Source organism: Aeromonas sp. PrichA-15 (genome assembly GCF_017939245.1).
Taxonomy (GTDB): Bacteria; Pseudomonadota; Gammaproteobacteria; order Enterobacterales; family Aeromonadaceae; genus Aeromonas; species Aeromonas caviae.
Window position 1 is genome coordinate 17,524 of sequence record NZ_JAGKRH010000128.1, and the last position, 56,211, is coordinate 73,734.

At 62.8% G+C, this 56,211-nt stretch carries 53 protein-coding genes, 3 tRNA genes and 1 pseudogene (1 of these 57 only partly in view); 25 read left to right on the forward strand and 32 right to left on the reverse strand.

What is annotated here, in order from left to right; translation table 11 throughout:
* Positions 1–42: 42 nt before the first annotated feature.
* Positions 43–621, reverse strand: coding sequence for an O-methyltransferase (locus J9889_RS15520; RefSeq protein WP_210557279.1), 579 nt, complete (start codon positions 619–621; stop codon positions 43–45).
* 61 nt (positions 622–682) lie between these two features.
* Between J9889_RS15520 and J9889_RS15525 the strand changes: the two genes are divergently transcribed.
* On the forward strand, positions 683–877 hold the full coding sequence (locus tag J9889_RS15525) for a hypothetical protein (protein WP_210557325.1): 195 nt from the start codon (positions 683–685) through the stop codon (positions 875–877).
* Here the strand turns inward: J9889_RS15525 and J9889_RS15530 are convergent.
* The 5 genes from J9889_RS15530 to J9889_RS15550 all read right to left on the reverse strand — a co-directional run bounded on the left by J9889_RS15530 (position 874) and on the right by J9889_RS15550 (position 5,575).
* Positions 874–1,305: a hypothetical protein gene (locus J9889_RS15530; protein ID WP_029314737.1), complete on the reverse strand. Its 432-nt coding sequence runs from the start codon at positions 1,303–1,305 to the stop codon at positions 874–876. The two genes, J9889_RS15525 and J9889_RS15530, sit on opposite strands and share 4 nt — an antisense overlap.
* A 44-nt stretch (positions 1,306–1,349) precedes the next feature.
* Complete coding sequence (locus tag J9889_RS15535) at positions 1,350–2,378, reverse strand: M35 family metallo-endopeptidase (RefSeq protein WP_210557281.1); 1,029 nt, start codon at positions 2,376–2,378, stop codon at positions 1,350–1,352.
* A 254-nt stretch (positions 2,379–2,632) separates the two neighbouring features.
* Positions 2,633–3,268: a DUF2913 family protein gene (locus J9889_RS15540; RefSeq protein ID WP_210557283.1), complete on the reverse strand. Its 636-nt coding sequence runs from the start codon at positions 3,266–3,268 to the stop codon at positions 2,633–2,635.
* Positions 3,269–3,383: 115 nt separating this feature from the next.
* Complete coding sequence (locus tag J9889_RS15545; RefSeq protein ID WP_010675179.1) at positions 3,384–4,679, reverse strand: DEAD/DEAH box helicase; 1,296 nt, start codon at positions 4,677–4,679, stop codon at positions 3,384–3,386.
* A 245-nt stretch (positions 4,680–4,924) separates the two neighbouring features.
* Positions 4,925–5,575: a DedA family protein gene (locus J9889_RS15550; protein ID WP_039040377.1), complete on the reverse strand. Its 651-nt coding sequence runs from the start codon at positions 5,573–5,575 to the stop codon at positions 4,925–4,927.
* Positions 5,576–5,865: 290 nt separating this feature from the next.
* Between J9889_RS15550 and J9889_RS15555 the strand changes: the two genes are divergently transcribed.
* The 3 genes and pseudogenes from J9889_RS15555 to J9889_RS15565 all read left to right on the forward strand — a co-directional run bounded on the left by J9889_RS15555 (position 5,866) and on the right by J9889_RS15565 (position 8,561).
* Positions 5,866–6,834, forward strand: a complete 969-nt coding sequence (locus tag J9889_RS15555; protein WP_119197580.1) for an autotransporter domain-containing protein — start codon at positions 5,866–5,868, stop codon at positions 6,832–6,834.
* A gap of 217 nt (positions 6,835–7,051) precedes the next feature.
* Positions 7,052–7,660, forward strand: a pseudogene (locus tag J9889_RS15560) (phospholipase D-like domain-containing protein); the annotation flags it as partial.
* Between the two features lie 49 nt (positions 7,661–7,709).
* Positions 7,710–8,561, forward strand: a complete 852-nt coding sequence (locus J9889_RS15565; protein WP_210557284.1) for an NERD domain-containing protein — start codon at positions 7,710–7,712, stop codon at positions 8,559–8,561.
* 69 nt (positions 8,562–8,630) lie between these two features.
* On the opposite strand, the gene J9889_RS15570 is transcribed toward J9889_RS15565, so the two are convergent.
* The 6 genes from J9889_RS15570 to dapB all read right to left on the reverse strand — a co-directional run bounded on the left by J9889_RS15570 (position 8,631) and on the right by dapB (position 19,100).
* On the reverse strand, positions 8,631–9,794 hold the full coding sequence (locus J9889_RS15570; protein ID WP_164884689.1) for a DUF1615 domain-containing protein: 1,164 nt from the start codon (positions 9,792–9,794) through the stop codon (positions 8,631–8,633).
* 145 nt (positions 9,795–9,939) lie between these two features.
* Entirely contained in the window at positions 9,940–10,845 is a 906-nt protein-coding gene (locus J9889_RS15575) for a GGDEF domain-containing protein (protein WP_050485241.1), read from the reverse strand.
* Between the two features lie 244 nt (positions 10,846–11,089).
* The gene (gene leuA / locus J9889_RS15580; RefSeq protein ID WP_201890805.1) at positions 11,090–12,748 is read right to left on the reverse strand and encodes a 2-isopropylmalate synthase; all 1,659 of its coding nucleotides are present in this window, start codon (positions 12,746–12,748) and stop codon (positions 11,090–11,092) included.
* A 502-nt stretch (positions 12,749–13,250) separates the two neighbouring features.
* Complete coding sequence (gene carB / locus J9889_RS15585; RefSeq protein ID WP_182936117.1) at positions 13,251–16,475, reverse strand: carbamoyl-phosphate synthase large subunit; 3,225 nt, start codon at positions 16,473–16,475, stop codon at positions 13,251–13,253.
* Between the two features lie 16 nt (positions 16,476–16,491).
* Complete coding sequence (gene carA / locus J9889_RS15590) at positions 16,492–17,628, reverse strand: glutamine-hydrolyzing carbamoyl-phosphate synthase small subunit (RefSeq protein ID WP_045524279.1); 1,137 nt, start codon at positions 17,626–17,628, stop codon at positions 16,492–16,494.
* A gap of 659 nt (positions 17,629–18,287) precedes the next feature.
* Entirely contained in the window at positions 18,288–19,100 is an 813-nt protein-coding gene (gene dapB / locus J9889_RS15595; protein WP_010675190.1) for a 4-hydroxy-tetrahydrodipicolinate reductase, read from the reverse strand.
* Between the two features lie 316 nt (positions 19,101–19,416).
* Here dapB and J9889_RS15600 point away from each other — a divergent pair, with 316 nt between their 5' ends.
* The 4 genes from J9889_RS15600 to serA all read left to right on the forward strand — a co-directional run bounded on the left by J9889_RS15600 (position 19,417) and on the right by serA (position 23,758).
* Complete coding sequence (locus J9889_RS15600; RefSeq protein WP_201893658.1) at positions 19,417–20,763, forward strand: Na+/H+ antiporter NhaC family protein; 1,347 nt, start codon at positions 19,417–19,419, stop codon at positions 20,761–20,763.
* 104 nt (positions 20,764–20,867) lie between these two features.
* Entirely contained in the window at positions 20,868–21,464 is a 597-nt protein-coding gene (locus J9889_RS15605) for a 5-formyltetrahydrofolate cyclo-ligase (protein WP_039040382.1), read from the forward strand.
* Between the two features lie 142 nt (positions 21,465–21,606).
* Complete coding sequence (gene rpiA / locus J9889_RS15610) at positions 21,607–22,260, forward strand: ribose-5-phosphate isomerase RpiA (protein WP_039040383.1); 654 nt, start codon at positions 21,607–21,609, stop codon at positions 22,258–22,260.
* Between the two features lie 265 nt (positions 22,261–22,525).
* The gene (gene serA / locus J9889_RS15615) at positions 22,526–23,758 is read left to right on the forward strand and encodes a phosphoglycerate dehydrogenase (protein WP_039040384.1); all 1,233 of its coding nucleotides are present in this window, start codon (positions 22,526–22,528) and stop codon (positions 23,756–23,758) included.
* A 297-nt stretch (positions 23,759–24,055) separates the two neighbouring features.
* On the opposite strand, the gene J9889_RS15620 is transcribed toward serA, so the two are convergent.
* Positions 24,056–24,436, reverse strand: coding sequence for a diacylglycerol kinase (locus J9889_RS15620; protein ID WP_109112397.1), 381 nt, complete (start codon positions 24,434–24,436; stop codon positions 24,056–24,058).
* Between the two features lie 141 nt (positions 24,437–24,577).
* On the opposite strand from J9889_RS15620, the gene J9889_RS15625 reads away from it, so the two are divergent.
* Positions 24,578–25,645, forward strand: a complete 1,068-nt coding sequence (locus tag J9889_RS15625; protein WP_109112398.1) for a 3-deoxy-7-phosphoheptulonate synthase — start codon at positions 24,578–24,580, stop codon at positions 25,643–25,645.
* A 234-nt stretch (positions 25,646–25,879) separates the two neighbouring features.
* On the opposite strand, the gene J9889_RS15630 is transcribed toward J9889_RS15625, so the two are convergent.
* The 3 genes from J9889_RS15630 to J9889_RS15640 form a co-directional block, all read right to left on the reverse strand.
* Positions 25,880–26,653, reverse strand: a complete 774-nt coding sequence (locus J9889_RS15630; RefSeq protein WP_210557320.1) for an ATP-binding cassette domain-containing protein — start codon at positions 26,651–26,653, stop codon at positions 25,880–25,882.
* Entirely contained in the window at positions 26,640–27,647 is a 1,008-nt protein-coding gene (btuC, locus tag J9889_RS15635; protein WP_039041213.1) for a vitamin B12 ABC transporter permease BtuC, read from the reverse strand. The genes J9889_RS15630 and btuC overlap by 14 nt, the downstream gene beginning before the upstream one ends.
* A gap of 75 nt (positions 27,648–27,722) precedes the next feature.
* Positions 27,723–28,454 (reverse strand): transporter substrate-binding domain-containing protein, encoded by a 732-nt coding sequence (locus J9889_RS15640; protein ID WP_039041212.1) that lies wholly within the window; start codon positions 28,452–28,454, stop codon positions 27,723–27,725.
* 112 nt (positions 28,455–28,566) lie between these two features.
* Here J9889_RS15640 and J9889_RS15645 point away from each other — a divergent pair, with 112 nt between their 5' ends.
* On the forward strand, positions 28,567–28,923 hold the full coding sequence (locus tag J9889_RS15645) for a DMT family protein (protein WP_010675200.1): 357 nt from the start codon (positions 28,567–28,569) through the stop codon (positions 28,921–28,923).
* Between the two features lie 56 nt (positions 28,924–28,979).
* Entirely contained in the window at positions 28,980–30,116 is a 1,137-nt protein-coding gene (tapW, locus tag J9889_RS15650; RefSeq protein WP_029314740.1) for a type IVa pilus ATPase TapW, read from the forward strand.
* A gap of 61 nt (positions 30,117–30,177) precedes the next feature.
* Here the strand turns inward: tapW and J9889_RS15655 are convergent, their stop codons facing one another.
* The 3 genes from J9889_RS15655 to J9889_RS15665 are packed head-to-tail and all read right to left on the reverse strand — an operon-like array spanning position 30,178 to position 32,960.
* Positions 30,178–30,420, reverse strand: a complete 243-nt coding sequence (locus tag J9889_RS15655; protein ID WP_039041210.1) for a FeoC-like transcriptional regulator — start codon at positions 30,418–30,420, stop codon at positions 30,178–30,180.
* A 45-nt stretch (positions 30,421–30,465) separates the two neighbouring features.
* The gene (feoB, locus tag J9889_RS15660) at positions 30,466–32,736 is read right to left on the reverse strand and encodes a Fe(2+) transporter permease subunit FeoB (RefSeq protein WP_210557285.1); all 2,271 of its coding nucleotides are present in this window, start codon (positions 32,734–32,736) and stop codon (positions 30,466–30,468) included.
* Positions 32,733–32,960 carry a FeoA family protein gene (locus tag J9889_RS15665; RefSeq protein WP_010675204.1) on the reverse strand — a complete coding sequence of 76 codons (228 nt, stop codon included), beginning with the start codon at positions 32,958–32,960 and terminating at the stop codon, positions 32,733–32,735. The genes feoB and J9889_RS15665 overlap by 4 nt, the downstream gene beginning before the upstream one ends.
* 119 nt (positions 32,961–33,079) lie before the next feature.
* Between J9889_RS15665 and J9889_RS15670 the strand changes: the two genes are divergently transcribed.
* The 7 genes from J9889_RS15670 to J9889_RS15700 all read left to right on the forward strand — a co-directional run bounded on the left by J9889_RS15670 (position 33,080) and on the right by J9889_RS15700 (position 38,339).
* Positions 33,080–33,409, forward strand: a complete 330-nt coding sequence (locus J9889_RS15670) for a translation initiation factor (RefSeq protein ID WP_039041208.1) — start codon at positions 33,080–33,082, stop codon at positions 33,407–33,409.
* A gap of 253 nt (positions 33,410–33,662) precedes the next feature.
* The gene (locus tag J9889_RS15675; RefSeq protein ID WP_010675206.1) at positions 33,663–34,220 is read left to right on the forward strand and encodes a TMEM165/GDT1 family protein; all 558 of its coding nucleotides are present in this window, start codon (positions 33,663–33,665) and stop codon (positions 34,218–34,220) included.
* A gap of 216 nt (positions 34,221–34,436) precedes the next feature.
* Positions 34,437–35,375: a DUF2157 domain-containing protein gene (locus J9889_RS15680; protein ID WP_210557286.1), complete on the forward strand. Its 939-nt coding sequence runs from the start codon at positions 34,437–34,439 to the stop codon at positions 35,373–35,375.
* Positions 35,368–36,375 carry a DUF4401 domain-containing protein gene (locus J9889_RS15685; RefSeq protein WP_210557288.1) on the forward strand — a complete coding sequence of 336 codons (1,008 nt, stop codon included), beginning with the start codon at positions 35,368–35,370 and terminating at the stop codon, positions 36,373–36,375. The genes J9889_RS15680 and J9889_RS15685 overlap by 8 nt, the downstream gene beginning before the upstream one ends.
* Positions 36,372–36,866, forward strand: a complete 495-nt coding sequence (locus tag J9889_RS15690) for a GDYXXLXY domain-containing protein (RefSeq protein ID WP_210557291.1) — start codon at positions 36,372–36,374, stop codon at positions 36,864–36,866. Before J9889_RS15685 ends, J9889_RS15690 begins: the two co-directional genes overlap by 4 nt.
* A 191-nt stretch (positions 36,867–37,057) precedes the next feature.
* Positions 37,058–37,780, forward strand: a complete 723-nt coding sequence (locus J9889_RS15695) for a transporter substrate-binding domain-containing protein (RefSeq protein ID WP_210557322.1) — start codon at positions 37,058–37,060, stop codon at positions 37,778–37,780.
* 280 nt (positions 37,781–38,060) lie between these two features.
* Positions 38,061–38,339 carry a hypothetical protein gene (locus tag J9889_RS15700; RefSeq protein WP_029314742.1) on the forward strand — a complete coding sequence of 93 codons (279 nt, stop codon included), beginning with the start codon at positions 38,061–38,063 and terminating at the stop codon, positions 38,337–38,339.
* A 101-nt stretch (positions 38,340–38,440) separates the two neighbouring features.
* Here the strand turns inward: J9889_RS15700 and J9889_RS15705 are convergent, their stop codons facing one another.
* From J9889_RS15705 to cysS, 3 genes are all read right to left on the reverse strand, one after another.
* Positions 38,441–38,728: a hypothetical protein gene (locus J9889_RS15705; RefSeq protein ID WP_039041204.1), complete on the reverse strand. Its 288-nt coding sequence runs from the start codon at positions 38,726–38,728 to the stop codon at positions 38,441–38,443.
* Between the two features lie 86 nt (positions 38,729–38,814).
* Positions 38,815–39,873, reverse strand: a complete 1,059-nt coding sequence (locus J9889_RS15710) for a sensor domain-containing diguanylate cyclase (RefSeq protein WP_210557292.1) — start codon at positions 39,871–39,873, stop codon at positions 38,815–38,817.
* Between the two features lie 2,408 nt (positions 39,874–42,281).
* Entirely contained in the window at positions 42,282–43,658 is a 1,377-nt protein-coding gene (gene cysS / locus J9889_RS15715) for a cysteine--tRNA ligase (RefSeq protein ID WP_210557295.1), read from the reverse strand.
* Between the two features lie 191 nt (positions 43,659–43,849).
* On the opposite strand from cysS, the gene J9889_RS15720 reads away from it, so the two are divergent.
* From J9889_RS15720 to J9889_RS15750, 7 genes are all read left to right on the forward strand, one after another.
* Positions 43,850–44,347, forward strand: coding sequence for a peptidylprolyl isomerase (locus J9889_RS15720; protein ID WP_052815097.1), 498 nt, complete (start codon positions 43,850–43,852; stop codon positions 44,345–44,347).
* Entirely contained in the window at positions 44,337–45,023 is a 687-nt protein-coding gene (locus J9889_RS15725; protein WP_210557297.1) for a DUF4269 domain-containing protein, read from the forward strand. The genes J9889_RS15720 and J9889_RS15725 overlap by 11 nt, the downstream gene beginning before the upstream one ends.
* Before the next feature lie 13 nt (positions 45,024–45,036).
* Positions 45,037–45,762, forward strand: coding sequence for a UDP-2,3-diacylglucosamine diphosphatase (gene lpxH, locus J9889_RS15730; protein ID WP_052815099.1), 726 nt, complete (start codon positions 45,037–45,039; stop codon positions 45,760–45,762).
* A gap of 128 nt (positions 45,763–45,890) precedes the next feature.
* Complete coding sequence (locus J9889_RS15735; protein WP_010675223.1) at positions 45,891–46,139, forward strand: GlsB/YeaQ/YmgE family stress response membrane protein; 249 nt, start codon at positions 45,891–45,893, stop codon at positions 46,137–46,139.
* Positions 46,140–46,296: 157 nt separating this feature from the next.
* The gene (locus J9889_RS15740; protein WP_039041196.1) at positions 46,297–46,932 is read left to right on the forward strand and encodes a TetR/AcrR family transcriptional regulator; all 636 of its coding nucleotides are present in this window, start codon (positions 46,297–46,299) and stop codon (positions 46,930–46,932) included.
* 53 nt (positions 46,933–46,985) lie between these two features.
* Positions 46,986–47,969: an MDR family oxidoreductase gene (locus J9889_RS15745; RefSeq protein ID WP_210557299.1), complete on the forward strand. Its 984-nt coding sequence runs from the start codon at positions 46,986–46,988 to the stop codon at positions 47,967–47,969.
* Between the two features lie 560 nt (positions 47,970–48,529).
* Positions 48,530–49,819, forward strand: coding sequence for a methyl-accepting chemotaxis protein (locus J9889_RS15750; protein WP_048207956.1), 1,290 nt, complete (start codon positions 48,530–48,532; stop codon positions 49,817–49,819).
* A 190-nt stretch (positions 49,820–50,009) separates the two neighbouring features.
* Here the strand turns inward: J9889_RS15750 and J9889_RS15755 are convergent.
* The 10 genes from J9889_RS15755 to msbA form a co-directional block, all read right to left on the reverse strand.
* A tRNA-Leu gene (locus tag J9889_RS15755) sits at positions 50,010–50,096 on the reverse strand.
* Positions 50,097–50,137: 41 nt separating this feature from the next.
* Positions 50,138–50,211 (reverse strand) — tRNA-Cys (locus J9889_RS15760).
* Between the two features lie 34 nt (positions 50,212–50,245).
* Positions 50,246–50,321, reverse strand: a tRNA-Gly gene (locus tag J9889_RS15765).
* 179 nt (positions 50,322–50,500) lie between these two features.
* Positions 50,501–51,055 (reverse strand): CDP-diacylglycerol--glycerol-3-phosphate 3-phosphatidyltransferase, encoded by a 555-nt coding sequence (pgsA, locus tag J9889_RS15770; protein WP_010675229.1) that lies wholly within the window; start codon positions 51,053–51,055, stop codon positions 50,501–50,503.
* A gap of 213 nt (positions 51,056–51,268) precedes the next feature.
* A complete protein-coding gene (uvrC, locus tag J9889_RS15775) occupies positions 51,269–53,122 on the reverse strand; it encodes an excinuclease ABC subunit UvrC (protein WP_210557301.1) in 1,854 nt (617 codons plus the stop codon).
* Between the two features lie 110 nt (positions 53,123–53,232).
* Positions 53,233–53,877 (reverse strand): UvrY/SirA/GacA family response regulator transcription factor, encoded by a 645-nt coding sequence (gene uvrY, locus J9889_RS15780; protein WP_010675231.1) that lies wholly within the window; start codon positions 53,875–53,877, stop codon positions 53,233–53,235.
* Between the two features lie 210 nt (positions 53,878–54,087).
* Entirely contained in the window at positions 54,088–54,849 is a 762-nt protein-coding gene (kdsB, locus tag J9889_RS15785) for a 3-deoxy-manno-octulosonate cytidylyltransferase (RefSeq protein ID WP_039040278.1), read from the reverse strand.
* Positions 54,846–55,043: a Trm112 family protein gene (locus J9889_RS15790; protein WP_010675233.1), complete on the reverse strand. Its 198-nt coding sequence runs from the start codon at positions 55,041–55,043 to the stop codon at positions 54,846–54,848. Before J9889_RS15790 ends, kdsB begins: the two co-directional genes overlap by 4 nt.
* 111 nt (positions 55,044–55,154) lie before the next feature.
* Positions 55,155–56,153, reverse strand: coding sequence for a tetraacyldisaccharide 4'-kinase (gene lpxK, locus J9889_RS15795; RefSeq protein ID WP_010675234.1), 999 nt, complete (start codon positions 56,151–56,153; stop codon positions 55,155–55,157).
* A protein-coding gene (gene msbA / locus J9889_RS15800) for a lipid A ABC transporter ATP-binding protein/permease MsbA (protein ID WP_010675235.1) crosses the window boundary here: on the reverse strand, positions 56,153–56,211 show its end. 1,711 nt of this gene lie beyond the right edge of the window; 59 of the gene's 1,770 nt are visible here — the last part of the coding sequence; its start codon lies beyond the right edge, outside the window; it ends in the stop codon at positions 56,153–56,155. Before msbA ends, lpxK begins: the two co-directional genes overlap by 1 nt.

A 56,211-nucleotide genomic window follows, 5' to 3' on the forward strand; every position in this document is an offset into this window, starting at 1 on the left:
CGTGCGGGGCTGTTTTTTTATGCCTGGCTTTGGTGCTGCGCTCTAGCACCGCACCACCAGAAACTCCCCCTTGCCCACCGGCACCAGGGAAGTCAGGAAATCGGGGTCACGCCGCACCTGTGCCATCCACTCCCTCATCTCGTCTTCATGGGAGATGGCATTGTCCACCACCAGCAGGCCACGAGGGGCAAGCAGGCGCTGGATCTCGGGCCACCAGGCCTGGTAGTGGCGGCGCTCGGAGTCGAGGAAGATGAGCTGATAGCCCGCCGTCGGCAGGCAGGGCAACAGGCTGCCGGCCTCCCCCGCCAACTGCTCAATCCAGGGAGTAAGCCCGGCCCGCTCAAAGTTGGTCGCCGCCATGGTCCGTTTGCCCTCGTCCAGCTCGATGGTGGTGACCCGGCCCCCCAGCCGTTTCACTGCCTCAGCCAGCCAGAGGGTGGAGTAACCGTTGGAGGTACCGATCTCCAGCACAGCCTGCGCCCCCCTCGTCTGCACCAGCACCGCCAGCAGTTCGCCGGTGTCGCGGGTAATGTTGAGCATCTTGCTGCCACGGGAGTGTTGCGCGCCGTCATTCTGCTCGCCAAAGTGCTCCAGCTCCCGTTTCAGTTGTTCCAGTGCCATGTCTCCTCCTTGACGGTGTAAACGAGTCGGCCCGGTGCATGGCATGGCTGGACCGCCCCTCATGTTCATCATTTTGCTATCGACCCACTCGGTGGCCCATCCCCTGTGCCACCCGGATAAAGACGATACCCTGGATGACCATGTGATCACGCTGGTGCAATGCTGCTGGCGGGAAAGCCAATCGTCACGCGGTCTGGCGGGGGCCCCCCGCGCCGTCGGGCTGCTGGATACCAAGGGCAAGCCGCAGATCGCCTAGGGGGCCACCCGGGTAAAGTCGACGGCGGGGCAGCTGGGCGCCACGCCCTTGGTCAGCGTCAGGGGCTGGGCACGATAGCTGAGCCGGTAGCGGCCCGGTTGGGACAGATCGTAGGCCTGCGCCAGGTCCGCATCGGCCTGGCTCTGCTCCCCCGCCCCCAGGTGCAGGAAGTCGCCGTCCCCGGGGGTACCTCGCTTGGCAAGCGGCCCTCGATAGTCCAGCGGCTGCCCATCGCGGGTCAGGTCGATGGCATCGGCAAACCACCCCTCGAAGGGGGTGAACCAGGTCAATACCTCGAGGGGCGTCTCCCCCCGGTTGGTCAGGGTCATCACCAGGGGCAGGGGTTCGTTCACCCCGCTCTCAGCGCTGACCGACAGCTCGCACTGCAAGGGCGCCAGTGCCAGGGTGGTGAGCAAGAGTGTCATCATGGTGCCTCCGTCAAAAAAGGGGCCATCCGGCCCCTGTTTGCAACTCAATTTTCGCTCGGAGTATTCTCGGCGAAATATTCGTGGTTGTCGGCATTGTTCAGGGCCTTCTGGGGATCCGTGCTCGCCAGATTGCGCGCATTGGCCTGACCGTATCCCAGATCGTCGGTGCCCGCCACCACGTTGAAGTGGCTCAGCTCGTGGACAATGGTGCCGGCGCGGGAATCGGTCCCGGTGACCGGCGCAGTCCAGAAGCTCTTGCACAGATAGACCTTGTAGGGCTGGTCCGGATAGACATAGGCAAAGTAACTCTGCTTGCAACCGCAGTCGAAGGTGAGCGGCTTGTTGTCGATGGCATCCTTGATCTTGCTGAAGTTGGTCTCGGCCTGGTTCCAGCGGGTGGCGTCATAGGCGCCAAACCAGCTGCGGTAGCGCTGCCCATTCGGCTTGTCCACCGCGAGGTAGCTGCTGGAGTTGTTGGCGATGCCACTCGCGGCATCGAGCGCCGCCAGGATGTCGCTCTTCTGGGTGTTGGTGCAACGGCCGCTGAAGCTGACCGAGGCGCTCACCGCCTGGGGCTCGGCCACCGCCGCCTTGGCCAGCACCCGATCGTCGCTCACCCCGTCCACCCAGAGGGTCACGGCATTGGACTCGCTCGCCTGGGCCTGTTTGGCCTTGGCCGCTTTCCCGGTCGGCAGCAGGTAACGGATGCTGTACTGGCCCTGGGCACTCATGTCGTAGAGACCGGAGACCTCCGCCTGCACTGTCAGGCTCTGGCCTGCCTTGAGCAGTTGGTAGTCCTTGTCACTCGGTGCGGCCCGCTTGATCAGGGCCCCTTCGTAATCCACCGGCTGGCCGTCACGCTCCACCTGGAACAGGGGAGCATCCTCGCTGCCAGGCAGTTGCCATTTGAGCAGACGAACCGGCTTCTCCCCGGTGTTGGTCAGGGTCAGGTTGACGCGCACATCGTCTGTGCTGCCCTCCGCCAGGGTGAGCCGGGCATCGAGTCCGGCGGCGCAGAGCGGGGACGCCAGCACGCCGGCCAGCAACAGAGCAATTGGAGTCGCTTTCATCATGTTTCCTCATTCATTGAGTGTCGCCTTGTCAGGCGGTCTGCTTCCTTTAAGGCCCTCTTTGGGGCCCATCCACCCTAGAGCAGAAGCACCACCCCACCATCCCTCCATATGGGGGACGCCCCCCATCAGAGGGGGAGCCCCTTGGCTGCGACAAAGATTGCCCGCCCGGCCCCGGGCGTGCAGGCAACCCCGTGGGGCGTATTTGCCATAAAAAAACCCGGCGCAGGGCCGGGTGACGGGATGAGAAGGCGGGATCAGGAGGCCAGCAGCGCCAGGGCCGGCTGCACGTTGCCCGGCATCAGCCGATAGGCCTTGTGGTGCTTGACCAGGGTGGTTTTCTTGTTGCCCTGGCTCAGCAGCAGGCCCCGGGCAAATGCCGCCTCGGCCAGTACCTGCTCGTCCCCGCGCACATAGAGGGTGAGGGGCTTGACCAGCTCACCTCCCTCGATATGGCCCTGATACTCGCTGGCCGAGATGATCAGGCTGGATTGCCCCTGGCTCAGCAGCCGCTGCCGGGTGTTCAGTTCGCTGTCGGTGAACACCAGCCAGCCCGCCCCCTCCAGCGCCAAAAGCAGATCGGCCAGGCGCGCCCCCAGCTGTACTGGCTCATGCATGGCACGCTCATACTGGCGCTGCACCCGCTCAAGCAGCCCCTTGAGATCGGCCCCCGCCCCCAGCGTCCGCCCCAGTTGCACCCAGGCCTTGAGATCCTCCATCACCAGCCGGGAGAAGCGTTTCTCCTTGAGAGAATCCGCCATCCAGGTACAGAGAAAGTGGCTCTCCTGGGCGGGGGTGCGTTTGCCCGTCTTCTGGGCGGCGGTGCGCTCCAGCTCCGCCAGGCTCTGGCGGGCCATCTCGAGCAGGGCCTGATTGTAAGCAGGAAGGGTCATCTCGGATCCTCTGAAACGGGGCGGCCAAGGGGCCGCGTCATCGACAGCACAAAGGCGCCAGTGGCGCCTTTGGAGAGTAAACGCCCCTCCCCGACCAGGAGGGTGCGACGTTGCCTTATTTCGGCTGACGGGGCTTCTTGGCCGCCGCCAGACGCTTGAGACGCTGGCCTTGCAGTTTCGCCTCGGCCATGGCCTGGGCGGCGGCATTGTCTTCACGCTGCGGGCGCTTGCCGAAGCGGCGGCGCTCCTGCAACTGCTTGATGAGGTCGTCACGGCTGCTCACCTCGTAACCCGGCACCATGATGCGGCGGATCTTCTGGCCGATGAGGGCCTCGATCTCCAGCAGGGTGCGCTCCTCCTCGCGACTGACGAAGGAGATGGCCATGCCGCTCTTGCCAGCGCGACCGGTTCGGCCGATACGGTGCACGTAATCTTCCGCGAGGAACGGCAGATCATAGTTGACCACGTATTCCAGGCTCGGAATGTCCAGGCCGCGGGCGGCCACCTCGGTGGCCACCAGCACCCGCAGCTTGCCTTCGGTGAATTCACGCAAGGCGCGGCGACGGCTCCCCTGGGCCTTGTCACCGTGCACCACGGCAGACTTGATGCCGTCGAGGTTGAGCTCCTCCACCAGTTCATCGCAGCTCTCGCGGGTGCTGGCAAACACCAGCACCTGCTGCCAGTTCTGCTTGCCGATAAGCTCGGAGAGCAGCTCGCGCTTGCGCTTCTGTTCCACCGGATAGACGGTGTGGCTCACGGTGTCGGCAGTAGAGTTCTGCTTGTCGACGGCCACCACCTGGGGTTTATCCAGCATGAGGTTGGCCAGCTTTTTCACCGCCTCGGAGAAGGTGGCGGAGAAGAGCAGGTTCTGGCGGGTCTTGTTGACCGCCTGCAGGATCTGCTGCACATCGGCGCTAAAGCCCATGTCGAGGATGCGATCCGCCTCGTCCAGCACCAGAGTCTCGACCCCGGAGAGGCTCAGGTTGCAGGCGGTGAGGTGCTCGAGCAGACGGCCAGGGGTGGCCACTATGATGTGTGCGCCCGCTTTGAGCTTCTTGGCCTGCACATCCTGTTTGCCGCCACCCACGATGGTGAGGGTAGTGATATCAAGATACTTGGCGAAATCGTTGATATTGCTCGCCACCTGGGCTGCCAGCTCGCGGGTCGGGGTCAGGATCAGCACGCGGGCATTGGAAGGCTGCACCGGCGCCGGGTTGTCTACCAGGCGTTGCAGGATGGGCAACGCAAAGGCGGCTGTCTTGCCGGTGCCGGTCTGGGCACTGGCCAGCACATCGCGACCACGGCGAATGGCCGGGATGGCCTGGCTCTGCACAGGGGTCATCTCCTGATAACCGCAATCTGAGATGGCGCGCAAAATCTCGGGGGCAAAATCGAACGATTCAAATCTCATGTTGGGTTCCTGTGTTCCAGCGGAGCTGTAGTTGGCGTGGGTGGCCTGGGCCGGCGTGTGGCCTGGCATCGGCGAGGCGTGGAGCCAAGGACGGCTGGGTCTGACATCAGATCAGAAGATGAGCCGGAAAATGGCGGGCGCGAAGTGTAACAGATAGGCGACAGGAATGCCGCCTCAAATGGCCTGTATTTTTCCGGGGGCTGCGCCCGCCAGACGCGGCAGCAGGCGCAGCCCGGGCAGTGAGATCAGCGCACCCGCTTGCTCGGACGCTTGAGCAGCCGCATGCCGATGGCCGCCACCGCGATGACGAACAGCCCGAAAGAGGTGACAAGCAGGCACTTGGTCAGCAGCTCCTGATGATGGGCAAAGACCGGGGTCGCCATCACCATCTTGCCGGCCATGCTCAGCACCAGGGACCAGAGGAAGGCGCTGGCAAAACTCGCCACGGCCACCCGCAGCAGGTGCAGGCGGGAGACTCCCATCAACATGGGAGTCAACACTCTCACGAAGGGGATGAAACGGGAGACGAACATGGCCCAGAAGCCGTAACGATCCAGCAGTCGGGAGGCCCTGGGCAGGCTCCCTTCCGGGATCATTCGCTCCACATGGCCCATGAAACGGGTGCCATGCAGTGCCTGCCCCTGCCAGTAGGCGAGCACGCTCCCTATCCCGGCTGCGAGCGGCAGATAGAGCAAGGTCACCTCGGGCCCCAGCACCCCCATGCCCACCAGACCGCCCGCCAGCAGCACCAGGCTGTCACCGGGCAGGGGCAGAAAGACGAAGCTCGATTCAAGGAAGAGGATCACCACCAGACAGGTGACGAGCAGACCGATTGCCTGCATTTGTATAAGCTGATCAAAATCCTGATGCCATATGGCAAGCAGCATGTCCTGCATCTGGTGTGACTCCCATCAACGTAATGCGCATTCGTCATGATGACCCGAAGGCCCCGTCTGGTAATCCATCCCAGCTACCACCCCAATGTTCGTATTGGAGGCCTCTTGTACACCCGGGGAACTGAACAATAAATTAATGTCTGTGATTTCTGCCCAGCGGTTCACCCTTCTCGCGGCCCAATGCGCACGCCCAAAACAGGACGGGCCAGCCCTTGCCAGGCTGCCAAGCCAGATGAAACCCGTTACAGTGTGAACATGCCCCGATGGACGGGGTACTCATGGAGCCAGGTATGGCAAGACAGCTCTCTTCTCACACACTTTCCTTGCTGGCGGTTATTGCCGGCGTCTCTGCCGGTCTTGTGACAAAGGCCCGTGCCAGCGACGAGAGCCTGGTGCAACAGCGCGCCAACGCCGTCGTCTCCCTCATGAGCTACGCCGTGGTGCCGGATATCACCGCCAGCAACCTGAATATCGGCAGCGGCACCAACGACACCTCTGCCCTCACCATCACCCAGCTCGGGGGTGGCGCTACCCTGAGCGAGGATGTTCCCCTCTATCTGGAGGGCACCCTGGGCTACAGCCGCTACGATCCCCAGTTCGTGTTCACCGATGGCAACGAGACCCGCACCATTCCCACCAAATGGAACAGCCTGAGCGCCACCGGCGGCATCGGCTGGGATGTCGGCGTCCACCGGGATCGCTTTGGTGGCAATCTGGTGCTGCGGCCCATCGCCAATGTCACCCTGGGCACGGTGGCCAGCGACCTTCGCATCGGGGCCGCCCTGCTCGAGCACAGGAGCGGCAAGAGTCTGGACTTCCTCGACGGCGGCACCCTCAATGTCTATGGCCTCGGCGGCTCATTGATGCTGGACTATGAGCTCTTCTCCGCCGCCCAGGACATCGATGCCGAGCTGCGCTACTCCTACCAGCATCTGCAAAGCTTCACCGGCACCGCCGAGAGCGTCAGCGGTCAGGCCGATGCGGAAAACCTCGGGCTTTACCTGCGCCGTCGTGCTCCCCTCTGGGACTGGACCCTGCTGGACAGGCCCCTTCGCTACGTGCTGGAAGGGGCCAGAACCGAATACCTGGGGCAGCAACGGGGGCTGCTCGGTTTCAACAGCCTCAACTCCCTGGGACTTGGCCTCGAACTCGACAGCAGCAAGTACGACATCTTCATCACCCGCACCCGGCTGGTGGCCCGCTATATGTTCAGCAACAGTACCAGCGGCTACTCCATCGGACTGGCGATGAGTTTTTAGCGCAGCAAGGCGACATGAACCGTCCCCATCACCAAATCTCTGACTGAACGCACATTTGACTCCATTGCCGCTATGAGGTCCCACCTGTATCTCCTAGCATGGGGATACGGACGGTGGGTGAAGACGTAAAGCAGAACCACGCCGGGGATTGTGGTCAGGCTGACTGCCTACTGTTGAGCAGAGAACACATGACATTTCCAGGGACAGGGAGCTTGTTATGGCCAAATTTCTGAATACCAGCGCAACCAACTATTTCCTCGAAGAGCTGATAAAAGATGCCAAGGAGCGGTTAATCCTGATCAGCCCCTTTCTCAAACTCAATGACAGGATCAAGGAGCTGCTGACCGACAAGAACCGGCTCAAGATCGATGTGCGGATCGTCTATGGCAAGAGCGAACTCCAACCGGAAGAGATCAGCTGGCTCAAGGAGCTCACCTATATCCGCACCAGCTTTTGCAAAAATCTCCATGCCAAGTGCTACCTCAATGAGGAGATGTGCATTGTCACCAGCCTGAACCTCTACGAATTCAGCCAGGTGAACAACAACGAGATGGGGGTGTTGATCCGACGGGCGGATGACAGTGAGCTGTACCGCGATGCCTACGATGAAGCCCAGCGCATTATTCGGGTGAGCGAGGAGGTGCGCATCACGTTGGAGCGCGTCGCAAGCGACAGTGACCCGCAGGACAACGTGGCCGCCCATGCAGGTACAGCACCGGTTTGTCCAAAATGCGGCACAACCATGGTACTGAGGACCAGCAAACGGGGAGATACCAAGGGCAACAGCTTCTGGGGCTGCCCCGAATACCCCAAGTGTCGCAGCATCATCCCCATCGAGACCCATCCCTGGCCGGGATCTGTGAAGGCTAAATCACATGGATATCACTGCTGCCATAGCGCCGCTGCTGACTCAGCTCTGGTTTTTCCTGCCACTGCTGTTGATTGCCACCCTGCTCAAAACGGCCTGGTTCAAAGGGATGGTCGGGGAGTGGTTTATCAATCTCTGTATTCGGCTATTTCTCGACAAGCGGGAATATCGCCTGCTCAAGGACGTGACCCTGCCCCCCCCCCAGGGCAGCACCCAGATCGATCACGTGATCGTCTCCCGCTTCGGGCTATTCGTGATTGAGACCAAGAACATGAAGGGTTGGATATTCGGCAACCCGACCCAGAAAAGCTGGACCCAGCAGATCTATCGCCGCAAGCACAGCTTCCAGAACCCGCTGCATCAGAACCACCTGCACATGATGACCCTCAAATCCCTGCTGGGGCTCTCAGACAACCAGCTTCACTCCGTCATCTTCTTTATCGGCGACTGCACCTTCAAGACCCCTATGCCGGACAACGTGATGAACCGCGGGCTCATTCGCTACGTCAAGGGTATAACCACGCCGGTATTGGCCGAGAACGAGGTCGCTCGCGTTGTCGACACCATTCAACAAGGGCGACTTGCCGCCAACTGGCAGACTCACAGACAGCATGTGGCACAGCTCAAGGCCCGCCACGGGAAAGCCCCCACCAAGCCTGTGCCAGCCAGCGTGCCGAGCGCTCACCACCCAGCACCGCCAACGGCCATTTATCCGGCGAACCTCCAGAGCCCCATGTGCCCAAGGTGTGGCAACCCCATGGTGCTGCGCACTGCCGGTCGAGGTGACAACAAGGGAAAACCGTTCTGGGGATGCCGTGAATTCCCCACATGCAGAGGGACCAGAGCGCTGATGAAGTAGATGGGAAGGCTGAACGACGGAGGCATAAAACAAAGGCGGCCAATTGGCCGCCTTTATTATTTCTGCAAATCAGCGGATCGTTGCCATCTTCTGCACACAGCGCTGCTCGCGCTCATCCACCCGCTTGGCAAACCAGGCTGTGGTGAGGTTGCGGGTGATCTTGGGGCTCTTTAGCTGGATACCGGGCAAGATGGCGCGGGGTTGCCGTGTCCCGGCCTGTTTGTCGGCCAAGGCGAAGACCCTGTGGTAGAGATCGCTTTTGGCAAAGTCGCTGCTGTCCCCCAGCTTCAGGCTCTGGTGAATAGCCTGTTTGCTCATGTTGACGCGGCTGGCGATGCTGTGCACTGCGAGCTCGGTCTTGCCGGGCAAATCCGAGTCGTAACGGATGAGATCCCCGTCCAGGGCCAGGGGCTTGCCACTCACCCGGCTTACCGCCGCCTGGAAGGCCGCATTGCGGCTCGCGTACCAGCCCGCATTGAAGTCGGCGAAGCGATAGAGGGTATCCGGGTAGTCGGCGGGATAGCCGAAGATGTGTTTGGTGCCAAACCAGATGCCGCCGCGACGAGTGAACACCTCGTGGCGAATGGACTCCTTCACGGGATAGGGGTACCCACGGGCGTTGGCCTCAGCAAAGGCGACGCTCACCTGCATGGGGCCGCCGGTGCGTACCGGGTTGAGATTGCCAAAGAGCTGCTTGCCCATGGGGACGCTGCCTATCATGTCTTCGAAGATCTCGCTCATCTCCCGCTCGGTGCGAAGTTTGTCGATGCGCTCGGCATAGCTCTTGCCGGTGGGGGATTGGATGGAGAGGGCCGTGCGCACCATGAACTCGGGGATGAGCAGCTTGCCGGCCCGGGCATTGATCTCCTTCCAGGCAATCTTGTTGAGGTTGGGCACCACGGGGTCCGCCTGATAGGTCGCCTCCTGCTCCGCCACCGCCAGCACGCTGCAGACGTTGTGATCGCTCACCGTCAGCCCCTGGGTGGTGAGCGCCGTCACCACGTCATTGGCCCAGCCCGGCTTGTCCACCACGTTGCGCGGCAGGAAGCGCACGATGCGGCTCTTCATGTCGGCCGGTTTTTGCGGCTGCATCGCCTTGGGAATGGGGCGCCCCGCCGGCGTCGCCGGGCTGGTCGGGGCGGGAGGCTCGCTGGCACAACCCGACAGCAGGGCAAGGGAAAGCAGTGACAGCCAGCGCCAATGGGCATCAAACAAGGAGTGAGAGGGGATCATGAAGGCTTCCTGAAGAGCGGGACCTGCCCCTCATCGCGAATGAGAGGGCTCGAATGCATGGAGGCGGACATTGTAGGGAACAAGTCTGACAAGATGAAGGCGGATGAACCTGCTGGCCCGCTGGCTGCGGCATTCCCTGGCGTCATCACGCCAGCTCCACCCGGTTGCGTCCCAGGTGCTTGGCCTGATAGAGGGCGAGATCGGTGCGCTGGAGCAGAGCATCCACCCCCTCCCCGCTCTGGCTGATACCCAGGGCAAGGCTCACGGTGAATCTTACCCCGTCACCTGAGACCAGCTCTTCGGTCGCGCACCTTATCTGCTCCGCCAGCGCACGGGCCTTGTCGCCCGTCATGCCGGGCAGCCAGATGGCAAACTCCTCTCCCCCAAGGCGTGCCACCACCCCATCCAATGGGCAGAGCTGGCGCAGCAGGGTGCTGAATTCACGCAGTACATTGTCGCCGATGGCGTGGCCATAGCGATCGTTGATCAGCTTGAAGTGATCGAGATCCAGCAGCAGGAGCGGCGTCCCCTCCTCTCCGTGCGCCTCCAGCACGGCGCGAAACGCCCGGCGATTGGAGAGCCCGGTCAGCTCGTCTGACATGGCGAGGGAGGAGAGCCGCATCTGGGTGCCATACATCTGCTGCACCATCAGCAGCACACCCCAGGCCGAGGCCAGCATGCCGATCGTGCGCAGGCTATCTTCCACCGTGGAGAGCCACCAGGGCTGGAAATAGGCCTCATCCATCAGATCGATGACGCCGGAGACGAGCCAGAGGGTCAGCCCGCCGGTGAGGGAGAGATAGGTTTTCAAGGTGATCTGGGCACACTGCACCACCCAGAACATGAACAGCAGGGTCAACACGTTGAGCGCTTCGGCCAGAGCCCCGACGGTATAGAGGTTGTGCTCCGCCAGGGGATCAAAACTGGCCCCGGCCAGGATCCCCGTCAGCAGCAGCAGACAGGGCAGGCTCACCAGCGCGAGACGACGGCAGGGAGGAAGCGAGAAGAACCGGGCGGGGTGAACGGATAACCTGAGGGGAGTCTTCATCATGTTTTGGGCTCCAAGCGCGCATGTCTTCTATCCCGAATGGCAGCCATTGGCTGCCATCGCCAGCGAACCCCGACGGCATTCCAGGTGGCAAATCACTGATATTGTGGGCCGATTTTTCCATAAAAAACAATCCCCTCACCATATGGGTCAGGGGATTGTTGCAACAGGGACGGCGCGATCTGCCGTGACATCGGAGTGGGCGGCCCTTCCCTGCTCGCCCTCACGGCAGGCGGGCAGTGCCGCCTCAGGCGCTCTGGCGCAGGGCCTGATGCTGAGCGGCGCCGTTGATCACCGCCTGCAGGGAGGCGTTGACCACGTCGCGACCGACGGCGACGCCACACATCCGGGTGCCCTCGACGCTCAGCAGCACATAGGCGGCGGCGCGGGATTCGGTGCCGGCGGTGAGCGCATGCTCGGAGTAATCCAGCACATCGATGTGCATGCCGGTCTGACGCTGCCAGCCGTTGACCAGGGCTGTGATGGCTCCCTCCCCTTCACCGCACAGTTGCAGGGTGCCGTGGGGGGTCTGCAACTCCAGGCGCAGGCTCTCCTGACTGTCATGACCGAGCTGGAAGCGCCCGATGTGATAGCCGTGGGCAGGCTCGAGATAGTGCTGCTCGAACAGGGTGCGGATCTGCTCCGGGCTGATTTCGCTGCTGCTCGCCTCAGCCTCGGCCTGCACCCGGCGGCTGAAGTCGATTTGCAGCCAGCGCGGCAGTTGCAGACCGAGGTCACGCTCCAGCAGATAGGTCACCCCTCCCTTGCCGGACTGGCTGTTGATGCGGATCACCGCCTCGTAGCTGCGACCGAGATCGGCAGGATCGATGGGCAGGTAAGCCACATCCCAGTAGTGATCCGGTTTTTCTGCCGCGAGAGACTTGCGGATGGCGTCCTGGTGGCTGCCGGAAAACGCCGTGTAGACCAGCTCGCCGGCATAGGGGTGGCGAGGGTGCAGGGCAATCTGGGTGCAGGCCCCCACGGTGGCGACGATGGCATCCATGTCGGACAGGTCCAGCTCGGGGTCAATCCCCTGGCTGTAGAGGTTCATGGCCATGGTGACGATGTCCATGTTGCCGGTGCGCTCCCCGTTGCCGAGCAGGGTGCCCTCGATGCGATCCGCCCCCGCCAGCACTGCCAGCTCGGCGGCGGCCACCCCGCAGCCTCTGTCGTTGTGGGTGTGGATGGAGATGCTCACCTCGGGTCGCGCCTTGAGGTGTCGGCAGAACCACTCCACCTGATCCGCAAACACATTGGGGGTGCTCACCTCCACCGTGGCGGGGAGGTTCAGGATCATCGGGCGGGCAGCGGCGCGCCACTCGTCGATGACGGCGTCACACACCTCGACGGCGAACTCCACCTCGGTGCTGCTGAAACTCTCCGGGGAATACTGGAAACTCCACTCGGTGCCCGGATTGCGGGCCGCATACTCCCGCACCCAGCGCGCCCCCTGCACGGCGATGGCCTTGACCCCGTCCTTGCCTGAGTTGAACACATAGTTGCGCTGGGTCGGGTTGACCGAGTTGTAGACGTGAACGATGGCCCGCTTCGCCCCCTTGAGGGCCTCGAAGGTGCGGGCAATGAGATCTTCCCGGGCCTGCACCAGCACCTGGATGGTGACGTCATCGGGGATGAGGTTGCGCTCGATGAGTTCGCGCACAAAATCGAAGTCGGGCTGGGAGGCCGCCGGGAAACCCACCTCGATGTGCTTGAAGCCGATGTGGGTCATCAGCGCCCACATTTGCAGCTTCTGGGCCACCGTCATGGGCTCGACCAGCGCCTGGTTGCCATCGCGCAGGTCCACGGCGCACCAGAGCGGTGCCCGCTCCAGTACCCGGTTGGGCCACTGGCGATCCGCCAGGTTGATCACGGGGGCACGGCGGTATTTGCGATGATCGAAGCTCATATTCAGATTCCCTTGACGGATGGGCGAGGCACCGGACGACCGGGCCGACAGGCGGGTGGGGCAAGGAGAGGAAGCGGGTTGGTGCGGTAACACCGTCCCTGACGAGTCGCGCGGCGGTAACCCCGCGACCGGTTTTCCTGCGGCCCCCGTCGGTCACCGGGGCCGGCCACGGCAGCCGGATCGGGCTGCGGGCGCTGATCTCTCGCACGCCACCTTTCGGTGTGTCGGCGCAGACGACCTTGTTTGTATGAGCACCCAGTATAGGGAGGTCGTGGGGGCGAGAGATTGCGAAGATTGCACCCCATCATGCCAATTCAGCAATATTGATGCAGTGAAAGTCCATTCATGGGGTGAGTATCACCACCCATGATGATTTATTCGCCATTTCACCCATCTTCCTTGAAGGCGTTTCCCCGGAAGTGGCAGGGCGCAGGCAATAAAAAACCCCGCCATCGCTGGCGGGGTTTGCGTGCATCGAGCGGGCAGCGTGCTGCCGGAGCTCTTAGCGGTTGTTCACCTTCTCATGCAGCTCCTGCACTGAGTTCACATTGGCGGTGGCATCCACGCTGATGGCCATGCAGGTGGCGAAGGCCGCGTGCAGCGTGGTGGTGTAGGCCACCTTGTGCTGCAGGGCGCCACGGCGCAGCTGCTTGGAGTCCTCGATGGCCTGACGACCCTCGGCGGTGTTGACGATATAGGTGTACTCGCCATTCTTGATGCGATCCAGAATGTGCGGGCGACCCTCGTGCACCTTGTTGACCAGACGCGGGTTGATGCTCGCCTCGCCCAAGGTCACGGCGGTGCCGTGGGTGGCGTCGAGGTCATAACCCAGCTCCAGCAGCTTGGCGGCCAGGTTGACCACCCGTTCCTTGTCGCCGTGGCGAACGGACAAGAGGGCGCGACCTTCGCTCGGTACCTGGTGACCGGCACCCAGCTGCGCCTTGGCATAGGCCTCGGCGAAGCTGCTGCCCACTCCCATGACTTCACCGGTGGAGCGCATTTCCGGCCCCAGCAGCGGGTCCACACCCGGGAACTTGGCGAACGGCAGTACCACTTCCTTCACCGAGTAGTAGGGCGGGATGATCTCGGTGGTAAAGCCCTGTTCTTTCAGGCTCTGACCGGCCATGACGCGGGCGGCAATCTTGGCCAGCGGGGCACCGGTGGCCTTGGAGACAAACGGCACGGTACGGGCGGCACGGGGGTTCACCTCGATGAGGTAGATCTCGTTGTCTTTCACCGCGAACTGCACGTTCATCAGACCGACCACGCCGAGTTCCAGCGCCAGCTTGCGTACCTGCTCGCGCATCTCGTCCTGGATGGACTTGGACAGGGTGTAGGGCGGCAGGGAGCAGGCGGAGTCACCGGAGTGGATACCGGCCTGTTCGATGTGCTCCATGATGCCGCCGATAACCACGTCAACGCCGTCGCAGATGGCGTCCACGTCCACCTCGGTGGCGTCGTCCAGGAAGCGGTCCAGCAGCACAGGCGACTCGTTGGAGACGCTCACTGCCTCGGCGAAGTAGCGGCGCAGGTCCTGCTCGTCATAGACGATTTCCATGGCGCGGCCACCCAGCACGTAGGAGGGGCGAACCACCAGCGGGTAGGTGATGCGCGTGGCCAGTTGCACGGCCTGCTCCAGGGCGGTGACGGTGCCGTTTTCCGGCTGCTTGAGCCCCAGGCGCTCGACGGCGGACTGGAAGCGCTCGCGGTCTTCCGCGCGGTCGATGGCATCCGGGCTGGTCCCGATGACCGGCACGCCGTTCGCTTCCAATGCCCGCGCCAGTTTCAGCGGAGTCTGGCCGCCGTACTGGACGATGACGCCCTTGGGCTGCTCGACCCGCACGATTTCCAGCACGTCTTCCAGGGTCACCGGCTCGAAGTAGAGACGGTCGGAAGTGTCGTAGTCGGTGGAGACGGTTTCCGGGTTGCAGTTGACCATGATGGTCTCGTAACCGTCTTCGCGCAGGGCCAGGGCCGCGTGTACGCAGCAATAGTCGAACTCGATGCCCTGACCGATACGGTTCGGGCCGCCACCGATGACCATGATCTTGTCGCGGTTGGTGGGGTTGGCCTCGCACTCTTCGTCGTAGCTGGAGTACATGTAGGCGGTGTTGGTGGCGAACTCGGCCGCGCAGGTATCGACCCGCTTGTAGACCGGGAAGATGTTGTGGCGGGCACGCAATTTACGCACTTCACCTTCGGCCACGCCTAGGATCTTGGCCAGACGGGCGTCGGCAAAGCCTTTGCGCTTGAGGGCGCGCAGGAAGTCGGCGTCAAGACCGGCCATGCCGCGCTCTTTCACCTGCTCTTCCAGTTTCACCAGCTCTTCAATCTGCACCAGGAACCAGGGGTCAATCTTGGTCAGCTTGAACACGCCATCCATGGAGAGGCCGGCGCGGAAGGCGTCGGCGATGTAGAAGATGCGCTCGGCACCGGCATCCTGCAGCTCGTGACGGATGCGGGTCAGGGAGTCGGGGGCGTTCAGGTCAACCATGGGGTCGAAGCCGGTCTTGCCGGTCTCGAGACCACGCAGGGCCTTGTGCAGGGACTCCTGGAAGTTGCGGCCGATGGCCATCACTTCACCCACGGACTTCATCTGAGTGGTCAGACGGTCGTTGGCGCCGGCGAACTTCTCGAAGTTGAAGCGCGGCACCTTGGTCACCACGTAGTCGATGGCCGGCTCGAAGGAGGCCGGGGTGCGACCGCCGGTGATGTCGTTCATCAGCTCGTCCAGGGTGTAACCGATGGCGAGCTTGGCGGCGATCTTGGCGATGGGGAAGCCGGTCGCCTTGGAGGCCAGCGCAGAGGAGCGCGACACCCGCGGGTTCATCTCGATGATGACCATGCGGCCGTCTTTGGGGTTGATGCCGAACTGGACGTTGGAGCCGCCGGTCTCGACACCGATCTCGCGCAGCACCGCCATGGAGGCGTTGCGCATGATCTGGTACTCCTTGTCGGTCAGCGTCTGGGCTGGCGCGACCGTGATGGAGTCACCGGTGTGGATGCCCATGGGGTCGAAGTTTTCGATGGCGCAGACGATGATGCAGTTGTCGTTGCGATCCCGCACCACTTCCATCTCGTACTCTTTCCAGCCGATGAGCGACTCGTCGATGAGCAGCTCCTTGGTCGGGGAGAGATCCAGACCGCGTTCGCAGATCTCCACGAACTCTTCGGTGTTGTAGGCGATGCCGCCGCCCGAGCCACCCATGGTAAAGGAAGGACGGATGATGCAGGGGAAGCCTACCATCTGCTGCACGCCCCAGGCCTCTTCCATGTTGTGGGCGATGCCGGCACGGGGGCACTCGAGACCGATGCTGCGCATGGCCTTGTCAAAGCGGGAGCGATCCTCGGCCTTGTCGATGGCGTCGGCGGTGGCGCCGATCATCTCGACACCGAACTCCTTGAGCACGCCATGCTGCTCCAGCGCTAGGGCGCAGTTCAGCGCAGTCTGACCACCCATGGTGGGCAGGATGGCGTCCGGGCGCTCTTTCTTGATGATCTCGCGCACCACTTCCCAGGTGATGGGCTCGATGTAGGTGGCGTCGGCCATCTCCGGGTCGGTCATGATGGTGGCCGGGTTGGAGTTCACCAGGATGACGCGGTAGCCCTCTTCTTTCAGGGCCTTGCACGCCTGGGCGCCGGAGTAGTCGAATTCGCAGGCCTGACCGATGACGATGGGGCCGGCGCCGAGGATCAGGATGCTCTGTAGGTCGTTACGTTTTGGCATGGCTCTCTTTATCCTCTTAGGCGCGATACTGCTTGATCAATTCAATAAAGTGGTCGAACAGACCGGCACAATCGTGCGGGCCCGGGCTCGCTTCGGGGTGACCCTGGAAGCTGAAGGCCGGACGGTCGGTGCGATGGATGCCCTGGAGCGACCCATCGAACAGGGAGACGTGGGTGGCACGCAGGCACTCGGGCAGGGTCTGCTCGTCCACCGCAAAGCCGTGGTTCTGGGCGGTGATCATCACGGTGTTGTCGTCCAGACTCTTCACCGGGTGGTTGGCACCGTGGTGGCCGAACTTCATCTTGATGGTCTTGGCGCCGGAGGCCAGGCCCAGCAACTGGTGGCCCAGGCAGATACCGAACACCGGGGTGCTGGTATCAAGGAAAGCCTTGATAGCTTCGATGGCGTAGTCGCACGGCTCGGGGTCGCCGGGGCCGTTGGAGAGGAAGATGCCATCCGGGTTCATCGCCAGTACCTCGGCGGCCGGGGTCTTGGCCGGCACCACGGTCAGGCGGCAGCCACGGTCCACCAGCATGCGCAGGATGTTGCGCTTCACGCCGAAGTCGTAGGCCACCACGTGGTATTTCAGCTCATCGGCCGCCGGGATGACGTGACCCTTGCCGAGCTGCCAGCTGCCTTCAGTCCAGCTGTAGGATTCGCTCACGGTCACTTCCTTGGCCAGGTCCATCCCCTTCAAACCGGGGAAGGCGCGGGCCTGTTCGAGGGCATGGGCTTCATCGAGCTGCTTGCCGGCCAGGATGCAACCAGCCTGGGCGCCTTTTTCACGCAGGATGCGGGTCAGCTTGCGGGTGTCGATGTCGGCGATGCCAACGATGTTGTGGGACTTGAGGTAATCGGAGAGGGATTGCTGATTGCGGAAGTTGGAGGCCAGTATCGGAAGGTCCCGGATGATGAGGCCCTGAGCATGGACCTGACTGGACTCTTCATCTTCGCTGTTGGTGCCGGTGTTGCCTATATGGGGGTAAGTGAGGGTAACGATCTGACGGGAATAGGAGGGATCTGTGAGGATTTCCTGATAACCCGTCATCGACGTGTTGAAAACCACTTCACCAACGGAACATCCCTCGGCGCCTATCGACACGCCTTTGAACACAGTTCCATCTTCCAGCACTAGCAATGCAGTGTGATTCAAGACAACCTCCAGTTATTTAGCTTTAAATTCAGCAATTTACCTGGGTGTTGCGGGCTCGGTTCCGGTCTTTGACAGGACTCGAACCCGGCAGATTTCTGGCAAATTGGGCGCATTCTACTTAAAAACGATCTCATTTCAACGTCTTTTCTCGTTTGAAATGCATCTAAATTCAATAAAAAAGCAACATTACCCATTATCTATGCACTCACTCGCTTTGCAACCCCCTCTTCAAAAAGAAAAGCCAAACACAGACAACAAAGCGGCTCCCGATGCCATGCAACGTACAAAAAACCAAATTTACCACTTAATAAACAGCAAGATAGAAAATTAAAAAATAAACAACACAACAGCAAAAATACCATTTGAAGCCAGAAAAGTGAACGCCAAGAATAGAAAACGTTTTTCTTGGATTGCATTTTTAGTCTATTTCACATCAAGGCGAAATGCCCCCCGCAGGGGAATATTGAGACCCAAACCCGTTACCCCTTGATGACATTTTTGTCGCAAGAGGGTGGCAGGCTTGTAAGAATGGCAGGATTTAGCGAGGTTCACTCAAAAAGTGATGATTAAGGCTCATTTCTACAAAAAAGTGACAAAAAACCCCGGCGGACCGGGGTTTGGCAACCAGTACGGGAGTCTGCACTCCCCCTGAAGACGGTTTATTTCAGACCGAGCACATCCTGCATGTCATAGAGACCGGCCCCTTGCTGGCCGAGCCACTTGCCCGCCCGCACTGCACCGTTGGCGAAGGTCAGACGGCTGGAAGCCTTGTGGCTGATCTCGACCCGCTCGCCGATGTCGGCAAACATGACGGTGTGCTCCCCCACCAGATCGCCGGCGCGGATGGTGGCAAAGCCGATGGTGTTGCGATCCCGCTCACCGGTGATCCCCTCACGGCCATAGACGGCGCACTCTTTGAGATCCCGGCCCAGGGTTTTTGCCACCACTTCTCCCATGGAGAGCGCGGTGCCGGACGGAGCATCCACCTTGTGTCTGTGGTGCCCCTCGATGATCTCGATGTCGGTGTACTCCCCCATCACCCTGGCCGCCTGCTCCAACAACTTGAACACCAGGTTGACCCCGACCGAGTAGTTGGAGGCGAAGACGATGCCGATCTGCTTGCCGGCCTCGTGCAGGGCCGCCTTGCCCGCCTCGTCAAAGCCGGTGGTGCCGATCACCATCTGCTTGCCATGAGCCAGTGCAAAGGCGAGGTTCGCCAGGGTCACCTCGGGGCGGGTGAAGTCGATGATGAGATCGAATTCGTCCTTCACCTTCTCCAGACTGTCGCTGATGATGACGCCAAGGCGCCCCAGGCCGTTGAGTTCACCCGCATCCAGACCTATCACGGCAGAGCCCGGTCGTTCCAGCGCCGCTCCCACCACCACGCCCTCGGCGTTGGCGATAGCCTCCAGCAGCACCTTGCCCATACGACCATTACAGCCCATCACGGCCACACGGATCGGATTGTCCATCTCCACCCTCTCATCTCTTTATTATGGAAAGAGACCGTTTTACCAGCCCGCGTCCCCTTTGAAAAGCCCGATCTGGCCCGCCAAACCAACCCGACATTTAAACGATATTTTCATTAAAAACAGAATAAATAACGGAATAACCAGACAAGTCAGAATCACGAAGCAAAAAGCCCTATCCATCTGGACGGCTATCTTGACCCGGGTGGGCCGACTCACTACTGTTGGCCCCCCATGGTGGCAGGATGCCCGCCCTGTGCCCGCCCCGGAGGCGCCACAGGCAACGACAGGAGGTCATTGTTCAAGTTTCGAGGAACACATGATCCAGACCCAACCCCGTGCCAGAGCCCTGCTGCCCCTTCTGGTCTTTCTTGCCCTCTTCATCGGTACCGGTACCTGGCTGACCCTGCAGGGGGTCGAGTTCGCCTTCTACCAGCTCCCCGCCCCCGTTGCCGCCCTGCCTGCCGTCATGCTGGCCCTGCTGATGGGACGCGAGGGGTTCAACAAGAACCTCGAGACCTTCTTCAAGGGGGTGGGCGAGAGCAACATCATGGCCATGTGCCTCATCTATTTGCTGGCGGGCGCCTTCGCCACCGTGGCCAAGGCCACCGGCGGGGTGGATGCCACGGTCGCCCTCGGCCTCTCCCTCATTCCGGGCTGGTGCCTGCTGCCGGGGCTCTTCCTCATCTCTGCCTTCATTGCCACCGCCATGGGTACCTCCATGGGCACCATCGGCGCCGTGGCACCGGTGGCGCTGGGCGTCGCCCAGGCCGCCGGCATCGATCCGATGCTGATGGCGGGGACCATCCTCTCCGGCGCCATGTTCGGCGACAACCTCTCCATCATCTCAGACACCACCATCGCCGCCACCCGCAGCCAGGGCTGCGAGATGAAGGACAAGTTTCGCGAGAACATCAAGATTGCCGCCCCCGCCGCCGTGCTGGTGATCCTGCTCTATCTGGTGCTGGGCTCCACCGGTGAAGCGCCGGCCCCCACCGCCGAGGCGGACTTGCTCAAGGTCGCCCCCTATCTGCTGATCCTGGTGCTGGCCCTCTCTGGCATGAACGTCTTCATGGTACTGGGGCTCGGCATCCTGGCGGCCGGTGGCGTGGGGCTGCTTGGCAGCTACTCCCTCGGCCAGTTCAGCAAGGACATCTATCAGGGCTTTACCAGCATGCAGGAGATCTTCCTGCTCTCCATGCTCATCGGCGGTCTGGGTGCCCTGATGGAACGCCAAGGGGGGCTCGCATGGATAAGTGAGCGCATCGCCGCCCTGATTGCCCGCTTCACCCGCCACCACGATGGCGAGCAGAACGAGAAGGCGGCCGAGCTCGGCATCGCCGGCGTGGTGAGCCTCACCAACCTGTGCACCGCCAACAACACCGTGGCCATCATAGTCGCGAGCAAGGTGGCCAGGGATCTGGCGGACCATCACGGGGTCACCCCGCGCCGCGCCGCCTCCATGCTGGACATCTTCTCCTGCGTGGTACAGGGGCTCATCCCCTGGGGCGCCCAGGCGCTGCTGCTGGGTTCCATCTTCGCCCTCTCGCCGATCCTGGTCGTGAGCATGAGCTTCTACCCCATGGCGCTGGCCCTGGCCGCCATCTTGGCCGTCTTCCTCAAGCACCAGATGGGAGTAGTGGCTCCCGCCCCCCACCGTTCCTGACGCCCGACCTCAGGGGCCGCCCGGCTGGCGGCCCCGCCATCGGCTTTTCATCCCGTCGGCCCCTTGCTAAGGTAGCGCCAGCCCACCTTTGCCCAGGAGTCCCCATGCCGGATACCCAACCCGAACGCCAGAACCTGCGCCAGCTCATTCGCCAGCGCAGAAAAAGCCTGAGCCAGGCCGAGCAGCAGGCGGCGGCCCAGCAGCTGGTCGAGCGCTTCCAGGAACACCCCGGCATCCTCGCGGCCAGGCGCATCGCCCTCTATCTGGCCAACGATGGGGAGCTAGATCCCCTGCCCGCCATCCACTGGCTGTGGGCCCGGCAAAAGGAGGTCTACCTGCCGGTGCTGCACCCCTTCACCCCGGGTCACCTGCTCTTCTTGCGCTACACCGCCACCACCCCCATGACCCGCAACCGCTACGGCATCGCCGAGCCCGAGCTCGACGTGCAGCAGGTACTGCCCCACAGCATGCTGGACATCATCTGCACCCCGCTGGTGGCCTTCGATGAGGCTGGCAACCGCCTCGGCATGGGGGGCGGCTACTACGATCGCACCCTCGCCTGCTGGCACGAGCACCAGCTCGGCCCAAGACCCCTGGGGCTCGCCCACGACTGCCAGCAGGTGGATGCCGTCCCCCGGGAGCAGTGGGACGTGCCGCTCCCCCAGATCATCACCCCCAGCCGCAGCTGGCACTTTGCCTGATCAGACGGGGCGCCCCCTTCGGTTCAATAAACAGGCAAACGATTTACATCTTGAGGATTTTTGCGCCGGAACGTGAGCACCATGGTCGCTCTGGGGGGGATGCTTGGATATAATGCGCCCGCTTTTTCCATAAGGATCCATCATGACTCAAGATGAAATGAAGAAGGCGGCCGGTTGGGCTGCGCTCAAATACGTGGTACCCGGCACCATCGTCGGGGTGGGCACCGGCTCTACCGTCAATCACTTCATCGACGCACTGGCGACCATGAAAGACCAGATCAAGGGCGCGGTGTCGAGCTCCATCGCCTCCACCGAGCGCCTCAAGGGTCTCGGCATCCCGGTGTTTGACCTCAACGACATCGATGCCCTCTCCGTCTACGTGGATGGTGCCGACGAGATCAACGCCAGCCGCGACATGATCAAGGGGGGCGGCGCCGCCCTGACCCGCGAGAAGATCGTCGCCGCCGTGGCCGACCAGTTCATCTGCATCATCGACAACACCAAGACCGTCGACGTGCTGGGCACCTTCCCCCTGCCGGTGGAAGTGATCCCCATGGCCCGCGAATACGTGGCCCGCGAGATCCGCGCCCTTGGCGGCAACCCGGTGTGGCGTGAAGGGGTGGTGACCGACAACGGCAACATCATTCTGGACGTCAAGGGCATGGCCATCACCGATGCCAAGGCTCTGGAAACCCGCCTCAACAGCATCGTGGGCGTGGTCACCAACGGCCTGTTCGCCCACCGTGGCGCCGACGTTGTGCTGATCGGCACCCCCGAGGGTGTGATCACCAACTAAGGCCCGCTCCCCGGACCTCTCCCTCCGGGCAAGCCCCCGCCCCGGTCAGTCAATCTGACTGCCCCAAATGGACAACGGCGCCTCATGGCGCCGTTTCTGGTTATCCCTCAATGGTTTGTAGCAGCACATCTGCAACAATCGTTGATAACTTCAAAGAATTTGACTTTCGTCACAAATATTCCCTCTCCCAAACGTTTTTGCTACTTTACGGTTTTCTTCACACTGCAAGCCTGAACGCATTTTTCAAAACAATAGAGGGAACGTCATGACAGCCAAGTTTTCGCTGGACAAGGATAAGATCAAGGTACTGCTGCTGGAGGGAGTCCATCCCAATACGGTGGAGACCTTTCGGGCAGCCGGCTACACCAATGTGGAATATCTGAAGACGTCCCTGTCGGAAGAGGAGTTGATCGAGCGCATTCGTGACGTGCATTTCGTGGGCCTGCGTTCACGCACCCAGATCACCGAGAAGGTGCTGGATGCCGCCACCAAGCTGGTGGCCATCGGCTGCTTCTGCATCGGCACCAACCAGGTCTCCCTCGACGCCGCCCACGTGCGCGGCATCCCCGTCTTCAACGCCCCCTTCTCCAACACCCGCTCCGTGGCCGAACTGGTACTGGGGGAGATCCTGCTGCTGCTGCGCGGCATTCCCGAGAAGAACGCCAAGTGCCATCGCGGCGTCTGGGAGAAGCTGGCCAACCGCAGCGTCGAAGCCCGCGGCAAGAAGCTCGGCATCATCGGCTACGGCCACATCGGCACCCAGCTTGGCATCATCGCCGAGATGATCGGCATGAAGGTCTATTACTACGACATCGAGAACAAGCTCTCCCTTGGCAACGCCATCCAGGTGCCGAACCTGGTGGAGCTGCTCAACATGTCTGACGTCATCAGCCTGCACGTACCGGAAACCGCCTCCACCAAGGATCTCATCGGTGCAGAGCAACTGCGCATGATGAAACCGGGCGCCATCTTCATCAATGCCTCCCGCGGCACCGTGGTGGACATCGACGCCCTGGCCGACGTCATCAAGAGCGGCCACCTCTCCGGCGCCGCCATCGACGTCTTCCCGGTGGAGCCCAAGTCCAACGACGAGGAGTTCCTCACCCCGCTGCGCGGCCTGGACAACGTGATCCTGACCCCCCACATCGGCGGCTCCACCCAGGAAGCCCAGGAGAACATCGGTCTGGAAGTGGCCAACAAGCTGGTCAAATACTCCGACAACGGCTCCACCCTCTCCGCTGTCAACTTCCCGGAAGTCTCCCTGCCCGGCCACAAGGGCTCCAGCCGCCTGCTGCACATTCACCGCAACCAGCCCGGCGTGATGAACCAGATCAACCAGATCTTCGCCGACGAGGGGATCAACATCGCCGGTCAGTACCTGCAGACCAGCAGCGAGATCGGTTACGTGGTCATCGACGTCGAAACCGAGCACAGCGAGAAGGCCCTGGCCCGTCTCAAAGAGATCAATGGCACCATCCGTGCCCGGATCCTGCACTGATAAGCCCTTATCTGCGCAGTAAAAAGCCCGTCGTGATGACGCAATGCTGTTCACTTAAGAGAATTTGAGTTCCAGTCCACGTAGTATCAGGACAAAAAAGCGAGGGAGGCATGATGCCTCCCTCTTTCTATTGCAAGCCCCGCTGGATAAAGGCTGGAGGAAGATCGACTGGACACAGCCTTGCCCCCTCAACTCAAATCCAATTTATGAATAATCAGTCAAAAAAGTGCTTATCTGAACAGCATTGCGTCGTGATGACGGGCTTTTTTATGTCAGAAGAAAGCTTGCTCTCGCAACCTACCACCAGCCCAGCAGGTTGCGGCCCACCAGGGCGCCCCACACCAGGGCGTTCAAGGTCAGGGCGATGAAGACGGCGGCGGAGCCCAGATCCTTGGCGCGGCCCGAGAGTTCGTGATGCTCGGAGCCGATGCGATCCACTACCGCCTCCACGGCGGAGTTGAGTACCTCGACGATCACCACCAGCCAGCTGATACAGACGAGCAGCAGGATCTCGTTGAGGGAGTCACCTATCCAGAATGCCAGCGGCATCAGCAGCAGGATGAGCAGCAGCTCCTGACGGAAGGCGGCCTCGTTGATCCAGGCCGATTTGAGACCTTTCATGCTGTAACCGGTTGCGTTGATGATGCGGGTGATCCCGGTCGCGCCTGGCTTTGCCACGATAACTACCTCATTTGAAATGGCTTTTGGGTTCACATCCTATCAGAGCCGCCCAAGGTTTCCATCGGGTGACTTTTGCTTTATTTTATTCCCTTGCATTTTGGCATCCCGCCCACCTTATCCACTCGAGAATTGAGTCGTATGTCCATTCACACCGATGAATTGCGCACCCGTCGCCTGGAGGCCCTGATCACCCCCAGCGAGCTGGCGCACGCCTTCCCGTTAACCGACACCATCGCCCAGAACCTGCTGGATGCCCGCCGCCAAGTGGAAGCCATTCTGTCCGGTGAGGATCAGCGCCTGCTGGTCATCGTCGGCCCCTGCTCCATCCACGATCCCGCCGCCGCCCACGAATACGCCCTGCGTCTGAACACCCTGCGGGAAGAGTACAAAGAGAGCCTGTGCATCGTGATGCGCACCTACTTCGAGAAGCCACGCACCATCGTCGGCTGGAAGGGGCTCATCAATGATCCGCGCCTGGACGGCAGTTTCGACGTCAATGAAGGGCTCAAACTGGCCCGCAAGCTGCTGGTGGACGTCAACGAGACCGGCATGCCCACCGCCACCGAGTTCCTCGACATGGTGACCGGCCAGTACATCAGCGATCTCATCACCTGGGGCGCCATCGGGGCGCGCACCACCGAGTCCCAGGTTCACCGGGAGATGGCCTCCGCCCTCTCCTGCCCGGTGGGGTTCAAGAACGGCACCGACGGCAACACCCGCATCGCCATCGATGCGGTGCGCGCAGCCCGTCACAGCCACATCTTCTACTCCCCGGACAAGGACGGCAAGATGACCATCTACCGCACCGCCGGCAACCCCTACGGCCACGTGATCCTGCGCGGCGGCCACAGGCCCAACTACGACACCGCCAGCATCGACGAGGCGTGCGAGGCTCTGGCCCAGGTGGGCCTGCCGGAGCGCCTGGTGGTGGACTTCAGCCACGGCAACAGCATGAAGGATCACCGCCGCCAACTGCTGGTGGCCCAGGATATCTGCGATCAGCTGCGCCGCGGCCGCACCGGCATCGCCGGCATCATGGCCGAGAGCTTCCTGGTGGAAGGGCGTCAGGACGTGGAGAACGGCTGTGCCGCCACCTTCGGCCAGAGCATCACCGATGCCTGTCTGTCGTGGAGTGACACCGAAACCCTGCTGGCCATGCTGGCAGAAGCCGCCCAGGTGCGGCTGGAGAAAACCCGCCAGGGTTAACGGCTGCGCCATCATCCTTCGGCCAGAGCATCACGGATGCCTGTCTGTCATGGAAAGACACCGAGACCCTGCTCGCCATGCTGGCCGAAGCGGCCAAGGTACGTCTGGACAAGCCGGGCTGAACAGCGAATAAAAGCAAAGGGGCCAGTATTCCTGATACTGGCCCCTTATTCTTGCAGGCGGCCGATTACGCTTCGCTAATCGACCCTACAAACGCTATCTCTCGCCCCGTTCTCAAAGAATCGGCATAAACCAGGTGCGGCCGGCCGCCTCGATACGATCGGTACGGATCTGGAACACCCGCTCCAGCAGCGCCTCGTCGATGATCCCGACGTCCCCTTCCCCCACCACGCGGCCCTGTTGCAGGCAGAGCACGCGATCCGCCCAGTCGATGGCCAGATTGATGTCGTGGATGGCCACCACCACCAGCAATCCCTGCGCGGCCAGTTGCTTGAGCAGTCGCAGCAGCGCCATCTGGTGATGCAGATCCAGCCCCGCCAGGGGTTCATCCAGCAGCAGCACCCGCCCGGTCGGATTGAGGCTTGGCCACAGTTGCAGCAGGGTGCGGGCGATCAGCACCCGCTGCTGCTCCCCCCCGGACAAGCGGCTGAAGTCCCGTGCCAGCAGAGGCGCCAGTTCCAGGGCGTCGCACACATCCGCTACCGCCTGCGCCTGGGCATCGGGGCCCCCCTCCTCCAGCCCCAGGCTCAGCACCTGGAACACCGGGATGTGGAACAGCTGGGGCTGGCGCTGGGGCAGCATGGCGCGCCGCGTTGCAAGCTCGGGCCAGCTCAGGGTCGTGATGGCCTCTCCTCCCAGCAAGACGGCGCCATCGGCGGGCAGCAGGCCCGCCAGGGCCCCGAGCAGGGAGGACTTGCCGCTGCCATTGGGGCCGAGCAGGGCCACCAGCTGACCGCCGGGCCAGGCGAGATCCAGGGGGGCGAGGCGATGGGGGATGGCCAGGGCGCGGGCCTCCAGCCGCCAAGGGGCGGGATCAGCGGGACACATCGGCATCTTGCCTCAGCAGCAGATAGATAAAGAGCGGGGCGCCCACCGAGGCGGTGATGACCCCGATGGGCAGTTCACCGGCGTGCAGCGCCGAGCGGGCCACCAGATCTGCCCCGAGCAGCAGGGCGCCGCCCCCCAGCGCCGAGGCGGGCAGCAGGAAGCGCTGATCGCTGCCACCGCACAGGCGCAGCAGGTGAGGCACCACCAGGCCGACGAAGCCGATGACGCCGCACAGGGAGACCGCCACCCCGGTGAGCAGACAGACCGCCAGCACCAGGCGTACCCGCATGCTGTCCACGTTCAGCCCCATGAGGCGGGCCTGGGTCTCCCCCAGCAGCAGTTGTTGCAGTGCCCGCCCCTGCCAGCAGAGCCAGCCGAGGGTGAGGGGCAGCACCAGCCACCACCAGGCGAGCTGCTGGCTGCCGTAGGCGAGACTCCCCATCATCCAGAACATGAATTCCCGCAAGGCGCCGTCGTCGGCGAAATACATCAGCCAGGTCATGGCCGCATTGGTAAGGATGCCGATGGCGACCCCGAACAGCAGCAGCCGCCCATGGCCGAGCCGTGCCCGGCGTGCGAGACGGATGAGCAGCATGGTCACCACCAGGGCACCGCCAAAGGCCGCCAGCGACAGCCCCCAGCCCGGCAGATAGAGCCCGAGCCCCTTGGCCACCGCCATCGCCACCATGGCGGCCAGCCCAGCGCCGCTCGAGACGCCGAGCAGGCCGGGTTCCGCCACCGGGTTGTGCAGCATCACCTGGAGCACGGCACCGCCGCAGGCAAGGGAGGCCCCCGCCAGCAGGGCCAGCAGGGCGCGCGGCAGGCGCAGCTCCAGCAGGATGCGCAGCTCCAGATCCCCCAGCGGCTGCCAGGGCAGCAGCACGAACTCCCCGAGGGCGAGGGAGAGCAGGAACAGGGCCAGGGTCAGCAGCGACAGCAGGAGCAGCCAGCGGCGCTGCCAGCGCTGCTGGCGACGGATGAGAGCGAGATACACGGGATCCCCAAGAAGCGAGGCCCGCCGGGGGGCAGGCAGGAAAGCTGCATGATAACAGCGCGTTACCACCCAAGGTCAAGGCTGGTAGGGCTTGGCCAACGCCGCTATCTCGCCGCTCTCCACCATGGCTTGCAACGCCTGCGCCAGCTTGGGGCCCAGCTCGTGGTGGGGTGAGTGCTTGCTCATCCCGAGGTAGAGCACCACCGGGTTGGGGGGCTGGAAGGGCGCCTTGACGAGGCCGGCGTCGTTGCGCTGGCTCAGGGCGTAATCCACCTGGCAGTCGGTCCCTATCATCAGGGGCAGGTGGCCCCGCTCCACCATGCGCTGCAACTGGTCTTCGGTGGGGACCCCGTGCTTGTCGAGCTGGGTGTCGCCATCGAAGGGGGGGAAGTAAGCGGAGTTGAGCACATAGCCTATCTCGCGGCCCCGCAGATCCTCGTAGCGCCTGAGGCCGGCCACGGCGGCGGGCTTGCCATAGAAGGCAGGCCGGCACTGGTAATAGGACGGCTGCAGGTAGTCGATGAAAGCGGCCCGCTCCTCGGTGTGAGCCAGCCCTATCATCAGATCCGCCTGACCGGTCTGCATCTGTTTGAGTGCCCGTCCCCAGGGCACCCGTTTGAGGGTAAGCACAATGCCGCTGCGTGCCTGCAACTGGCGCAGAATGTCGATATCCAGCCCCTGGAAGTCGTCGTTCTCTGCCAGCATGCGAAACGGCGGCCAGACATCGGTGGCCACCGTCAGGGTCGGCGCACCTTGCGCCCAGCAGGCAAACAACAGACAAAGCGCACCCCAGCTTGTCTTGCCCATCCAGCTTTCGCCTTCTTTTGTTACATCCTTGTGAGCTAAAAATACCCTCAAGCACCACTTATGAAAACCCATGGAGTCGAGATAAAATGCATTGATTTAAAAGGAGAACCTAATGAACCCCATCATGACCAGTATCGGCCTGCTCATCTGCAGCAACGTCTTCATGACGTTTGCCTGGTACGCCCATCTCAAGAGCATGAATCACAAACCCTGGATCATCGCCGCCCTGGTGAGCTGGGGGATAGCCCTGTTCGAATACCTGTTGCAGGTGCCCGCCAACCGCATCGGCCACACCGTGCTCTCCGTCGGCCAGCTCAAGATCCTGCAGGAGGTGATCACCCTCACCGTGTTCGTTCCCTTCTCCATCTTCTATCTGAAAGAAGATCTGAAGTGGGACTACCTCTGGGCGGGTCTGTGCATCCTGGGCGCGGTCTTTTTTGTGTTCCGCGAAAAACTGACCGGCGCCTGAGGCTGTACACTCAAGCCATTCATCATCCCCCAGCCCTTTGAGCGACGAGGCCCCTCATGGAATTGAGAGACATGCTGCAGATCCTGGCCAAACAGGACGGTTCCGATCTCTATCTCTCCACCGGCGCCCCCCCCTGCGCCAAGTTCAACGGCGCCTTGCGCCCCCTCACCCAGGAGCCCCTGGGGCCGGGCGAGGTGGCCCGAATCGCCTACGACATCATGGATCTCGAGCAGAAACAGCAGTTCGAGAAAGAGCTGGAGATGAACCTCGCCATCTCCCTGCCCCAGATAGGCCGTTTTCGAGTCAACATCTTCAAGCAGCGCAATGAAGTCTCCCTGGTGGCGCGCAACATCAAGACCGAGATCCCCCGCTTCGAGGATCTCAAACTCCCTCCGGTGCTCCTCGACACCATCATGGAGAAGCGGGGTCTGGTGCTCTTCGTCGGCGGCACGGGGTCCGGCAAGTCCACGTCGCTCGCGGCCCTCATCGATCATCGCAACCGCAACAGCGGCGGCCACATCATCACCATCGAGGATCCGGTGGAGTTCGTCCATCGCCACCAGAAGAGCATCATCAACCAGCGGGAGGTGGGGGTGGATACCCGCAGCTTCCACGCGGCCCTGAAGAACACCCTGCGCCAGGCGCCGGACGTCATCCTCATCGGCGAAATCCGCGATCGGGAGACCATGGAGCATGCCCTCGCCTTCTCGGAGACCGGGCATCTGGCCATCTCCACCCTGCACGCCAACAACGCCAACCAGGCGTTGGATCGCATCATCAACTTCTTCCCGGAAGAGCGCAGACCCCAGCTGCTCAACGACCTTGGCAACAACCTCAAGGCCTTTGTCTCCCAGCGGCTGGTGAAGACCACGGACGGCGGGCGCCGGGCGGCGGTGGAGGTGATGCTCGGAACCCACACTGTGCGCGATCTCATCAAGCGCGGCGAGTTTGGCGGCCTCAAGGAGATCATGGAAAAATCCAGGGCCCTTGGCATGGTGACCTTCGACAGTACTCTGTTCGATCTGGTGGTCGAGGGGGTGATCGACGAGGAGGAGGCTGTGAAGAACGCGGACTCCCAGAACAACCTGCGCCTCAAGATCAAACTCTGGCGGGAGAAGGGTCAGATTGGCAACAGCGCGGCGGCGAGCGGCTGGAGCCTGGAGCCCACCAAGGACGAGGGCGACCTCTTCTGAGACGGGCCCGGCGGCCACGAAAAAGGGAACCCTCGGGTTCCCTTTTGCATGTGGGCAGGCGTCAGCCCTTCTGGACCAGCCCTATCTGGCCGGGCTCGCACCACTCAAACGTCACCTCTTCGTGCTTGCCGCAGCAGGAGCCGCCACACAGGCGGCTCTCCCGCTTGGCGACGCGCCCCTTGCGCATCCAGACCCCGAGCATGGCCTCTACCGCATCCTCGGAGGTGTGGAAGTGGCGGGCCAGCGCCCGTCGACTCACCTTCTTGTGCAGGGCCAGATAGTCCCCCAGTTCACGCAGGATCACAGAATACCCCCCTCTCGGCGCACTCGCCCCTGACCATGAGCCCCTTCACAGGGTTACCACCTTGCGGGCGACGATGTCGCCGTGACGACGCCCCAGCCACCAGAGCAGCACCAGGGAGAACAGATAGCTCAGGCTCCAGACCAGGCTCTGCGCCGGGTGGGCGGCGAAGGTCGCCAGTTGATAGAAGAGGGTGGCGCACAGGAAGGCGACGTAGTTGCACCAGGCGGCGGTGAACAGGGCCCACTGGCGACCGGTCTCTCGCACCAGAGCCCCCATGGCGGCGGCGCAGGGCATGTAGAGCAGCACGAACAGCAGGTAGGCAAAGGCCCCGGCCACGCCGTCGAAGTGGGTCTGCATGTTGCCGTAGGTGGAGGTGTCCACCTCCTGGGCCTCGGCTGCCGCCTGCTTGTCCTCCAGATCCCCCACCTTGAGCCCCATGGGATCGGCGGGGTCGATGTCCGCCAGGTTGGCGGGAATGGTGGCCAGCGCCGCTTTCAGGCTGCCCAGCAGGGAGTATTCACTCTCCTCCTCATCACCGGCGCCGCCGGCGTAGAGGCTGTTGAGGGTAGCGACCACCGCCTCCTTGGCAAAGATGCCGGTGAGGATACCCACCGTGGCCTGCCAGTTGTCGTCCCGCACGCCTATGGGATGCAGCACCGGGGTCACGGACTGGCTCAGCTTGCTCAGCACCGAGTTCTCCTGATCCTGGTTGCCGAAGCTGCCGTCGGTGCCGAGGGAGTTGAGCACGCTCAGCACCGCCACCATCAGGACGATGGTCTTGCCCGCGCCGAAGATGAAGCCCTTGAGTTTCTGCCAGGTGCGCAGCCCCACGTCCACCGGACGGGGCCACTCGTAATCGGGCATCTCCATCACCATGGAGTCGCTCTTGCCCGGCAGCAGAGTGCTGCGCAGGAAGAGGCCGGTGAGCACCGCCACCAGGATGCCGAACAGATAGAGACCGAACACCAGGTTCTGCCCCGACTCGGGGAAGAAGGCCACCGCGAACAGGGCGTAGACCGGCAGACGGGCACCGCAGGACATGAAGGGCGCCATGGCCGAGGTCATCAGCCGCTCGCGCTCCGACCCCAGGGTCCGGGTTGCCATCACCGCGGGCACGGTGCAGCCAAAGCCCATCAGCATGGGGACGAAGGCCTTGCCGGGCAGGCCGAGGCGACGCATCAGGGCGTCCACCACGAAGGCGGCGCGGGCCAGATAGCCGGAGCTCTCCAGCACTGCGAGGAAGAGAAAGAGGCAGCCCACCACGGGGATGAAGGTCGCCACCGTCTGCAAACCGGCACCCACGCCGTCCGCGAGCACGGCCCCCAGCCAGTCGGGGGCACTCATCAGCCCCAGCAGATGGTGCACCCCATCCACGAAGAGAGCCCCCCCGAGGATGTCGAAGAAATCGATGAAGGCGCTACCCACCTTGATGGCGAACATGAACATCAGGTACATCACCAGCAGGAAGAAAGGGATGCCCACCCAGCGGTTGAGCAGCACCCTGTCCAGCCGTTCGCTCTGGGCGACGGTGAGCTTGTCCTGATGACGGCACGCCTGCTGGCACCAGTGGTGGATATGGCCGTAGCGCAAATCAGCGAGTTGCAGGTCGATGTCCTGGGCGTGGTGGGCGCGACTCACCACGTTGTCGGCCGCCGCCTGCTGCCCCGCCGCCAGGGTCTCCTGCATGGCGATGTCTTCCTCCAGCAGGCGCAGGGCGCGGCCACGGCGATGCAGATGATGAGGGGCGAGCAGGGTCTCCAGCTCGGCGATGTCCCCCTCGAGGGGCTGACCGTAGTCGAGCACCAGGGCGGGCTGGGACTGGCCGATATACTGGTGGATCCCCTCTTTGAAGGCCGCCACCTGCTGGCGATTGTGGGCCGAGAGCGACACCACGGGGCACCCCAGCGCCTTGGCGAGCAAGGCCTCGTCGATGGTGATGCGCCGCTTTTGCAGCAGATCCATCTTGTTGAGCACCACCACCATGGGCAGCCCCAGCTCCCGCAGTTGCAGGGTGAGGTAGAGGGAGCGCTCCAGGTTGGCGGCATCGATGACGTTGAGCAGCAGATTCGGCTGCTGGCGCTGGACGAAGCGACTGGCGATCTGCTCGTCCAGGCTCGCCTCCTGGTTGGCCAGGGCATAGATGCCGGGCAGGTCCACCAGGGTGTATTCCTGCCCGCGGGTAGCAAAGGCCCCCATCTTCTTGTCGACGGTGACCCCGCTCCAGTTCCCCACCTGCTGGCGGGAGCCGGTCAGGGCGTTGAACAGGGAGGTCTTGCCGCTGTTGGGATTGCCCACTGTGACCAGGTTGTAGCTCATACCGGCTCTACCTCGATTTGCTGGGCCAGACTCCGCTGCATGGAGAGGCAGATGCCCTGGCACTGGATCTGGAGCGGGTCCCCCAGGGGGGCGGCCCGCAGATAGAGGATCTCGGTCTGGGGCAGCAGCCCCATCACCATCAACTTGCGCCGCAAGGCGCGACCAAGGTGGTTCATGTGCGTGATGCGAGCGCTCTGTCCCGGCGACAGCTCTGTGAGTACCATGACGGGCTCCTGAAGTTAAACAAGAATAATTCGCTTTTAATGGGGGGATTATAAGCTGTGCCCTCAACATTTATTTGCGTAAAATCAAACTCCGCTTAGCTAACCGACAAAGTATTGCCATGAGTCACGACAACAACAGCCGCCTGGTCTACAGCACGGACGGCGGCATGATCAAGGAATCCGCCCCCGCCCAGCACGCCTCCCCCTTCCCCGCCGACGGGGTCGTGCGCATCCGCCGCGAGACAAAGGGACGCAAGGGGGCCGGGGTCATCAGCATCCACGGCGTTCCCGCCGACCAGCAGAAGGCCCTCGCCACCCTGCTCAAGAAGAAGTGCGGTACCGGCGGCGGTCTCAAGGAGGGGATCATCGAGATCCAGGGGGACAAACGGGACCTTATCAAGGCCGAACTGGAGAAGGCCGGCTTTCAGGTCAAGCTGGTGGGGGGATAATTCCCCATCCCGTGCCTTGCCTCACCGGGGGTTTTTCCCTAGAATGCCCGCTCCCATCGAGGGGGAGTAGTCTCGCCACGGACCCGTTTCGTGCGCGATCCTGATCAACATACTTGGTGCCAACTCACCATGGTCAGGGTGATCCGGGCAATGCCGGATTTGACAAGACCTTTGACGGGCCAGTGCCAAAACCGGGGACGGATGGCACAGGCTTGTCTTTGGTTTATAACAATTCCGTCCCCCGGTCATTTTTATGGAAGCCTTGTTAACCTCCACCATCAGCGTTGCCATCGCCGAGATCGGCGACAAGACACAGCTGCTGGCCCTGTTGCTCATCTGTCGTTTTCGCAAACCCTGGCCCATCATCGCCGGCATGCTGGCTGCCACCCTGCTCAACCACGCAGGGGCCGCCTGGATAGGGGAATTCATCAGTCGCTGGATGGATCCCAAGGTGATGACCTGGCTGGTCGCTGGCGCCTTCATCGCCATGGCCGCCTGGATCCTGGTGCCGGACAAGATGGACGATGAAGAGAGTTCCCTGGACAAGTACGGCCCCTTCATGGCCACCTTCGTGCTCTTCTTCATCGCCGAGATCGGTGACAAGACCCAGATAGCCACCGTGCTGCTGGCAGCCAAGTACGACTCCCTGATCCAGGTGATCACCGGCACCACCCTCGGCATGATGCTGGCCAATGTGCCCGTGGTGCTGCTCGGCAAGCTCGGGGCCGACAAGCTCCCCCTCAAGGGGATCCGTATTGCCTGCGCCATCCTCTTTGCGGGGCTTGGCATCTCCACCCTGATCTTCGCCTGACCTCCAAAGAAGCCGGCGGGGATCAGCGTGAGCACTGATCGCCACCGCCGCCCCGGACGTCCTTCAGGCCCCCTCCTCACGGCGGGGGCCTTTTTAGTGCAAAGACATGGCCCCGTGCCGCGACCTGTGTCGCAGCGCCGACGGCGCCCCTGCCCCGAGACGCGGCGCCGTGCCATAATGCCTTATCTTTCAGGCATCACGGCTTCAGGAGCCCCCATGCACCTCACCTCAAGACAGACCCTGCTCGACTTGGTCAGGCGCGGCCGCCTGCCACGGGCCTCGCTGCCTGCCGCCCTGGCCCTGTGCGATCTGCCCCCCGGCCCTGCCCGCTGGCAGTGGCTGTTCGACAGGCTGCTGCTCTGGCTCGGCTGCCTCTGCCTTGGCGCCGGCCTCGTCTTCTTCGTCGCCTTCAACTGGCAGGCCCTGGGGCGCCTCTCACGTCTCGCCCTGCTGGAGCTGCCGTTGCTCGCCATGCTCCTGGTGCTCTGGCGCAAACCCATGAGTGATACCCCGCGCCAGGCCCTGCTGCTGGCCCTGGCCCTCAACCTCGGCGCCCTGCTCGCCCTGGTGGGCCAGACCTACCAGACCGGCGCCGACCCCTGGCAGCTCTTCGCCACCTGGGCCCTGATGCTGCTGCCGCTGGCGGCCCTTGGCAGAAGCCCGCTGCTCTGGACCCTGGCCTGGCTGCTCGGTCAGCTCGCCCTGGTGCTCTACTGGCGGCTCGGCCTTCTCGATCTCTTCTTCTCCTTCAACGAGGAGGCCCTCGGCTGGTGCCTGACCCTGCTCAACGCCGCCCTCTGGGGTCTGCTCATCCTGGTGCCCGCCCGCTACGCCCTGATGCCCTCCTGGCTCGCGGGGCTGGCCGCGGGGCTCGGCATCACCCTGCTCACCCTGCTGGCCCTGTTCGATGCCGCCTCTCCCTGGGTCTGGCCTGCCTGGCTCGCCTGGCTCGGCGCCGCCTACCTGCGCTGGCACCACAGGTTCATCGCCGGGCTCGCCATGGGGTGCCTGAGCCTCATCGCCGTCATCCTCGCGGCCCTTGGCAAGTGGATGGAACCGGACATGAACGGCTTTTTGCTGCTGGCCCTCATCGCCATCGGCCTGTCGGTGATGGCCAGCCGCTGGCTGCAAGAACAACGGAGGCAGCATGTCTGATCTCACCCCCTGGGAGCGCCTGCATGCTGCCCAACTTGTGGAAGGGGATGCCCCCCGGGATGAACAGCCCCACTGGTCGGGCCGTTTTCTGCTCGGCATGGTGGGCTGGATAGCCGCCCTCTTCCTGCTCTTCTTCCTCTTCATGGCCTTCGAGCAGCTGACCCGCGACCCCAACAACGCCCTCACCATGGGGATGGTGCTGATGGCCGCCGCCCTCGGTCTCAACCGCATGGCGACCCGCAGCGATCTCTGGGATCAGTTCGTGCTGGCGCTGGCGCTGGCGGCAGATGCCTGGCTGCTCTACGGCCTGCTGGACAGGCTGGATCTGAACGTCGCGTGGCTCTGGTTCGGTCTGACCGCCTTCTCCCTCGGGGTGGCCGCCCTGTTCGAGCACTGGCTGATCAGGCTGTTCCACAGCTTCGCCGCCGCCATCCTGCTCACCCTCGCCCTCGCCTGCCTCGGCCTGCACCTGCTGGCCCTGCCGCTGGTGATGGGCGCCGTCGCCCTGTGCTGGCTGCAGGCGGAGCGCGATCCCGCCCGCCATCAGCTCTATGAATCCCTCACCCTGGGGCTGGCACTCTCCCTGCTGGTGCTGGGACGGCTGCACCACCCCCTGTGGGAGGGAGGCACCAGCGTGCTCAATGAGCTCGGCAGCTCCCGCCTGCCCCTCTGGCTCAATCCCCTGCTCTGCGCCGCCCTGCTGCTCGCGGTCATGGTTCGCCTCAGGCTGCCGCTGCGCTACGGGCTGCCGCTGGTGGTGATCAGCGCCATCATTCCCGGCATGGGGGCTGGCGCCCTGGTGCTGGTGCTCGGCTTCTACGCCGGCAGCCTGGCCCTGATGACCCTGGCAGGCCTCCTGCTGCTCGGCTTTGGCTCCCTCTATTACTACGATCTGGGGCTGACCCTGATGACCAAGTCCTGGCTGCTGCTCGCCTCGGGGGCCCTGCTGCTCGGTACCCGTCAGTGGCTCAAGCACCTTCACCACAGGAGCCCCTCATGAGACGCCTCGCCTTTTTGCTGACCGGTCTTGCCCTGCTCGCCGGCATCAACGCCACCGTCTGGCGCTTCGAGCACGCCATGAGCCAGGGGGAGGTGGTGCTGATCGAGCTGGCACCGGTCGACCCCCGCTCCCTGATGCAGGGGGACTACATGCGCCTGAACTACGCCCTCGCCCGCCAGCTGGCGGGCCGCCAGGCCGCCGTCGGCCCCCACACCCTGGTCGTTCGCCTGGATGAACATCAGGTTGTGCACTGGGTGGAAGGGGGCAAGCCCGAAGCCCCTGGCCCGGGGGAGCGTCTGCTCAAGGTGCGCCAGCGCGACGGCCAGTGGTTTATCGGGCCTGACGCCTTCTTCTTCGAAGAGGGCACGGGAGATCAGTATGAGTCGGCCCGCTACGGCGAGTTTCGCCTGCAAGAGGATGGCAACACCCTGCTGGTGGGGCTGAGGGATGAGGCGTTCACCCCCCTGGGTCACACCCGCCCGGCCTGGTAAAAAGGGGGCGCCGACCCGGTTGTGAGTGGCAAGATGATGACGGCCCCCGGCGGATAACGCCTGCGCCGGGTGGCGAAACGCCGTGACTTGGCAACACTTGAAACTGGGCACTCGGCAGCAGGACAGTCAGGATGAACATAGACATTGCAGTCCCCCTTCGCAGACTGGTCGCCTGCGCCGCCCTCGCGGCCATGGTCTGGGGCACTCCCGCGACCCAGGCCAGCCCGGCGCTCGCCAGCCTGCACTACCTCACCGAAGAGTACAAACCCTACAACTTCACCGGGGAGGATGGCGCCCCGACCGGCTTTGCCATCGACCTGCTGCACCTGGTGTGGCAAAAGACCGGCACCCCTGTCCAGCCCGTCAGCATCCTCCCCTGGGCCAGGGGCTACTACCTGCTGACCCAGAAACCCAATGTGGTGCTCTTCTCCACCGCCCGCACCGAGGCGCGCAATCCCCTGTTCAAATGGGCCTGCCCCATCGGCTATGCCGAGATAGTGCTGATGGGGCTCGCCAATCGCCCCCTGACCCTGACCAGGCTGGAAGATGCCCAGCGCTACACCATAGGCGCCGTGCGATCCGACGTGGTAGAGCAACTGCTGCTCAACGCAGGCTTCGACGAGCAGAAGATCATGACCGCCAACCGCCTCTCCCAGGCCCTGCGCATGCTCACCTCAGGCCGGGTCGATCTGGTCTCCAGCAACAAGTCCACCCTGCTGGATCTCATCAAGACCCAGCAGCTGGACCCCGCCCAGTTCGAGGTGCGCTGGATGTTGAGTTCCGAGCAGTACTGTTTCGCCTTCAGCCACCCGGTGGACGATGCCCTGGTCAGGGAGTTCCAGCTCGGCCTGACCCAGGTGCTGGCCAGCAGCGACTTCCAGCAGCTCCAGCACAAATACTTCCCCTCCCCCTGACCCCTTCCCCCGCCGGGGCCGCCATGGCCCCGGCCCGCCTTTGAGCCAGCGCACGAAACCCGTTTAATGTTCGCCACTTGCAACGACAAGGGGTGACGCAGACCGCCTCGGGTCCGTAATATAGGGCGCAGGAGCCTGTTGGCCCCTTTTTCACGGCAAGGGGCAGGGCGCACGGTGGCAGCGACAGTCAGGGGCGGCAGCGTGCCCGCTGGCCGCCTTCATCGGGCAGCGCCGCGCTCACGCCCTTCCCCGCCATCTCTCCGATCTCTTGGGAATACACATGCACAACACAGCGAAATGGTTGATGAGTCTCTCGGTCTGCGCCCTTCTGATGGCCTGCGGCGGTGACAAGACCACCGGCAAGGCCTGTCTCGGGTCAAACAACGACACCCTGGTGGAGGGGATGCAGGACAAATGCAAGGCGGGGGACATTGTCGCCACCAAGCACCCGGCCTATTTCTGCGATTTCAACTACGCGGTCACCTTCAACAGCTACAACTCAGCGATTTGCGTCTACTCCGGCGGTCTGAAACCGGAGAGAACCACGGAAAAATCATGACTGGCGACCCATTTTCCCCGTCTGACACGAAGAAGGCGGCAGTATATGTGGTCGATGCCCGGGCGGCGGTGCCGCCCAGGCCATCCGGGGCGGCTTCGCCCCTATTTCACCCGCATCAGACGGTGATGCTGCCCGGCGCACTCGAGCTGGAGCACCTGGGATCGGGCCATGGCCTCCACCCTGGCCAGCATCTCGGCGCTGTAGCCCTTGCGGCGCATCCATTGCAAGGGCTCCTCGAAGCCCCCTTCGTTGACCACGAAGGTATCTGTGTAGGACTCCTTGACGATGCTGACCACCCAGATGCGCTGCTGAAACTCGCAGAGTCCGGCCACCAGGGTGGCCGCCCGCCCGGCCAGGGCGCGCACACGGCGGGCAAGAAGATGAACCATGGTATGGGCTCCGAACTGATAAAAGGGAAAACAGACTGGCACCCGGGTGGACGCGCCCCCCTGTGCCCTCTCAACCCGCCCCGCTCCTATCGCGGGGCAGACACCTGACTGGAAGGAGGCGGGTTCCCGCCCTCCCCTGCGGCCCGGCGCTGGCGCTTGACCGCATACATGCTCGCATCGGCCCGGTTCAGCGCCTCCTCGACGCTGACCTCGGCCGGCATCACGGCCACCGCCCCCACGCTGGCACCGGGATAATGGATCACCTTGTCCCCCACCGGCAGTGACAGCACGCTGTGCTCGAACAGGCGCTGGCGAAACGCCGCCACCGCCCCGTCCAGCGTGTCGGCGTCCGGGAAAGGCCCCATGCCCACGGCCACGAACTCGTCCCCCCCAAAGCGGGCCAGCAGATCGCCGCCGCGCAGGGTCTCACTCAGTTGCCGCGCCATGGCGGTGAGCAGCCTGTCCCCCGCCTCGTGGCCATGCTCATCGTTGATGGCCTTGAAGCCATCGAGATCCACAAAGGCGATGAGCACCGGATGCCCCGCCCGCTCCGACAGGGAGAAGAGGCGGGTGAGCTCCAGCATCAGGGCGCGGCGGTTGGGGAGCCCGGTGAGGGGATCGGAGAGGGCCAAGCGCGAGAGCTCGTCGTTGGCCTGCTGCAATTGCCGCAGCAGTTGCTCCCGCTCCACCTGTTCGGCAATCAGGTGCGCGAAGAAGGCGATGAGCTGCTGCGCCCCCGCCACCGCGGGTTTTTGTTCGGTACTGGCGCCGCACAGGGTGCCATAGAGGGAGCCGGTCGAGGTGCGCACCGGGCTGCTCAGATAGGAGCGAATGCCGAGCTCGCTGGCCGCCTGGGAGTCCCCCCACAGAGCGGCGACGTCATCGGTGTAACCAATCTCTTCGTCGATGGCACGGCGACACAGGGTATCGCTCCACTCCACCGTCATCCCCTCGGGGATCTGCAGCCCGGCCACATTGCGGGCATAACGGACATGCTGGGTGCTTTGCCCGAGGTCAATCTCGGTGAGATAGGTCGACTCCAGCCCGGTCACCGACGCCAGCATCTCCAGCAAGGGGCGGGTCAGGCTCTCCAGATCCCGCGCGTTTATCATCTGCTCCGAGAGCGCCAGCAAAATTTTATCCATGCCTACCTCCACTACTGCGTGCATCTGATGGGCGACTACCTTAACCAACTCGGGGCGGGCCCGACAAGCGGCAGACCGCGATTGACCGGGGGAAAGATCGATTTGTTCACATTTTGGCATAACCGGACCCCAAGCGGCGTCGCCATGCGAAACACAGGGGCACAACCCTGCCCTCGCCCCTGGGTGCCGGGTCGATTCCTGCCGCGTATTCACCCACGGTCACCATCCCCTCTCCCCTTGCGGGAGAGGGTCAGGGTGAGGGGTCACTCGCCGTCATTTGGCATTGCTACGCCTGTAGGGTCGGTAGGGTCGATTAGCGAAGCGTAATCGTCCGCGGTAACCATCCCCTCTCCCCTTGCGGGAGAGGGTGAGGGGTGGGTAACGTCATTGCTTGGCGAATGCCGCCCCACGCCTCAATGGCACGGCTTCGCCGCGCAGGACACGAGGGCGCGGCCCTCGACGGGGTTTCGCCCGCCAGCCTCGGAGACTTCGGTTTGATCCCCTCCCCCCTTGCGGGAGAAGGTCAGGGTGAGGGGTGGGTAACGGCATTGCCTGGCGAATGCCGCCCCACGCCTCAATGGCACGGCTTCGCCATTCAGGACGCGAGGACGCCGTCCTCGATGGGGTTTCGCCCGCGAGCCTCGGCGACTTCGGTTTGATCCCCTCCCCCATTGCGGGAGAGGGTTAGGGTGAGGGGCCGGTAACGTCATTGCCTGGCGAATGCCGCCCCACGCCTAAATGGCACGGCTTCGCCGCGCAGGACACGAGGGCGCTGTCCTCGACGGGGTTTCGCCCGCGAGCCTCGGAGACTTCGGTTTGATCCCCTCTTCCCTTGGGGGAGAGGGCTAGGGTGAGGGGTGGGTAACGTCATTGCCTGGCGAATGCCGCCCCACGCCTCAATGGCACGGCTTCGCCGCGCAGGACACGAGGACTCCGTCCTCGACGGGGTTTCGCCCGCGAGCCTCGGAGACTTCGGTTTGATCCCCTCTCCCCTTGGGGGAGAGGGTCAGGGTGAGGGGTGGGTAACGGCATTGCCTGGCGAATGCCGCCCCGCGTGTGAATGGCATGGCTTCGCCGCGCAGGACACGAGGACGCCGTCCTCGATGGGGTTTCGCCCGCGAGCCTCGGCGACTTCGGTTTGATCCCCTCTCCCCTTGCGGGAGAGGGTTAGGGTGAGGGGTCGGTAACGTCATTGCCTGGCGAATGCCGCCCCACGCCTCAATAGCACGGCTTCGCCGTGCAGGACACGAGGGCGCGGCCCTCGACAGGGTTTCGCCCGCCAACCTCGGAGACTTCGGCTTGATCCCCTCTCCCCTTGGGGGAGAGGGCTAGGGTGAGGGGTGGGTAACGGCATTGCCGGGTGCAATGTCGTCCCACGTGTGAATGGCACGGCTTCGCCGCGCAGGACGCGAGGACTCCGTCCTCGACGGGGTTTCGGCTTTGTCCCCTCTCCCCTTGGGGGAGAGGGTTAGGGTGAGGGGTCGGTAACGTCATTGCCTGGTGCAATGTCGTCCCACGCCTCAATGGCACGGCTTCGCCGCGCAGGACACGAGGACGCCGTCCTCGATGGGGTTTCGCCCGCGAGCCTCGGCGACTTCGGTTTGATCCCCTCTCCCCTTGCGGGAGAGGGTTAGGATGAGGGGTTCGGTAACGTCATTGCCTGGTGGAATGTCGTCCCACGTGTGAATGGCATGGCTTCGCCATGCAGGACACGAGGGCTCGGCCCTCGACGGAATTTAGCCCGCCAGCCTCAGCGACTTCGGTTTGCTCCCCTCTCCCCTTGCGGGAGAGGGCTAGGGTGAGGGGTCGGTAACGGCATTGCCGGGTGCAATGTCGTCCCACGTGTGAATGGCATGGCTTCGCCATGCAGGACACGAGGACTCCGTCCTCGACGGGGTTTCGCCGCCGCTGCGCGGCTTGGCGAGTGACTTTTCTTTGCGTGGCCAAAGAAAAGTCACCAAAAGAAAGGCCACCCCCACTTGTTCGCCCTCCTGCGTCGGGTTCCCTCCGTTCAGGCAAAAGGTCTGGCGGAACGACGCAGACGGTACATCCCTGTACCGCCTGCGTCTGCGCCGTCGTCCATGACGGCGCTCCTGACCTTGTGCCCTCACCTCGGCGAACAACAGGGGGCAACACCCAACCCGCCGCCCCGAGGCCGGTTAACATGCGTAGGGTGCAACAAGCGCAGCGCATTGCACCGCGGTAACACTCCCCAGCTTATTCGGGGCAAAGATTGGGCGGGTTGTTATCTCACAGCCAACCCCTCGCCCTCGACCCTCTCCCCCAAGGGGCGAGGGGATCAGACCGAAGGATGCCGAGGCTTCGGCAGGCCACAAACAAAAACCGCAGCCCTGGGGCTGCGGTTTTTTTATTGGCTCAACCGGTTGGCGCCAGCAGCGCCACCGGCCTCAGGCACGGCGCCAGCTGGTCTTGCCGGCGCTGTCTTCCAGCACGATGCCCATCTCGGTGAGACGGTTTCGGGCGGCATCCGCCGCGGCCCAGTTCTTGTCGGCGCGGGCCTGATTGCGCTCGGCGATCAGGCGCTCGATTTCGGCAACCTCTTCGTCCGCCTCAATACCCTTCAAGAATGCATCCGGATCCTGTTGCAGGATGCCGAGCACGGCGCCCAGTTCCCGCAGACGGGCACCAAGGCCGGCGGCGACAGCGATGTCTTCGGCCTTCTGGCGGTTGATCTCGCGCACCAGGTCGAACAGGGCGGAGTAGGCTTCCGGGGTGTTGAAGTCATCATCCATGGCATCAACGAAGCGAGCCACCTGCTCGTCGCCACCGGCGGCCGCCGCCGCCGGCAGATCGCGCAATGCGGTGTACATCCGCTCCAGGGCGGCGCGGGCTTGCTTCAGGTTATCTTCCGAGTAGTTGAGCTGGCTGCGGTAATGGCCGGACATCAGGAAGTAGCGTACGGTTTCGGCGTCGTAGTGGGCCAGCACGTCACGGATGGTGAAGAAGTTGCCAAGGGATTTGGACATCTTCTCTTTATCCACCATCACCATGCCGCTGTGCATCCAGGTGTTGACGTAGTCGCCACCGTGGGCGCAGCAGGACTGGGCAATCTCGTTCTCGTGGTGCGGGAACTGCAGATCGGAGCCGCCGCCGTGGATGTCGAAGTGGTTGCCAAGGTGCTTGGAGTTCATGGCGGAGCACTCGATGTGCCAGCCAGGGCGACCCGGGCCCCAGGGGCTGTCCCAGGTCGGCTCGCCGGGCTTGGACATCTTCCACAGCACGAAGTCGAGCGGATTGCGCTTGGCATCCACCACGTCGACCCGGGCGCCGGCCTGCAACTGCTCCAGATCCTGGCCCGAGAGCTTGCCGTAGTCGGCGTAGGACTCGACGATGAACATCACATCGCCGTTGTCCGCCACGTAGGCGTGCCCTTTTTCCAGCAGGGTTTCAATCAGGGCGATGATCTCGCCGATGTGCTGGGTGGCGCGGGGTTCGATGTCCGGGCGCACCATGCCGAGGGCATCGAAATCCTGGTGCATGTCGCCGATGAGGCGCTCGGTGAGATCGTCACAGGTCACGTGCGTTTCGGCGGCGCGCTTGATGATCTTGTCGTCCACGTCGGTGACGTTGCGCACATAGGTGAGGTCGTATCCTGCATAACGCAGGTAGCGAGCGACGACGTCGAAGGCGACGAAGGTACGGCCATGGCCGATATGACAGTGATCATAGATAGTGACGCCACACACATACATGCCCACCTTGCCCGGGTGGATAGGTTTGAATTCTTCTTTTTGACGAGTGAGTGTGTTGTATATCTTCAGCATCTTATGACCACTGCCTGTGAGTAAAATGGCCTGCCATTCTAACCGCATCCGGTATAGAAAACGAGGCAGAAAAAGCCCCCTCTCTCCCCTGCCATCTATGCCGCAGGGCCTTGATGGGCTAGAATTGCCACCACTTTATGCCATACACCTGCGGGCACCTTGCTGCCCGCGTCAAAATGAAAGGACAACTCATGGTTACTCTGCACACCAACCACGGCGACATCACCCTGACCCTGAACGCGGAAAAAGCCCCGGAGACCGTGGCCAACTTCCTGCAATACTGCCGTGACGGTCACTACGACAACACCATCTTCCACCGCGTCATCGACGGCTTCATGATCCAGGGCGGCGGCTATGCCCCGGGCTTCGAAGAGAAAGAGACCCGCGCTCCCATCAAGAACGAGGCGGCCAACGGTCTGTCCAACAAGGTCGGCACCATCGCCATGGCTCGCACCATGGAGCCGCACTCCGCCAGCGCCCAGTTCTTCATCAACGTGAACAACAACGACTTCCTGGACTTCAAGTCCGCCACCACCCAGGGCTTCGGCTACTGCGTGTTCGGTGAAGTGACCGCCGGCATGGACGTGGTCAACAAGATCAAGGGCGTGAAGACCGGCAACTACGGCCGCATGCACCAGGACGTCCCGACCGAAGACATCGTCATCACCAAGGTGACCCTTGCCGAGTAATCCCTGCCGGCCAGGCTCTGATACCACTGCGGCCCCGGCCGCAGTTTTTCCATCTGCCGCCCCCAACTGGCGCCGCCTCGACTATCTGGCCCAGGGCAACGAACGTCAGCGCTCGGCCCACGCCCTGCTGAGCGGCGGCCTGTGGGATGAGCTTGGCCCCCTGTGCAACGATCTGGCCCTGGTGAGCACGATCGCCATCGGGCTGGATAGGCCCGGCAGCGATCTCGACATCCTCTGCCAGCATCCGGACCCGGCCTTCCTTGCCGCGACACTGGCAGCACAAGGCTGGCAGGTGCGAAGCAAGGACGAGCAGGTCTGGATCGCCGAGCAGCGACGCCACGGGCCAGATGGCCAGTGCTGGCCAGTCGAGCTCTACCTCACCCCTGATCCCCTCGAGATGTGTCATGGCTGGCGCCACCTCAGCCTGATGGCCGCCCTGCTTGAGCGCTTTGGCGCCCCCTTCCACCGGGAAGTGCTGCGCCTGCGTTTTGATGAAGGGCTCAAGGGGGAAGCGGCCATGTGCCGCCTGCTGGGTCTGTCCGGCGACCCTTACGAGGCGTTGCTGACCCTGGAGGGCGTCAACCTTGCGAGGCTCTGCTGCCCTTCCCTCCCCCACCCGCTCGACGAGCAAGGTCACAGGCCTTGTCCGCCCCCAGGCGGGACTCTCTTACCATGATGCCCAGGAACTCATGAGCACCCTCTTTATCAGTGACATTCACCTCAGCCAAGGCAGGCCCGACATGACGGCGGCCCTGGTGCGCTTTCTGGCCGAAGACGCGCCCGGGGCCGACGCCCTCTATGTGCTGGGGGATCTGTTCGAATTCTGGATTGGGGACGACGACCCCAACCCGCTCCACCGCGAGGTGGCCGATGCCTTTCTCGCCCTGAGCCAGCAAGGGGTGCCCCTCTATTTCATTCACGGCAACCGCGACTTCCTCTTGGGGCGCCAATTTGCCAAACGGGCCGGCATGACCCTGCTCGGCGACCCCTGCGTCATCGAGCTGTACGGCGAGCGGGTGCTGCTGAGCCACGGGGATCTGCTCTGCACCCGGGATGAGGGCTACCAGAAGTTTCGCCGCATCACACAACTCAAGTGGCTGCGCTGGCTCTTCCTGCGCCTGCCGCTCTCGCGCCGCCAGGCCATCGCCCACAAGATGCGCGGCCAGAGCCAGATGGAGAATGCCCACAAGAGCCAGATCATCATGGACGTGACCCCGGAGGCGGTGGACGACATGCTGCGCCAGCACGGCTGCCGCCTGATGATCCACGGCCACACCCACAGACCCGCCATCCACGACTTCACCCTGGATGGGCGTGCGGCGCGGCGCATCGTGCTGGGGGACTGGTTCGAGCAGGGGTCGGTGCTGGTGTGCTCCCCCGCCGGGCAGCGCCTCGACACCCGCGCGCTTGGCTGAAGTCCTCTGCCTGCCATGGTCAGGAGCGAGTCTCATATGACCGTTTCTGACTCACGCCGTGCTGCGGCGGGATACAAGCAGGATGCCTGCATATACTCTGGTTCTCTGCACACAACGAGGAGATGACCATGGGATTTCTTACTTGGGTGGTACTGGGGCTGATCGTCGGCATCCTGGCTAAATGGATCATGCCGGGCAAGGATGGCGGCGGTTTCTTCATGACGGTGATCCTGGGGGTGGTCGGCGCCATGGTGGGGGGCTATGTCAGCACCCTGCTCGGGATGGGAACGGTCACCGGCTTCAACCTGCCGAGCATCATCATCGCCACCGTTGGCGCCCTGATCGTGCTGTTTGTCTACAACAAGCTGCGCAGTTGAGGCGCAGCCACCCATCGATGCGAGGGCGCCACTGGCGCCCTCGCTGTTTTCTGCCCCGCTGGCTCCAGCTTGTCTCGACTACCCGATCTCATCCACTCGTTTCGTCCGTTCGATGCCGCGCTTGCATCATTTCTAGTTGAGGCGTCTAATAAGCCCCATGCAAGCCAATGACCCCCTGCCCCGCCGCCCTCGCGGCCGCCCTGCCCAGCACGGGCACACCTATGCCGACACCCGGGATCTGTTGATCCGCCGGGGCATGGAGCTGCTGACCGAACAGGGCATCGCCGCCACCTCCATCGAGCGGGTGTTGCAGTCGACCGGGATCCCCAAGGGCTCCTTCTATCACTACTTCGCCACCAAGCACGACTTCACCCTGGCGGTCATGGATGCCTATCACCACTACTTCTGCCGCAAGCTGACGCGCTATCTGGAGGATGAGAGCCTGCCCCCCCTGGCCCGTCTTGTTGCCTTCGTCGACAGCGCCTGCCGGGGCATGACCCGGTTTGCGTTCCAGCGGGGCTGCCTCGTGGGCAACCTGGGTCAGGAGGTGGTGCAGCTGTCCCCCGAGCTGCGCCTGCGCCTCGAGCAGATCCTCCTCGACTGGGAGGCGCTGCTTGCCCGCTGCCTGAGGGACGCGGTGACGGCGGGGGAGCTGCCCCCTGATTGTGACTGCCCTGCCCTCGCCCATCAGTTCTGGATCGGCTGGGAAGGGGCCGTGCTGCGCGCACGCCTGGTGGGCGATACCGAGCCCATGCTCTCTTTTCTCAATTTTTTCATGAAGTTAGCAAAGTGATTTTTTTTACGAAGATTAATAGTCAGTCAGTCCAATTAATGGGAGTAGACAAGATGTTCAACGGTATTCTGATCGAGAAAGACGAGGCGGGTTATCGCGCCAGCTACCAGAGCCTCTCCGAGGAGATGTTGCCTGCCGGGGATGTGACCGTGGCGGTAGAGTGGTCTTCCCTCAACTACAAGGATGGCCTGGCCCTCACCGGCGCCGCCCCCGTGGTACGCCGCTTCCCTCTGATCCCCGGTATCGACTTTGCCGGTACCGTGCTGGAGAGCCAGCATCCCGACTGGCACCCCGGCGACAAGGTGGTGCTCAACGGATGGGGCGTGGGCGAGACCCACAGCGGCGGGCTGGCGGAGCGGGCACGGGTCCGGGGCGACTGGCTGGTTGCCCTGCCTGAGCGCTTCCAGCCCCGGGACGCCATGGCCATCGGCACCGCAGGGTACACCGCCATGCTCTGCGTGATGGCGTTGGAGAAGCACGGCATCACCCCCGGTGACGGTGACATTCTGGTGACGGGCGCCAACGGCGGCGTGGGCAGCGTGGCGATCACCCTCCTGGCCAAGCTGGGTTATCGGGTCGTGGCCGCCACCGGGCGGCTGAACGAGGCCGACTATCTGACGTCCCTCGGCGCCGCCGAGGTGATCGATCGCGCCGAACTGGCCGCGCCGGGACGCCCGCTGGGCAAGGAACGCTGGGCCGGCGTCATCGACACCGTCGGCAGCCACACCCTGGCCAATGCCTGCGCCACTACCCGCTACGGCGGCGCCGTGGCCGCCTGCGGTCTCGCGGGAGGGATGGACTTCCCCTCCACCGTCATGCCCTTCATCCTGCGCGGCGTCACCCTCTATGGCATCGACAGCGTGATGGCACCGCGCCCGCTGCGCCAGCAGGCCTGGGCCCGACTGGCCGAGGATCTCGACCTGACTCGCCTCAACCTCCTCACCCGGGAAGTGCCCCTCTCCCAGGTCGTGACCCTGGGGAATGCCTTCCTGGCAGGCCAGGTGCGCGGCCGGATCCTGGTCAATGTCCAGGGGTGATGACTGACGCGATATGAGCCGGCTCGCCTGACCAGGTCAGGCGAGCCTCTCCAGGGCATTTCGCAGCCACACGGAGCGTCACCCCCCTTCCCATCGTCCATGACAATGGGCAACAGATGCGTTCAAACACTCAAGTGCAGGTTTCCCGGACAGAGGGACCGAGACATCTCTATAGGCAGTACCTTCCCGCTGCACGCCCTCCCCCATCGATGCAGACAACCGTCACACCTCACCGACAAGCCCCTGCCCTGGATACCCGTATTCGCCGAAATGAGGCCCTGTTCGCCCACAACTGCGAACCATTGTCTTGCCCATTGACAGACCCCCGTTAAACAATCGATGCATCGAACAAATAATTCAGAATAGGAATACGTTTTATTTATCACCGCATATAAAAAGGGCGCATCATCTTGTATTAAACCTGTTTTTTGTATGGAAAAGCCCGAATCAAATGACAGGGGTGCATTACACTCAAAACGACGCTTCATACCCAGAAAGTGTGAAGGGTTCGTCAACGAAGAGATGTCGGATGATTCTATTTTCTTGGCTGGGGTGTGCTTATGTTCGACTCGAAACTTAAAAAAGAGCTGGCAGCAGAACGAGAGAGGGCCTTGAAAAGCGAGGCACTGGATCATGCCATGCACGATCATCTTCCCATGATTGAATTCACTACCGATGGTTATATTCTCGATGCCAGCCCGCTTTTTCTTCATTCCGTCGGCTACTCCCTCAATGAGATCGTGCAGCAGCATCACGCCATGTTCTGCATGAAAGAAGATACCGACTCTCCCTCCTATCGGGAATTCTGGCGAGATCTGGCAAATGGGCACAGCCAGCATGGCACCTTCCACCGGGTTGGCAAACAAGGCAAGGAAATATGGCTGGAGGCCACCTATTTCCCCGTCAGCCAGGGCGGAAAAATAATCAAGATCATCAAAATAGCGTCAGATGTGACGGTGCAACATGATCTGCTCATGACTCAAAAAGCAATATTTGAGGCGCTGGATCGCTCCCTCGCCGTCATCGAGTTTGAACCGACTGGTGTTGTTATTTCCGCCAACCGTAATTTCCTGGATACCATGGGCTATCGACTTGATGAAATTAAAGGCCATCAACATCGCATGTTTTGTGATGAGCTGTTTTATCGGGAACATCCCGATTTCTGGCAGGAGCTGGCTCAGGGGACGTTCAAATCGGGACGCTTTCAGCGATTTGATAAAAAAGGCCATGAAGTCTGGCTGGAGGCAACCTACAACGCTGTGCGGGGCAGCCATGGCAAGGTGATCAAGGTCATCAAGTTTGCCTCCAATATCACCCCGCAGATCAGCAAAGATCAGGCCGTACAACATGTGGCCAAGGTGGCAAATGAAACATCTGTCACAACCAAATCCTCCGCCATCAAAGGAGAGGAGATGTTGACCACCGTCGTCTCCACTTCGGACAATATTGTCAGACAGATGGAACATGCCAGCACCTTGATGAGCAAGCTCCACGCTCAATCCCAGAATATCACCGCCATCGTATCCACCATCAGCAGCATTGCAGACCAGACCAACCTGCTCGCGCTCAATGCCGCCATCGAAGCGGCGAGAGCCGGCGAACAAGGCAGAGGCTTTGCCGTCGTGGCCGATGAAGTTCGTCAACTGGCGGCAAGAACCTCCCTATCGACCAACGAAATAGCCAATGTCGTCAGCCAGAATCAGCAGCTCACCAGGCAGGTCAGCGAGCAGATCCAGTCCGCGGCAGACGGTGCCATCCACGGGCAAAAGCAGATCGATGACGTTGCAAAAGTGATGGAGGAGATAAGACACGGAGCAGAAGAGGTGTCGACCATCATCTCGGAACTCTAGATAAATCAGGGAAGCACTCAGGAGCCTGCCATCGAGCAGGCTCTTTGATGTTCACACCAGGGGTCGCAGCTTGGCACGTGCAGATTCAAGAGATGAACCGGCTCTTCAGGTCGCTGCCATTCTGGCTGTCAATCAACTAGAAACAAAAAGGCCACTATTGCTAGTGGCCTTAGTAACTCTTTGATTTTAATGGTGCCCGAGGCCGGAATCGAACCGGCACGACGCGAACGTCGAGGGATTTTAAATCCCTTGTGTCTACCGATTTCACCACTCGGGCACCGCAATCGGTATCAAGCTCGCGTGGCGGGCTTGTCAATATGGAGGCACGTTCCGGAGTCGAACCGGACTAAACGGATTTGCAATCCGCTGCATAACCGCTTTGCTAACGCGCCATGCAAAAGAGAGGAACTCTCTATTGTCTGAATTTGGAGCGGGAAACGAGACTCGAACTCGCGACCCCGACCTTGGCAAGGTCGTGCTCTACCAACTGAGCTATTCCCGCATCGGTCTGGCTGACTGCCTGACTGTGAGAACGCATTCTAGCGATGTTCCCCGCCCAGTCAACCAAAAACATTTAATACGCTGATCGTTCGGGTGTTTTTTACCCTTGTCCCACACTTTTGGCGCTCATGGCCGTTTCTCGGCGCCAGTGGCAGAGAAACGGCCATCTTCCCGTCGGGACTAGAACCGGGAGTGGTAGCTGAGATCGCCCCAGGCGGCCTTCATGTACTGGAACATGGACCAGAAGGTGAGCACGGTGGCCACGTAGAGCAGCACATAGGCGAGCCACACCATCCAGATGTCGTATTGCCAGATGAGGCCGGTGAGCGACACCATCTGGATCATGGTCTTCCATTTGCCAATCCAGCTGACGGCCACCGAGGAGCGCTTGCCAAGCTCGGCCATCCATTCACGCAGGGCGGAGATGATGATCTCCCGGCCAATCATGGTCATGGCGGGGATGGTGACCCAGACGGTGTTGTAGTGCTCGACGATGACCACCAGGGCCGCCGCCACCATGATCTTGTCGGCCACCGGATCGAGGAAGGCGCCAAAGGCGGTGGACTGGTTCAGCTTGCGGGCAAGATAGCCGTCAAACCAGTCGGTTGCGGCCGCCAGGATAAAGACGATGGCCGCCGCCATGTAGGACCACTGATAGGGAAGGTAGAACAGGATGACGAAGACGGGGATGAGCAAAATCCGAAAGAACGTCAGCAGGTTAGGAATATTTGTCATTATTTTCAGCCACTTCTTGTATGCCGCTACATGGTAGCCCCAAGCCGATCGCGGATGCAACCGAACTGGCGCCCGCCTTGGTCCATTAATCCATCAATAACCTCAGGATGCCGGTCATTATGGCATTTGGGAGCCCCCTGCGTCACGGCTCTTGTGCGCAGGCGGCAAGCCCTGATGCCCCCTGGCGTGACCTCCTTCACACCAAAGGCAGCGCTAGAGCGAGTGCAATGCGTCGTGGATGGACTGGGCCAGCTCCTGGCTGATGCCGGGCACCTTGGCGAGCTCGTCCACCCCGGCTTTTTTCACCTCCTGCAAACCCCCCAGGTATTTGAGCAGCGCCTGCCGCCGTTTCGGCCCCACCCCGGGAATCTCTTCCAGGGTACTGGTGGTGCGGGCCTTTGCCCGCCTGGCCCGGTGGCCCGTGATGGCAAAGCGGTGGGATTCGTCGCGAATGTGCTGGATGAGGTGCAAGGCGGGCATGTCCGCCGGCAGGTGCAGCTCTTCGTGGCTGTCCCCCAGGATCAGGGTCTCCAACCCCGCCTTGCGGGTCACCCCCTTGGCGATGCCCACCAGCAGCGGATATTTGCCGCCGAGGAACTCCAGCTGGCGCGCCAGGATCTCCTCCGCGCGGCGCAACTGGCCGAGACCGCCGTCGATAAACAGCACATCCGGCACCTTGTCCGGCTCCTGCTGCTTGCCAAAGCGACGCTCCAGCGCCTGCTCCATGGCGGCGTAGTCATCCCCGCCGGTGATACCGTCGATGTTGAAGCGGCGGTATTCCGAGGAGAGCGGCCCCTCCCGGTTGAACACCACGCAGGAGGCCACGGTGCGCTCCCCCATGGTGTGGGAGATATCGAAGCACTCCATGCGGGCGATGGGGCTCTCGAGCTCCAGCAGCTCCTCCAGCTGATCGTAACGGGCGGTGATGGTGCTCTTGTGGGCGAGGCGCGAGCGCAGCGCGGTCTGGGCGTTGATGGAGGCGAGCTTGATGAAGCGGGCCCGCTCGCTGCGTGTCCGGCTCACCACCCGCACCTTGTAGCCGGCGGTCTGGCTCAGGGTGTCGGCGATGACGCTCTCATCCTCCAGCGCCACGTCCAGCAGCACCTCGCTCGGGATCTGCCGTCCCCCCTGCCCCGACAGATAGAACTGCAGCAGGAAGGATTGCACCACCTCGTCAAGCGGGGTATCGGCCGGCACTTTCGGGAAGTAGCTGCGCGATCCCAGCACCTTGCCCTGGCGGATGAAGAGCACGTGGATGCAGGCGGTCCCCTGCTCGAAGGCCACCCCCACCACGTCGAGCTCGTCCAGCACGTTGCCGCTCACCGACTGCTGCTCGGTGACCCGACGCAGGGCCTGGATCTGATCCCGGTAGCGGGCCGCCTCCTCGAAGCGCAGATCGCCGCTGGCGGACTCCATCTTGCCCACCAGCTCGCCGATCACCTGCTGGTTCTTGCCCGCGAGGAACAGCTTGGCCAGTGCCACCTGCTGAGCATACTCGGCCTCGCTCACCAGCCCCGCCACGCAGGGGCCGGCGCAGCGCTTGAGCTGGTAGAGCAGGCAGGGGCGGGTACGGTTGGCATAGACGGCATCCTCGCACTGACGCACCGGGAAGATCTTCTGCATCAGGTGCAGGCTCTCGCGTACCGCGCCACCGGAGGGGTAAGGGCCGAAATACTCCCCCTTCACCTTGCGGGCGCCGCGATGGACGCCGATGCGCGGGTGCCGATGGTCGGTAATGATGATCCAGGGGTAGGACTTGTCATCCCGCAGCAGCACGTTGTAACGGGGCTGGTACTGCTTGATGAGGTTGTGCTCGAGGATCAGCGCCTCGGTCTCGGTGTGGGTGACCGTTACCTGCACATCGGCAATCTGGCGCACCAGGGTGCGGGTCTTGATGCTGTCGACGTTGGCTCGAAAGTAGGAGGTGAGCCGCTTTTTCAGATCCTTGGCCTTGCCCACGTAGATGACGGTGCCGCCGCTGTCGTACATGCGGTAGACACCGCTCTGGTGGGTGACGGCGCTCAGAAACGCCTTGCTGTCAAAATGGGGCTCGGGAGAGAGGGTCATCGGCAACTCGACTCAACGGATGAATGCAAAAAGACGGGGAGAGCATACTGCCCACAGCCTGCAAAAAGCAAAAGGCGGCCGGTGCCGCCTTTGGTGTCCACACGCCCCCGTTACAGGGTATCGGCATCCAGCATGCCATAACGAATGGCCAGATGGGTCAGCTCAACGTCACCGTTGATCCCCAGCTTGCTGAACAGGCGGTAGCGGTAGCTGTTGACCGTCTTCGGGCTCAGGTTGAGCTGCTCGGAGATGTCGGTCACCTTCTGCCCCTTGGTGATCATCATCATGATCTGCAGCTCCCGCTCGGAGAGGGACTTGAAGGGGTTCTCGTCGGCGGAGGCGAACTGGCTCAGGGCCATCTGCTGGGCGATCTCCGGGGAGATGTAGCGCTGACCGGAGTGAACCAGGCGAATGGCGTGGATCATCTCGTCCGGCGCGGCCCCCTTGGTGAGGTACCCGGCGGCGCCCGCCTGCATCACCTTGGTGGGGAACGGATTTTCTGAATGAATGGTCAGCACTATGATGCGTACATCGGGGCGGATCCGCAGGATCTTGCGGGTCGCTTCCAGACCGCCGATGCCCGGCATGTTCATGTCCATCAGGATCACATCGGGGTGATGTTGCCGACAGAAGGCCACCGCGGTTTCCCCGCTCTGCGCCTCGCCCACCACCTTGATCCCGCGGACGTCTTCCAAAATGCGTCTTATCCCTGTACGCACCAACTCATGATCATCGACCAGGAATACATTAATCACCCAAACACCCCGTTTTTTATCTCGTTATATGCCAGTTAGGGTTAACACGGCGTCTTGCATCATAACCAAACTCGATGATTTGGCAAACCATGGGCGGGAAAAGTTTGAAATTGCTCGTAAAATCCGTTTTAAATCAAATTATTATACAAAGAATCAATTAAAAAACGGCGCCCTGGGGCGCCGTATTGCATCAAAGCCGTTTCGCCAGCCTCAACCGGCCAGCAGCGCACGTACCTTGTCGAGATCGGCCTGGGTGTCCACCCCCACCGGCGGGGCTTGCAGCGCCTGGGCCACGTGGATCTTCTCCCCGTACCAGAGCACCCGCAGCTGCTCCAGGGCTTCGACCTGCTCGAGCACGCTCGGTGCCCAGTCCACGTAACGCTGGATGAAGCCGGCGCGATAGGCGTAGATGCCGATGTGGCGTTGGTAGTGATCGCCAATCTGCTCGCGGCTCTGGGCAAAGCGGTCCCGATCCCAGGGGATGCTGGCGCGACTGAAATAGAGGGCATACCCCTCCCGGTCGGTCACCACCTTGACGGCATTGGGATTGAACGCCTCTTCGGCATCCCTGATCGGCACCGACAGCGTCGCCATGGGCGCGCTGGCCGCGGCCAGGTTGTCCGCCACCTGGCGGATGATGACGGGGGGAATGAGGGGCTCGTCCCCCTGCACGTTGACGATGATGGTATCGGCGGCAAAGCCGTAGTGACGGCACACCTCGGCCAGACGCTCGGTGCCGGACTGGTGATCCGGTGAGGTCATGCACACCTCGAACCCGGCAGCGGCGGCAAAGGGAGCCAGAGCCTGCTGCACCCGCTCGTCATCGGTGGCGACGATCACCCGATCGGCGCCCGATTGCAGGGCCTTCTCCACCACGTGCTGCACCATGGGCTTGCCGTGAATGTCGGCCAGCGGCTTGCCCGGCAGCCGGGTGGAGGCGTAACGGGCAGGAATGACGACGACGAAACTCATGGCTTCAGCTCTTCCAGCGCCAGGTGACGGGCCCGGTTCTCCAGCAGCACCGGGATCCCCTCCTCCAGGGGATAGGCCAGTCTGTCGAAGCGGCAGATGAGCTCCTGAGGGCCCTCGGCGTGCGCTTGATAGTGCAGTTTCCCCTTGCAGACCGGGCAGGCGATGATGTCGAGCAGTTTAATATCCAGTGCCACAACGAAACTCCTTTAACGATTTCCCACAGGCGATCTTGCCTGGCATGTCAATGTGCAGGGCCAGCCCCCGAGTCCGGGCGCTGGCCGTCTGTTCCAATCCGGTGGCGCCCGTCAGGGCGCCTGGTGCCCGTTCCCTCTTCCGGGCTGCGGGCCCAGGGTGCGCAGCAGCGCCTCCCCCAGGGCATCGGGCAGCTCGGCGCTGACCGGCAGATACCACCAGTTGTCCGGGGCGAAGGGGCGGCACTTGACCGCATCCTTCTCGGTCATCAGCAAGGGGCGCTGGCCGAAGCGGGCCAGCAGCTCGGCGGCGTCGAACGCCTGGTGATCCCCGTAGCCGACGCTCTGCACCAGCTCGTAACCAAGGGCGGTCAGGGTGGCGAAGAAACGGGGGGGATGGCCGATGCCTGCCAGGGCATCCACCGGCCCCGAGAGGGGGGCCGTGAGAGGCGCATCATCGCACACCCGGCGCAGGGTATCCGGCACCAGGCGCATGGCGTATTCGCCACGGGCGGGTTCGCCGCCGTTGCAGATGATGGCGTCCACCCGCTTGAGGCGGGTCGTGGGCTCGCGCAGCGGCCCCATGGGCAGCAGACAGCCATTGCCAAAGCGGCGCGCACCGTCCACCACCACCAGTTCGATGTCACGGGCCAGGGCATAGTGCTGCAGGCCGTCGTCGGTGACGATGATGTCCACCTCACCGCTTTGCTCCAGCAACCGCACAGCATCGGCCCGTCTGGGGGCCACCGCCACGGGGCAGCCGCAGCGTCTGGCGATGAGCACGGGCTCATCCCCGGCCTCGGCCGGGGTACTGCTCTCATCCAGTCGATAGGGGTAATGGGGCGCCTTGCCGCCATAGCCGCGGCTCACCACGCCCGGGCGCCAGCCCCGGGCCTGGAGTTGTTCCACCAGCCAGACCACCACCGGGGTCTTGCCGTTGCCCCCCACCGAGAGATTGCCCACCACCACCACCGGCAGGGTGGCCCGATAGGCGCTGAACCAGCCCCGGCGATACCCCAGACGGCGGACGCCGCTGATGAGGGCAAACAGCAGGGCGAAGGGGGCCAGCCCCCAGCGCCAGAGGCTGTTCCCGTACCAGAGTCTGGCCAGCATCAGCCCTTGTTACCCGTGGCTGTATTACCAAACTGAATGGCCCGCAGCTGGGCATAAG

What these genes read in the sequence shown, in the direction of transcription:
- lpxH (WP_052815099.1), top strand. Translation starts at nt 45,037, where the DNA reads ATGAGCACCCTCTTTATCAGTGACATTCACCTCAGCCAAGGCAGGCCC.
- uvrC (WP_210557301.1), bottom strand. Translation starts at nt 53,122, where the DNA reads ATGACCCTCTCTCCCGAGCCCCATTTTGACAGCAAGGCGTTTCTGAGC.
- J9889_RS15550 (WP_039040377.1), bottom strand. Translation starts at nt 5,575, where the DNA reads ATGCAGGACATGCTGCTTGCCATATGGCATCAGGATTTTGATCAGCTT.
- lpxK (WP_010675234.1), bottom strand. Translation starts at nt 56,153, where the DNA reads ATGCTGGCCAGACTCTGGTACGGGAACAGCCTCTGGCGCTGGGGGCTG.
- J9889_RS15530 (WP_029314737.1), bottom strand. Translation starts at nt 1,305, where the DNA reads ATGATGACACTCTTGCTCACCACCCTGGCACTGGCGCCCTTGCAGTGC.
- J9889_RS15750 (WP_048207956.1), top strand. Translation starts at nt 48,530, where the DNA reads ATGTTCGACTCGAAACTTAAAAAAGAGCTGGCAGCAGAACGAGAGAGG.
- J9889_RS15705 (WP_039041204.1), bottom strand. Translation starts at nt 38,728, where the DNA reads ATGGTTCATCTTCTTGCCCGCCGTGTGCGCGCCCTGGCCGGGCGGGCG.
- J9889_RS15680 (WP_210557286.1), top strand. Translation starts at nt 34,437, where the DNA reads ATGCACCTCACCTCAAGACAGACCCTGCTCGACTTGGTCAGGCGCGGC.
- J9889_RS15640 (WP_039041212.1), bottom strand. Translation starts at nt 28,454, where the DNA reads ATGGGCAAGACAAGCTGGGGTGCGCTTTGTCTGTTGTTTGCCTGCTGG.
- J9889_RS15605 (WP_039040382.1), top strand. Translation starts at nt 20,868, where the DNA reads ATGCCGGATACCCAACCCGAACGCCAGAACCTGCGCCAGCTCATTCGC.
- J9889_RS15525 (WP_210557325.1), top strand. Translation starts at nt 683, where the DNA reads ATGTTCATCATTTTGCTATCGACCCACTCGGTGGCCCATCCCCTGTGC.
- J9889_RS15695 (WP_210557322.1), top strand. Translation starts at nt 37,058, where the DNA reads ATGGTCTGGGGCACTCCCGCGACCCAGGCCAGCCCGGCGCTCGCCAGC.
- kdsB (WP_039040278.1), bottom strand. Translation starts at nt 54,849, where the DNA reads ATGAGTTTCGTCGTCGTCATTCCTGCCCGTTACGCCTCCACCCGGCTG.
- J9889_RS15720 (WP_052815097.1), top strand. Translation starts at nt 43,850, where the DNA reads ATGGTTACTCTGCACACCAACCACGGCGACATCACCCTGACCCTGAAC.
- J9889_RS15710 (WP_210557292.1), bottom strand. Translation starts at nt 39,873, where the DNA reads ATGGATAAAATTTTGCTGGCGCTCTCGGAGCAGATGATAAACGCGCGG.
- J9889_RS15570 (WP_164884689.1), bottom strand. Translation starts at nt 9,794, where the DNA reads ATGATCCCCTCTCACTCCTTGTTTGATGCCCATTGGCGCTGGCTGTCA.
- J9889_RS15645 (WP_010675200.1), top strand. Translation starts at nt 28,567, where the DNA reads ATGAACCCCATCATGACCAGTATCGGCCTGCTCATCTGCAGCAACGTC.
- serA (WP_039040384.1), top strand. Translation starts at nt 22,526, where the DNA reads ATGACAGCCAAGTTTTCGCTGGACAAGGATAAGATCAAGGTACTGCTG.
- J9889_RS15665 (WP_010675204.1), bottom strand. Translation starts at nt 32,960, where the DNA reads ATGGTACTCACAGAGCTGTCGCCGGGACAGAGCGCTCGCATCACGCAC.
- J9889_RS15740 (WP_039041196.1), top strand. Translation starts at nt 46,297, where the DNA reads ATGCAAGCCAATGACCCCCTGCCCCGCCGCCCTCGCGGCCGCCCTGCC.
- feoB (WP_210557285.1), bottom strand. Translation starts at nt 32,736, where the DNA reads ATGAGCTACAACCTGGTCACAGTGGGCAATCCCAACAGCGGCAAGACC.
- leuA (WP_201890805.1), bottom strand. Translation starts at nt 12,748, where the DNA reads ATGAGCTTCGATCATCGCAAATACCGCCGTGCCCCCGTGATCAACCTG.
- J9889_RS15575 (WP_050485241.1), bottom strand. Translation starts at nt 10,845, where the DNA reads ATGATGAAGACTCCCCTCAGGTTATCCGTTCACCCCGCCCGGTTCTTC.
- J9889_RS15555 (WP_119197580.1), top strand. Translation starts at nt 5,866, where the DNA reads ATGGCAAGACAGCTCTCTTCTCACACACTTTCCTTGCTGGCGGTTATT.
- cysS (WP_210557295.1), bottom strand. Translation starts at nt 43,658, where the DNA reads ATGCTGAAGATATACAACACACTCACTCGTCAAAAAGAAGAATTCAAA.
- rpiA (WP_039040383.1), top strand. Translation starts at nt 21,607, where the DNA reads ATGACTCAAGATGAAATGAAGAAGGCGGCCGGTTGGGCTGCGCTCAAA.
- J9889_RS15545 (WP_010675179.1), bottom strand. Translation starts at nt 4,679, where the DNA reads ATGAGATTTGAATCGTTCGATTTTGCCCCCGAGATTTTGCGCGCCATC.
- J9889_RS15700 (WP_029314742.1), top strand. Translation starts at nt 38,061, where the DNA reads ATGCACAACACAGCGAAATGGTTGATGAGTCTCTCGGTCTGCGCCCTT.
- tapW (WP_029314740.1), top strand. Translation starts at nt 28,980, where the DNA reads ATGGAATTGAGAGACATGCTGCAGATCCTGGCCAAACAGGACGGTTCC.
- carB (WP_182936117.1), bottom strand. Translation starts at nt 16,475, where the DNA reads ATGCCAAAACGTAACGACCTACAGAGCATCCTGATCCTCGGCGCCGGC.
- J9889_RS15520 (WP_210557279.1), bottom strand. Translation starts at nt 621, where the DNA reads ATGGCACTGGAACAACTGAAACGGGAGCTGGAGCACTTTGGCGAGCAG.
- J9889_RS15675 (WP_010675206.1), top strand. Translation starts at nt 33,663, where the DNA reads ATGGAAGCCTTGTTAACCTCCACCATCAGCGTTGCCATCGCCGAGATC.
- J9889_RS15670 (WP_039041208.1), top strand. Translation starts at nt 33,080, where the DNA reads ATGAGTCACGACAACAACAGCCGCCTGGTCTACAGCACGGACGGCGGC.
- J9889_RS15540 (WP_210557283.1), bottom strand. Translation starts at nt 3,268, where the DNA reads ATGACCCTTCCTGCTTACAATCAGGCCCTGCTCGAGATGGCCCGCCAG.
- J9889_RS15535 (WP_210557281.1), bottom strand. Translation starts at nt 2,378, where the DNA reads ATGATGAAAGCGACTCCAATTGCTCTGTTGCTGGCCGGCGTGCTGGCG.
- dapB (WP_010675190.1), bottom strand. Translation starts at nt 19,100, where the DNA reads ATGGACAATCCGATCCGTGTGGCCGTGATGGGCTGTAATGGTCGTATG.
- J9889_RS15735 (WP_010675223.1), top strand. Translation starts at nt 45,891, where the DNA reads ATGGGATTTCTTACTTGGGTGGTACTGGGGCTGATCGTCGGCATCCTG.
- J9889_RS15625 (WP_109112398.1), top strand. Translation starts at nt 24,578, where the DNA reads ATGTCCATTCACACCGATGAATTGCGCACCCGTCGCCTGGAGGCCCTG.
- J9889_RS15685 (WP_210557288.1), top strand. Translation starts at nt 35,368, where the DNA reads ATGTCTGATCTCACCCCCTGGGAGCGCCTGCATGCTGCCCAACTTGTG.
- J9889_RS15630 (WP_210557320.1), bottom strand. Translation starts at nt 26,653, where the DNA reads ATGTGTCCCGCTGATCCCGCCCCTTGGCGGCTGGAGGCCCGCGCCCTG.
- pgsA (WP_010675229.1), bottom strand. Translation starts at nt 51,055, where the DNA reads ATGACAAATATTCCTAACCTGCTGACGTTCTTTCGGATTTTGCTCATC.
- J9889_RS15690 (WP_210557291.1), top strand. Translation starts at nt 36,372, where the DNA reads ATGAGACGCCTCGCCTTTTTGCTGACCGGTCTTGCCCTGCTCGCCGGC.
- J9889_RS15745 (WP_210557299.1), top strand. Translation starts at nt 46,986, where the DNA reads ATGTTCAACGGTATTCTGATCGAGAAAGACGAGGCGGGTTATCGCGCC.
- J9889_RS15600 (WP_201893658.1), top strand. Translation starts at nt 19,417, where the DNA reads ATGATCCAGACCCAACCCCGTGCCAGAGCCCTGCTGCCCCTTCTGGTC.
- J9889_RS15565 (WP_210557284.1), top strand. Translation starts at nt 7,710, where the DNA reads ATGGATATCACTGCTGCCATAGCGCCGCTGCTGACTCAGCTCTGGTTT.